Genomic DNA, 57,671 nt, shown 5'->3' on the forward strand with positions numbered 1-57,671 from the left:
CCGCCTTCACGGATTGCGAAACGCAGACCGTCGTCCATCGCGATTGGGTGGATCAGGGTAACAACCATTTTGATGTTGTCGCCCGGCATTACCATCTCAACGCCTTCCGGCAGTTCGATGGTACCAGTCACGTCAGTAGTACGGAAGTAGAACTGCGGACGGTAGCCTTTGAAGAACGGAGTATGACGGCCGCCTTCATCTTTGGACAGAATGTACACTTCAGATTCGAACTTGGTGTGCGGCTTGATAGAGCCCGGCTTAGCCAGTACCTGACCACGTTCGATTTCTTCACGTTTGATACCACGCAGCAGAACACCAACGTTCTCACCAGCACGGCCTTCGTCCAGCAGTTTGCGGAACATTTCAACGCCAGTACAGGTAGACTTAGCAGTCTCTTTGATACCAACGATTTCAACTTCTTCACCAACTTTGATGATACCGCGCTCTACACGACCGGTAACAACGGTACCACGACCGGAGATGGAGAATACGTCTTCGATAGGCAGCAGGAACGGCTTGTCAATCGCACGCTCTGGTTCCGGGATGTAAGAATCCAGGAAGCCAGCCAGTTCGATGATTTTCGCTTCCCACTCTGCTTCGCCTTCCAGCGCTTTCAGAGCAGAACCACGAACGATCGGAGTGTCGTCGCCCGGGAAATCGTACTGAGACAGAAGTTCACGAACTTCCATTTCTACCAGTTCCAGCAGCTCTTCGTCATCAACCATGTCGCATTTGTTCAGGAACACGATGATGTACGGAACGCCTACCTGACGACCCAGCAGGATGTGCTCACGAGTCTGCGGCATCGGGCCGTCAGTCGCAGCAACAACCAGGATCGCGCCGTCCATCTGCGCAGCACCGGTGATCATGTTTTTAACATAGTCGGCGTGGCCCGGGCAGTCTACGTGTGCGTAGTGGCGAGTCGGGGTGTCATATTCAACGTGAGAAGTGTTGATGGTGATACCACGAGCTTTTTCTTCCGGCGCGTTATCGATCTGGTCGAATGCACGAGCAGCACCGCCGTAGGTTTTAGCCAGTACGGTGGTGATTGCAGCGGTCAGGGTAGTTTTACCGTGGTCAACGTGGCCGATGGTGCCGACGTTAACGTGCGGTTTTGTACGTTCAAATTTTTCTTTAGACACGGCTATATTCCTTACTATAGTGCTCTCCCCTGGGGAGAGAGCACGGGACTTAGGTTTTAATCCTGTGGCTTATTTACCACGGGCTTCAATAACGGCCTGAGCAACGTTGTTCGGCGCATCGTCGTACTTCAGGAACTCCATGGAGTAAGAAGCACGGCCTTTGGTCAGAGAACGCAGCTGGGTTGCATATCCGAACATTTCAGACAGCGGAACTTCAGCATGGATAACAACGCCAGTGACGTTGGATTCCTGACCACGAAGCATACCACGACGGCGGCTCAAGTCACCGATTACGTCACCGGTGTTCTCTTCCGGAGTCTCTACTTCAACCTTCATGATAGGCTCAAGCAGAACTGGTTTCGCTTTCTTAAAGCCATCTTTGAAGGCGATAGAAGCGGCCAGTTTAAACGCCAGCTCAGAGGAGTCAACGTCATGGTAAGAACCGAAGTGCAGACGCACGCCCAGATCAACAACCGGGTAACCAGCCAGCGGGCCAGATTTCAGCTGTTCCTGGATGCCTTTATCAACGGCCGGGATGTATTCGCCAGGAATTACACCACCTTTGATGTCGTTGATGAACTCGTAGCCTTTCGGGTTTGAACCCGGCTCCAGCGGGTACATGTCGATAACAACATGACCGTACTGACCGCGACCACCAGACTGCTTAGCGTGTTTACCTTCGATATCGGTAACTTTCGCGCGAATCGCTTCACGGTAAGCAACCTGAGGTTTACCGACGTTCGCTTCAACGTTGAATTCACGCTTCATACGGTCAACGATGATGTCGAGGTGCAGCTCACCCATACCGGCGATAATGGTCTGGTTAGATTCTTCGTCAGTCCAAACGCGGAATGACGGGTCTTCTTTAGCCAGACGGCCCAGAGCCAGACCCATTTTTTCCTGGTCAGCTTTGGTTTTCGGTTCTACCGCGATGGAGATTACCGGCTCAGGGAATTCCATACGCTCCAGAATGATCGGGTGATCCGGGTCACACAGAGTGTCACCAGTGGTCACGTCTTTCAGACCGATAGCAGCAGCGATATCGCCCGCGCGAACTTCTTTGATCTCTTCACGTTTGTTAGCGTGCATCTGTACGATACGGCCAAAACGCTCGCGTGCAGTTTTCACTGAGTTCAGGATGGTGTCACCGGAGTTAACCACACCAGAGTACACGCGGAAGAAGGTCAGGTTACCCACGAACGGGTCGGTAGCGATTTTGAATGCCAGAGCAGCAAACGGCTCTTCATCGCTAGCATGACGCTCAGCCGGAGTATCTTTACCGTCGTCCAGAATACCGTTGATCGCAGGTACGTCGACTGGGGATGGCAGGTAATCAATTACCGCATCCAGCATCGCCTGAACACCTTTGTTCTTGAACGCAGAACCACAGGTTACCAGGATGATTTCGTTGTTCAGAACGCGCTGACGCAGAGCTTTTTTGATCTCTTCTTCAGTCAGTTCTTCACCACCCAGGTATTTCTCCATCAGCTCTTCTGAAGCTTCCGCAGCGGACTCGATCAGGTTCTGGTGCCATTCTTCAGCCAGTTCCTGCATGTCAGCCGGAATATCTTCATAAGTGAAGGTTACGCCTGCATCTTCTTCGTTCCAGTTGATGGCTTTCATTTTCACCAGGTCAACAACACCGGTGAACGCTTCTTCAGCGCCAATCGCCAACTGCAGCGGAACAGGGTTCGCGCCCAGACGGGTTTTGATCTGACCAACAACTTTCAGGAAGTTCGCACCCATACGGTCCATTTTGTTAACGAACGCAATGCGTGGAACTTTATATTTGTTTGCCTGACGCCATACGGTTTCAGACTGAGGCTGAACACCACCAACTGCGCAGTAAACCATTACTGCACCATCAAGCACACGCATGGAACGTTCTACTTCGATAGTGAAGTCAACGTGCCCCGGGGTGTCGATGATGTTTACGCGATGCGGTTCATACTGCTTAGCCATACCAGACCAGAATGCAGTAGTCGCTGCGGAGGTGATAGTAATACCACGCTCCTGCTCCTGTTCCATCCAGTCCATGGTGGCTGCGCCGTCATGAACTTCACCGATTTTATGGTTTACACCGGTGTAGAACAGAATACGTTCGGTAGTAGTGGTTTTACCGGCGTCGATGTGCGCACTGATACCGATATTACGGTAGCGCGCGATGGGTGTTGTACGAGCCATTTGATTCCTCGTTTATCTTTTAGGCGTTCAATTTAAGTAGCCCAAAGCGGGCTGCTTACTAGAAGCGCCCGCCTGGTGACTAAAACTCCGAAGGGATTACCAACGGTAGTGTGCGAACGCCTTGTTGGCTTCTGCCATACGGTGAACGTCTTCACGTTTCTTAACTGCAGTACCTTTGTTTTCTGCAGCATCAGAAAGTTCGTTCGCCAGGCGCAGAGCCATGGATTTATCACCGCGTTTACGAGCAGCTTCAACGATCCAACGCATTGCCAGGGCATTACGGCGAACCGGACGGACTTCAACTGGAACCTGATAAGTAGAACCACCAACGCGGCGAGACTTAACTTCGACAGTCGGACGCACGTTTTCAAGGGCTACTTCAAAAGCTTCCAGGCCATCTTTACCAGAACGCTGAGCCAGGGTCTCCAGCGCGCTGTATACGATGGTTTCTGCAGTAGATTTTTTACCATCTACCATCAGGATATTTACAAATTTAGCCAGCAGCTCTGATCCGAACTTAGGATCCGGCAGAATTTTACGCTGACCAATGACGCGACGACGTGGCATGGGAATACTCCGTTGTTAATTCAGGATTGTCCAAAACTCTACGAGTTTAGTTTGACATTAATATAAAACGTTTGGCCTTACTTAACGGAGAACCATTAAGCCTTAGGACGTTTCACGCCATACTTGGAGCGTGATTGCTTACGGTCTTTAACGCCGGAGCAGTCAAGCGCACCGCGAACGGTGTGGTAACGAACACCCGGGAGGTCTTTTACACGACCGCCACGGATCAGGATCACGGAGTGCTCCTGCAGGTTGTGACCTTCACCACCGATGTAGGAAGTCACTTCAAAACCGTTAGTCAAACGCACACGGCATACTTTACGCAGTGCGGAGTTTGGTTTTTTAGGAGTGGTAGTATATACACGAGTACATACGCCACGTTTCTGCGGGCATGCTTCCAGTGCAGGCACGTTGCTCTTTGCAACTTTGCGTGCGCGTGGTTTGCGTACCAGCTGGTTAACTGTTGCCATTAAATAGCTCCTGGTTGTAGCTTTCGCTTCGTAAACACGTAATAAAACGACCTCATACAATATGAGGACGCAGAATTTTAGGTCGGTGTCGAAAAGGTGTCAAGAAATATACAACGATCCCACAATTACCAGGACATCTGGCTGGGATGCTTCACCGTAAGTCTGACGAAGTCAGTATAGCTAACCCTGACGACACTGTCTGAAATTTGACCACCTAAGCCGCGAGCTTTAATGTCTTCTTCCAGTACATAGACCTTAATGGAGGCATTTTGCAGACTTTCAAGGAAACGGCTTCCTTCTATTGCCGCGGTCACGCCATCCTGAAGCAATAAAAGTTCATCGTCTTTATCAATCAGGCGAAGAAGAGAGGAGAAATCGGTAAGCCACGCGGAACGATGTAATGTGTGCAGCATGAGTATCTCAAAACCTTAAAATGACGTCATAGTTGCCTAGCTCACGGCGTAAATCTTCCGGTTCTAACGCTGTCGCATCGACCACACAATTAACCCCCTGCTGGAGGCCCCGCTCGCGTAACGAGGCGGCACAAAGCCAACATTGATCGATATCGTACAACCCTAACAGCTTGAAGGTTGCGATATAGTCGCGAGCCAGCACGACATCCGGCTGTTGTCCCTGGAGGATTTGAAAAACGCCATCGCCGATAAAAAATACGCCGAGGTCTTCCGTTAACGCCGATGTCGCCAGTAAGGCATCTAACCCTTCGCGGCCAGACGAACTGCCATGCGGCACGGTAGAAAAGACAAAAGCAACACGTTTCATTAAAACTGCACCACGCGATCGCAGGTCAGGGATGCCTCAGCCAGCGAACCCAGCCCGCTGAGGTTAAAACCTGATTGTAAATTAGCCCCTGCCAGTCCCAGTCGCTTCGCTTCTGTTTCATCAACGACGCCGCGGCGCAGCGCCGCAGCTACGCAGATATTCAGCGTCACGCCATGCTGCTGGTTCAGCTGTTGCCAGGCCCGCACCAGATCATATTCATCACTGGCAGGTGAAGTCAGGAAGTTGGCGTTATACACACCTTCACGATAGAAAAAGACGCTGCATAGCTCATGCCCTTCTTTGAGTAACGCGTGAGCAAATTGCAACGCGCTGCTCGCCTGCTGCGTGCCATAAGCTGGCCCCGTCACCATAATGGCAAAACGCATTACTTGTCTTGCCCCTGGAAATCGCCGCTTTTGAACTGACGAATATAGAGGTAAACCGTGTGCTTGGAGATGTTCAGCCGATCGGCGACCTGGTTAATGGCATCTTTAATATCGAAGATACCTTTCTCATACAGATTCAAGACAATCTGGCGATTCTTGGCATTGTTGGAAACATTACGATCGGCATTCACTTCTTCAATCGTGAACTCCAACGTTTGGGTAACCAGGTCTTCCACCGAAGAAGCGAAGTTAACGGCAGAACCCACTTCCGGGGTTTCCGGTGGGATAAAGGTATTCATTATCTGCGAGAATGGAACATCAAGGTTCATGTTGATGCACAGCAGACCAATCACGCGATGCTCACGGTTGCGAATGGCAATCGTCACCGACTTCATCAAGACACCGCTTTTCGCACGTGTGAAGTAACACTTCGACACGCTGCTATCCGCACCCGTCATATCATGCAGCATACGCAACGCAAGGTCAGTAATCGGCGAGCCAATTTTGCGGCCCGTGTGTTCACCGTTAGCAATGCGGATGGCCGAGCATTTCAAATCCTGCAAAGAGTGCAATACGATTTCACAATGGGAACCAATGAGCATCGCCAACCCGTCCACAACCGCTTCGTAGGATTTGAGGATATCGAAATCGGTTTGATCGAAAGGACGTTGATCCAGTAAATCTAGCTCACTGGTTTCGTTGGTTAAAAGCGACCTGGACATGAAAAAAAGCACTCCTTTTCAGGAGCCTGTCGTTATGTTGTCAGGGCAGGCTCATCACTATTATAGGGGCATCTAAAGTAATACAGCGCACAAGGCGCTTTCCAGTATTAATTATATCCTGTCGATAATAAAAAACCGCCGCCCTGTGGGCGGCGGTATCTGGTTACTTACTTTTTGCTGCTGTCCGCAGCTTTAGCTGCCGGTGCAGCATCTGGCTGCGCATCGGCCTTCGGTGCCGGTTTGATGTCTAACAGTTCAACATCAAAGACCAGCGTAGAGTTAGCCGGAATGCCCGGTACGCCGGTTTTGCCGTAAGCCAGATCCGGCGGGATAACCAGCTGGATTTTGCCGCCTTTCTTGATGTTTTTCAGGCCTTCGGTCCAGCCCGGGATAACACCGTCAAGACGGAAAGAGAGCGGCTCACCGCGAGTATAAGAGTTATCAAACTCTTTACCATCAATCAGCGTACCTTTGTAGTTGACTACCACGGTATCGCTATCTTTCGGTGCAGCGCCGGTACCTTCTTTCTCTACTTTATAGACCAGGCCAGTAGAAGAGGTTTTAACGCCCTTCTCTTTAGCAAATTTCTCGCGGTAAACTTTACCTTTGGCTTCATTGTCAGCCGCGTCTTTTTCCATTTTCGCCTGAGCGGAGCTCTTCACGCGTGCTTCAAACGCCTGCAGAGTTTGTTCGATTTCCTGGTCAGACAGTTTGCTCTTGTCTGCAAACGCATCCTGAACGCCAGCGATCAGCTGATCTTTATCCAGTTTGATGCCCAGTTTTTCCTGCTCTTTCAGAGAGTTTTCCATATAACGCCCCAGGGACGCGCCCAGCGCGTAAGCGGCTTTTTGGTCGTCATTCTTGAATGCTGCTTTGCTGTCAGCAGTAGCGGCTGGTTTCGCAGCGTCAGCAGCGAAGGTGATCGGGGCATGCAGAGCAACAGCCATTGTGGTCGCCAGCAGCGTTACTTTAAACAGTGATTTCATCCATATCTCCAGGGCCGGGGCATCTCACCCCAAGGTTAGCTAACATAAAAATGTACTATAAAGCGTTGCAGAACAAATCAACATACGGGCACGCCCTATTATCACCACTTTTCAGACTCTTTTTGTTTAAATTAGTTTCGTGACCGAAGATTGAGTGCTGTGCAAACAGGCAAAGTTAAGTAGAATTCGCCGCAGTCCGCGATCTGCCGGAGAAAAAAGAAAGAGGTGAATCATGCAGGATACAACAATGGAAACTCGCCTGGCTGAACTGGAAAGTCGCCTGGCATTTCAGGAGATAACCATTGAAGAGCTCAACGTGACGGTGACCGCGCATGAACTGGAAATGGCAAAACTCCGCGACCATCTGCGTTTATTGACGGAGAAGCTCAAGGCAACGCAGCCGTCCCACATCGCGTCGCAGTCTGAAGAGACCCCGCCGCCACATTATTGAGGCATAAAAAAAAGCGGGATATTCCCGCTTTTTTTTATGCCGTATAACGATTAGTGGCAACCGCAACCGCCGCCGTTACCTTTACCGCCACCGCCGCAGCAGCCTTCGCCACCGTGCTCGTGACCATGGTCGTGACCGTGACCACCGCAGCAACCGTCATGACCGTGGTCATGATCGTGGTCGTGACCGTGCGCACCGTGAACGTGGCCGTGAGCCAGCTCTTCTTCGGTCGCTTCGCGGATAGCGACAACTTCTACGTTGAATTTCAGATTCTGGCCAGCCAGCATGTGGTTACCGTCAACCACCACGTGGTCGTCTTCCACTTCGGTAATTTCTACCGGTACTGGCCCCTGGTCAGTTTCAGCCAGGAAACGCATGCCAACCTGCAGTTCGTCAACGCCCATGAAGACGTCTTTAGGAACGCGCTGCACCAGGTTTTCGTCGTACTGACCGTATGCGTCGTTTGCGCCAACAGCAACATCGAATTTGTCGCCAACTTCATGACCGTCCAGCGCTGTTTCCAGGCCAGAAATCAGGGAACCGTGACCATGCAGGTAGTCCAGCGGTGCACTCACCGGAGACTCATCAACCAACACACCGTCTTCTGTACGTACCTGATAGGCCAGGCTGACCACCAGGTCCTTTGCTACTTTCATGATATCTCCTGAGCATGGAAAGAATAGTGGCGCAGATTGTAGCGGAATTCTGCACCCGTGTACCCTCTAGCTTAAAAAAAGCTGCGCCATATCGCTAGTCCGGATGAAAAATCCCGATCACTTGCTCTTCTTTGCGAACGTGCTCGCGCGCCTCTTTATCCGCTTCCCGCATCTGATGACCGCACTTAACACACTCAACAATATCGATATTATTTTCGCGCCACATCGCCAGCGTATCCTGCGCCTGGCAGGACGGACATTTTGCGCCTGCGATAAAACGTTTACGAATTGCCATGGTTACCTCTACTCAAATTCATCCCAGCCATCCAGCTGACGTCGCTCTTGCTGCATCTCTCGTTGGAAAATCTCCTCAAGCTCGCGCCGGGCTTCCCTGGCTCGGGAGATTTGTACCGTATCCGTGTGCATGGGGATCAGTTCCCGCAACATGCGCATATCCAGCCGCCGAAAATGCAGCTGAGCGCGCTGAGCCTGGTGCGGATGCATCCCTAGCGTAACCAGCGTTTTTCGCCCTAACTCCAGCGCACTGGAAAACGTTTCGCGGGAAAACTGCGTCACACCAGCCTGTAATAACTCATGCGCCTCTACACGTCCGCGCGCTCGCGCAAGAATATGCAAATGCGGAAAATACTGTTGGCACTGCTCCACCAGCTTCATAGTGTCTTCAGGTTCATTACAGGTAATAACAATAGACTGTGCGGCTTCTGCACCCGCGGAACGCAACAGATCCACCTGCGTGGCATCACCGTAATAGACCTTATAGCCATATTTGCGCATTAGATTCACTGCGCTAATATCTCTTTCCAGGACGGTAATACGCATTTTATTGGCCATCAACAGACGACCAATAACCTGACCAAAGCGCCCAAAACCCACCACAATCACCTGCGGTTTATCATCTTCCACCCAGGGTTTTTCATCTTCTTCATCCGTGCCGTTAAACTGGCGGGAGAGCCATTTATCAATCAACTTCATCACCAGCGGCGTGGTCATCATCGACAGCGTGACGGTCACTAACAACAGCGCCATTTGGTCACCCTGAAACAGCCGTTGAGAAGAGGCCGTTGAAAACAGCACGAAAGCGAATTCACCGCCCTGACTTAAAACCCCGGCAAACTGCATCCGTTCTGAGCTTCTCATGCCGTTAAGACGCGCCAGTACATATAGCACCAGCATTTTTACTACCACCAGCACTATCACGCTCGCCGCCACCCACAAAATATGGGTATAGAGCACGCCAAGATTAAGCGACATACCTACGGAGATAAAAAACAGGCCAAGCAACAGGCCTTTAAACGGATCGATTGCCGTTTCCAGCTCATGTCGGTATTCGCTTTCCGCCAGCAGAACGCCCGCGATAAAGGTCCCCAGCGCCATCGACAGACCCAGCGCATCCATAAATAAAGCAGAACCCAGCACTAACAGCAGCGTGGCGGCGGTGAACACTTCCCGCACGCCAGAATCCGCAATAAAGCGGAAAACCGGACGCAGCAAATAACGCCCACCTATCAGCATGCCGGCAAAGGCCAGCACCTTCATCCCCACTTTGATCCAGTCAAAATGTTCGTCAGCAGACCCCGCCAGCAGCGGAACCAGCGCCAATGCGGGGATCACCGCCAGATCCTGAAATAGCAGCACCGAAAAGCCCAGTTGTCCGGATTCACTGCGATTCATGCCTTTTTCGCGCATCAACTGTAGCGCCATAGCGGTCGATGACATCGCCAGACCAATGCCGCCAACCACTGCCGCCTGCCAGGAGAACGCTGTAAGCATCAGTAGCCCTGCCAGCACGACCGCACTTAGCATCACCTGCGCGGCGCCGACGCCAAAAATTGAACGCCGCAATTGCCAAAGTTTGGCTGGATTAAGTTCCAGCCCAATGATGAACATCAGAAAAACTACGCCCAGTTCGGAAAAGTGTAAGATTTCATCCACATCGCTGATGAACCCTAATCCCCATGGGCCAATAGCAATCCCCGCCAGCAAGTAACCCAGCACCGGACCGATACCCAGTTTTGAGGCCAGAGGAACAGCAGCCACCGCCGCGAAGAGGAACAACACGCCGGCTGTCAATAAATCAGAACCTTCCATCAGCGGCCTCCCACAGGGATCGGATTCGTCAGCCAGTCACCATACGCTTTCGCATGGCTGTCCAGCTCCTGTTTCGTTTGCCGTCTGGCCCAGTAGACAATGATAGGGCTCATCCAGTGCATGCGGCACATACCGGCCGTTAGCTCAAAAGGGCGCAGTACATCGCTCATTGGATAACGGTTTAGCGCGTCATAGCGGTAGGCGCTTTCCGGCTCGCCGGTAGTGATAACGCTCCGCCAGTACTTTCCCGCCAGTTGATTCCCCCCGGGGCCGCTGGCAAATCCTCGGCTCAGTACACGGTCAAGCCACTCCTTTAACAACGCCGGGCAGCTATAGGTGTAGAGCGGATGCTGAAAAACAATCACATCATGCTCGCGCAGCAGCGCCTGCTCATGCGGAATGTCGATAAAAAAGTCAGGATAGTGCGCGTACAGGTCGTGCACGGTAACATTGCTGAGCTGCATGGCCGGTTTAAGCAGTACCCGGTTCGCGACCGAGTCCTGAGATTCCGGATGGGCATACAGCAGCAAGACTTTCGCTGGCTGGAACATCATCCCCCTCCCGGTTTTGTCTTTTGTCTATTTTCGACGTTTTGGGCTACCATTGCGCCTCGGTGCGGCAAATAGCCCACACATTACATTATCATAATGATAAATTAACATAGTCTGAACATACGGCGCCTTATGATTGTTTTCTCATCGTTACAAATTCGTCGCGGCGTGCGCGTCTTGCTGGAAAATGCCACGGCCACCATTAATCCAGGGCAGAAAGTTGGCCTGGTAGGTAAAAATGGCTGCGGTAAATCTACCCTGCTGGCATTGCTGAAAAATGAACTCAGCGCCGACGCCGGAGGATTTACCTATCCGGGAAACTGGCAGCTCGCGTGGGTTAATCAGGAAACGCCTGCGTTGCCACAGCCGGCGTTGGAGTATGTGATTGACGGCGACCGCGAGTATCGTCAACTGGAAGCACAGTTGAACGATGCCAACGAACGTAACGATGGACACGCCATTGCCACCGTCCATGGCAAGCTGGATGCCATCGACGCCTGGACTGTGCGCTCACGCGCCGCCAGCCTGCTGCATGGCCTCGGCTTCTCCAACGAACAGCTTGAACGTCCCGTCAGCGATTTCTCCGGTGGCTGGCGTATGCGTCTCAACCTGGCTCAGGCGCTGATTTGCCGTTCAGACCTGCTGCTGCTCGATGAACCGACCAACCACCTCGATCTCGACGCGGTGATCTGGCTGGAAAGATGGCTGAAAAGCTATCAGGGCACGCTGATTTTGATCTCCCACGACCGCGACTTCCTCGATCCGGTGGTGGATAAAATTATTCATATCGAACAGCAAACGATGTTCGAGTACACCGGTAACTACAGTGCGTTTGAAATCCAGCGAGCGACCCGCCTCGCACAGCAACAGGCAATGTACGAAAGCCAGCAGGAGCGCGTGGCGCATCTGCAAAGCTATATCGATCGTTTCCGCGCTAAAGCCACCAAAGCAAAGCAGGCGCAGAGCCGTATCAAAATGCTGGAACGCATGGAGCTGATTGCCCCTGCGCACGTGGACAACCCGTTCCACTTCAGCTTCCGCGAGCCGGAAAGCCTGCCGAACCCGCTGTTAAAGATGGAAAAGGTCAGCGCCGGCTACGGCGACCGCGTCATTCTCGATTCGATCAAACTGAATCTGGTACCGGGGTCTCGCATCGGCCTGCTCGGACGCAACGGCGCGGGTAAATCTACGCTGATTAAGTTGCTGGCCGGCGAACTGGCCCCCATCAACGGCGAGATTGGCCTGGCAAAAGGCATCAAGCTGGGTTACTTCGCACAGCACCAGCTGGAGTTTTTGCGCGCCGATGAATCACCGATTCAGCACCTGGCGCGCATGGCGCCGCAGGAGCTGGAGCAGAAACTGCGAGACTACCTCGGCGGATTCGGCTTCCAGGGCGATAAAGTCAGCGAAGAGACTCGCCGCTTCTCCGGAGGTGAAAAAGCGCGTCTGGTGCTGGCATTGATCGTCTGGCAGCGCCCGAACCTGCTGCTGCTTGATGAACCGACCAACCACCTGGATTTGGATATGCGTCAGGCGCTGACCGAAGCGCTGATCGATTTCGAAGGCGCACTGGTTGTGGTCTCGCACGACCGTCACCTGATTCGCTCTACTACCGATGACCTCTATCTGGTGCACGACAAGAAAGTCGAGCCGTTTGATGGCGATCTTGAGGATTATCAGCAGTGGCTGAGCGATGTGCAAAAACAGGAAAACCAGAGCGACGAACCGGCAAAAGAGAGCGTTAACAGCGCCCAGGCACGTAAAGACCAGAAGCGTCGCGAAGCTGAACTACGCACCCTGACGCAACCGCTACGTAAAGAGATTACCCGTCTGGAAAAAGAGATGGAGAAACTGCACGCACAGCTGGCACAGGCGGAAGAAAAACTCGGCGATAGCGAACTGTACGACCAAAGCCGCAAAGCCGAACTCACAGCATGCTTGCAGCAGCAGGCCAGTGCGAAATCCGGACTGGAAGAGTGCGAGATGGCCTGGCTGGAGGCTCAGGAACAGCTTGAGCAGATGCTGGCCGAGTAATCATGAGTGCCGGATAAGGCGAAGCCGCCATCCGGCACTATAGCCGATGATTGCCTGCTGACTGACTCGCGACAAAATCACATATTGGCTAACCCGCACGCGCTGTGCGCGGTATAGTTATTCTTTCCGATTATTAATTGCTCTGGTGTTATGGTTGAAATCACGTCCACAGAAATAACTCCACCTACCGACGATTCTCGAGAATTCCGTCCGATGCGCGGTATTAGTAACCGCCATCTGCAGACGATGCTGCCGCGTTTAATTCGCCGCAAGGTGAAGTTCGACGCCCACTGGCAGCGTCTGGAATTGCCCGACGGTGATTTTGTCGATCTGGCATGGAGTGAAGATCCGCAACAGGCGAAACATAAACCGCGCCTGGTGGTTTTTCACGGTCTGGAAGGCAGTCTGAACAGCCCGTACGCACATGGCCTGATTGAAGCAGCGCAAAAGCGCGGCTGGCTGGGCGTGGTGATGCATTTTCGCGGCTGCAGCGGCGAACCCAATCGTCTGAACCGTATTTATCACTCCGGTGAGACAGAAGATGGCACCTGGTTTTTACACTGGCTGGCACGTGAGTTCGGTCGCGTGCCGACCGCGGCGGTAGGCTATTCGCTCGGTGGAAACATGCTGGCCTGCCTGCTGGCAAAAGAAGGTACTGAGATTCCAATTGATGCCGCGGTTATCGTTTCCGCGCCTTTCGTGCTGGAAGCCTGTAGTTACCATATGGACAAGGGATTCTCCCGGGTCTATCAGCGCTACCTGCTAAACCTGTTGAAAGCCAATGCCTCGCGTAAGCTAGAGGCGTATCCAGGATCGCTGCCGGTGAGTCTGGGCCAGTTGAAATCTCTGCGTCGCATTCGCGATTTTGACGATCTGATCACCGCCAAAATCCATGGTTTCGCCGATGCTATAGACTATTACCGTCAGTGTAGCGCTATGCCGTTGCTCAACCAGATCGCCAAACCCACGCTGATTATCCATGCCAAAGACGATCCGTTTATGGATCATCACGTGATCCCTAAACCGGAAAATCTGCCCTCACAGGTAGAGTATCAACTGACGGAACACGGCGGCCACGTCGGATTCATTGGCGGCACGGTGCGCCGTCCTGAGATGTGGCTGGAATCCAGAATCCCGGACTGGCTGACAACGTATCTGGAGGCATCATCATGATCATCCCCTGGCAAGACATCTCCCCGGACGCGCTGGACAATCTGATTGAAAGCTTTGTCTTGCGCGAAGGCACCGATTATGGTGAACATGAACGCTCGCTCGAACAAAAAGTCGCCGACGTCAAACGCCAACTACAATCTGGTGAAGCCGTGCTGGTATGGTCCGAACTGCATGAAACGGTCAACATTATGCCGAGGAAGCAGATTCACGAGTAATCCGTAGCCGACGGCCGACTATAATAAAAATTCAACCTATTCATGGAGTTGTTATGTCTGCCAAACATCCGGTGATTGCGGTAACAGGGTCCAGCGGCGCGGGGACCACCACCACCAGCCTCGCGTTTCGTAAAATTTTCGCGCAGTTAAATCTGCGCGCTGCCGAGGTGGAAGGTGACAGTTTTCATCGTTATACCCGTCCGGAAATGGACATGGCGATTCGCAAAGCGCGCGATGCCGGGCGGCATATCAGCTATTTCGGCCCCGAAGCTAATGACTTCGGTCTGCTGGAGCAAACCTTCATCGAATACGGCCAGACGGGCAAAGGTCAGTCGCGAAAATATCTGCACACTTACGATGAGGCCGTACCGTGGAATCAGGTTCCGGGTACATTTACGCCCTGGCAGCCGCTGCCTGAACCGACGGATGTCCTGTTCTATGAAGGACTGCACGGCGGCGTCGTAACCCCACAGCAAAACGTGGCCCGGCATGTCGATCTGCTGGTTGGCGTAGTGCCGATCGTGAACCTGGAATGGATTCAGAAGCTGACCCGCGATACCAGCGAGCGGGGACACTCGCGCGAAGCGGTGATGGACTCGGTGGTGCGCTCAATGGACGATTACATCAATTACATTACGCCGCAGTTTTCCCGTACGCATATTAACTTCCAGCGCGTACCGACCGTTGATACCTCCAACCCCTTTGCCGCCAAAAGTATTCCATCACTGGATGAAAGCTTTGTCGTGATTCATTTTCGGAACCTGGAAGGGATCGACTTCCCGTGGCTACTGGCCATGCTGCAGGGATCATTCATTTCCCATATCAATACGTTGGTTGTTCCGGGCGGGAAAATGGGTCTGGCAATGGAATTGATTATGCTGCCGCTGGTCCAGCGACTGATGGAAGGCAAAAAGATAGAGTAAGGTGTTATTTTGCCGGATGGCGGCTGATGCCTTATCCGGCCTACGCGTTTATATCCTGTAGGCCTGATAAGTGAAACGCCATCAGGCATCACATCACGAAGCAGCAACCACTTCATAGGAGTGGGTAATGTTCACCGCCTTTTCCAGCATCAGCGCCACAGAGCAATATTTTTCCGCAGAGAGATCGACTGCGCGCGAAACGGACGCATCTTTCAGATCGTTACCCGTTACGATGAAATGCAGGTTAATGTGGGTAAACAGGCGCGGCGCTTCATCACGACGCTCTGAGGTCAGTTTCACTTCGCAGTTGGTCACATCCTGACGACCTTTTTGCAGGATCGAAACCACATCAATTGCGCTGCAACCGCCCGCAGCCATTAATACCATTTCCATCGGGCTCGGCGCTTTATCACCGGAGTTACCGTCCATCAAAATTTGGTGACCAGAGGCGGACTCACCGAGGAAGGTTAACCCCTCAACCCACTTTACACGCGCTTGCATATTTCGTAACTCCAATGTTTCAATTTTCCTGACAGATTACGCGTACATAACAATTCTCGCAACGGAAGGCGACCTGCGTCATGCTGAAGCGAGACACCAGGAGACACACGGCGAAAGCTATGCTAAAACAGTCAGGATGCTACAGTAATACATTGACGTACTGCATGTATGCAGAGGACATCACATTACAGGCTGCAGTTAATTTTTGACAGCCCCTTTCCCAGGTAGCGGGAAGCATATTTTTGCAAACCCAGAGGCAGCGTCGTTTTCTGGCTCTGGAGACAGCTTATAACAGAGGATAACCGCGCATGGTGCTTGGCAAACCGCAAACAGACCCGACTCTCGAATGGTTCTTGTCTCATTGCCATATTCATAAGTACCCATCGAAGAGCACGCTGATTCACCAGGGTGAAAAAGCGGAAACGTTGTATTACATCGTTAAAGGCTCAGTGGCAGTGCTGATCAAAGATGAAGAAGGGAAAGAAATGATCCTTTCTTATCTGAATCAGGGCGATTTTATTGGTGAATTAGGCCTCTTCGAAGAAGGTCAGGAACGTAGCGCCTGGGTACGTGCCAAAACCGCATGTGAAGTCGCTGAAATTTCATACAAAAAATTTCGCCAATTAATCCAGGTCAACCCGGATATTCTGATGCGCCTGTCTTCACAGATGGCTCGTCGCCTGCAGGTCACGTCTGAAAAAGTCGGCAACCTAGCCTTCCTCGACGTAACGGGTCGTATCGCGCAGACTCTGCTGAATCTGGCGAAACAGCCTGATGCGATGACCCACCCGGACGGCATGCAGATTAAAATCACCCGTCAGGAAATCGGCCAGATCGTTGGCTGCTCCCGTGAGACCGTTGGTCGTATTCTGAAGATGCTGGAAGATCAAAACCTGATCTCCGCACACGGTAAGACCATCGTCGTCTACGGCACCCGTTAACCCCATCGAAGTGGCGCGTTACTCAGTGATGCGCCACTTTTGTTTACACCGATGTGGCGAAGACTGATATACCACCCAGAGATCAACTACGCACTACGGCAGACGCTGGTGCTATGTTTACCTGTGGCTGTTGGTCTGATCATCGGTCAGCTTCATCTGGGACTCCTCTTCTCCCTGGTCCCTGCCTGCTGCAACATTGCCGGTCTTGATACCCCGCATAAGCGCTTTTTCAAACGTTTAGCTATTGGCGCGTCTTTGTTTGCCGGTTGCAGTCTGATCATGCAGTTGCTGCTGGCACAGGCCATACCGCTGCCGCTTATCCTCACCGGACTGACGCTGATTCTTGGCGTAACCGCCGAGCTAAGCCCTCTGCATGCCAGACTGTTACCGGCCTCACTTATCGCCGCGATTTTCACGCTAAGCCTGGTCGGGAACATGCCCGTCTGGGAACCGTTGCTGATCTATGCGCTGGGCACGTTATGGTACGGCCTGTTCAACTGGTTCTGGTTCTGGATGTGGCGCGAGCAGCCGCTCCGTGAATCGCTCAGCTTGTTGTACCGTGAATTAGCCGATTACTGTGAGGCTAAGTACAGCCTGCTGACCCAGCATGCCGATCCGGAAAAAGCGCTGCCTCCCCTGCTGGTTCGCCAGCAGAAAGCGGTGGATCTGATTACCCAGTGCTACCAGCAAATGCATATGCTGTCGGCGCATCGCAACAACGATTACAAGCGCCTGCTGCGTGCCTTTCAGGAGGCACTGGACTTGCAGGAGCATATTTCCGTCAGCCTCCACCAGCCGGAAGAGGTGCAAAAGCTGGTCGAACGTAGCCACGCCGAACAGGTGATTCGCTGGAATGCGCGCACCGTCGCCGAACGCCTTCGGGTACTGGCTGATGATATTCTGTATCACCGCTTGCCGACCCGTTTCTCGATGGACAAGCAGATTGGCACGCTGGAGAAAATCGCCAACCAGCATCCGGACAATCCGGTGGGACAATTTTGCTACTGGCACTTCAGCCGTATTGCCCGCGTGCTACGCACCCAGCGACCGCTGTACGCCCGAGATTTAATGGCGGACAAGCAGCGTCGGTTGCCGCTGATCCCGGCCCTGAAAAACTATCTGTCGTTGAAATCGCCGGCGCTGCGTAATGCCGGACGCATCAGTGTCATGCTAAGTATCGCCAGCCTGATGGGCAGCGCTTTACACCTGCCAAAGCCTTACTGGATTTTGATGACGATCCTGTTCGTCACGCAAAATGGCTACGGAGCAACCCGGGTACGTATTTTACACCGTTCAGCAGGAACGCTCGTTGGACTGGTCATTGCCGGGGTCACCCTGCACTTTCATATTCAGGAAGGTTACACGCTGGCAGGCATGCTGCTGATTACCCTGGGTAGCTATCTGATCATGCGCAAAAACTACGGCTGGGCTACCGTCGGCTTTACGGTCACGGCGGTATACACCCTGCAACTGCTGACGCTGAACGGAGAACAGTTTATCGTGCCGCGGTTTGTCGATACGGTTATTGGCTGCTTAATCGCCTTTGGCGGTACACTCTGGCTGTGGCCGCAGTGGCAGAGCGGCCTGCTGCGTAAGAACGCCCATGATGCGTTAGAAGCCGATCAGGAGGCCATTCGCCTGATCCTCAGCAACGATCCGCAGGCCACGCCGCTGGCGTATCAACGCATGCGGGTCAATCAGGCGCATAACACGTTGTTCAACTCACTGAACCAGGCGATGCAGGAGCCAGGATTCAACTCGCACTACCTGGCGGACATGAAACTGTGGGTCACGCACAGCCAGTTCATCGTCGAGCACATCAACGCGATGACCACACTGGCAAGGGAACACACAATGCTGACGCCGGATTTAGCGCAGCGGTATCTGGAATCCTGTGAAATTGCGCTCCAGCGCTGTCAGCAGCGGCTGGAATATGACGGACCGGGAAGCTCAGGCGATGTGAATATTCTCGAAGCGCCAGAGATGCTGTCCCACGGTCCGTTAAGCACCCTTGAGCAGCATCTGCAACGGATACTGGGGCATCTGAACACCATGCACACCATTTCGTCGGTAGCATGGCGTCAGCGACCGCACCACGGAATCTGGCTGAGCCGCCGTCTGCGGGACATGAAAGGTTAAGATCGACTGCCGGATGCGCTGTGCTTATCCGGCAACAGGTAATCAGGCAACGACTTTCGCTACCGCTTGTGCGAAACGCTGCATCCCTTCATCGATATCCGCCTGCTCAACTACCAGCGACGGCGCGAAACGCATCACGTCCGGTCCGGCGTTGAGTACCATCACCCCTTCGTGCGCGGCGGCATACAGGAAATCGCGCGCCCGGCCTTTAAACTGCGGCTTCAGCTCGGCGCCAATCAGCAGCCCCATCCCGCGAATCTCGCTGAAAATGTCGAACTGTTGATCAATCTTGTGCAAATGCTGGACAAACGTCTGACGTTTGGCCTGAATACCTTCCAACACTTCCGGCGTGTTGATGATATCAAACGCGGCCCCCGCAACTGCGCAGGCCAACGGATTACCACCGTAAGTGGAACCGTGCGAACCCACATGAAATGCGGAGGCAATCTCTTGGGTGGTCAGCACCGCGCTCACCGGGAAGCCGCCGCCGAGAGCCTTCGCGCTGGTGAGGATATCCGGCGTCACGCCATAGTGCATATAGGCAAACAGATCGCCGGTACGGCCCATCCCGCTCTGCACTTCATCCAATACCAATAGCGCCTGGTGTTGGTCGCAAAGTTCACGCAAACCTTGCAGGAATTCCGGCGTTGCCGCAGTGACGCCACCTTCCCCCTGAATAGGCTCAACTACCACCGCACAGGTGTGATCGTCCATCACCGCTTTGACCGCATGCAGATCGTTAAACGGTACATGGATGATATCCGCTGGTTTTGGTCCAAAGCCGTCAGAGTATTTCGGCTGCCCGCCGACGGACACGGTAAACAGCGAACGGCCGTGAAACGCATTATGGAAGGCAATGATTTTGGTTTTGAACGGGCTATGGCGCACGCAGGCATAGTGGCGCGCCAGCTTAAAGGCGGTTTCGTTAGCTTCGGTACCCGAGTTCATGAACAGCACGCGCTCGGCGAAGGTCGCATCAATGATTTTACGGCCCAGGCGCAACGCCGGTTCGTTGGTGAAAACGTTGCTGGTATGCCACAGGGTTTCACCCTGGGTTTTTAACGCCTCCACCAGGGCCGGATGGCAATGTCCTAGTGCAGTAACTGCAATGCCGCCCGCGAAATCAACATACTCTTTGCCCTGTTGATCCCAGACTCGACTCCCTTTTCCTTTTACCGGGATAAACTCAGCCGGTGCATAAATCGGCAGAATCACTTCATCGAATGTCGCGCGCGTAATTGCAGTTTGTTCAGTTGCCATGTCATTGCCACCCTGTTAAGCAGAAATGTTAGTGAAATTATAATCACAAAATATGAATAAAAAATCACTGAATAGCAACCACAAATCACCTGTTGAGGAAATTAGCCAGCAGTTGATGCCCCTGTTCGCTGAGAATACTTTCCGGGTGAAACTGCACACCTTCCATATCCCACTCGCGGTGACGAATGCCCATAATCTCCTGCGTTTCACTCCAGGCCGTCACCTCAAAGCAGTCAGGAAGCGTCGCGGGGGCAACCACCAGAGAGTGGTAGCGCGTCACCGTTAATGGGTTGGCGAGCCCCTGAAAAACACCCTGCCCGTTATGCGTAATTGGCGAGGTTTTACCGTGCATCACTTTAGCTGCCCGAACCACTGTCGCGCCAAAGGCCTGCGCCATAGCCTGATGTCCCAGACAAACACCCAGCAGGGGCGTCTTGCCCGCGAAATGACGAATAACATCCAATGAGATCCCAGCGTCATCCGGCGTGCAGGGGCCTGGGGATATTACGATTTTTTGCGGGCTTAGCGCGTCGATTTGCGCCAGCGTCAGTTCGTCGTTGCGCCTGACAAGGACATCAGCGCCCAGTTCGCAGAAGTATTGGTACAGGTTCCAGGTAAAAGAATCATAGTTATCGATAAGCAGGATCATGGCGGCTCCGGTACATAAGAACCGCGCTATTCTACTCAGTTTCCGGGGCTTCGCTTACCACTTTACGAAATATCGCCCGAAGCGCAGACAGGTCACCCATCGCCCCACTCTGATTAGCCAGGTTCCACTCCTCAACCGGAATGTCATCCCAGCTCAATATATACCCGGCATGAATCGCTAACTGTTCGAAAAAAATTCGCTGTGCCAGACCGCTGCCAATACGAAACGGATGCAGCACGTTGATTTCGCAATAATAGTGCGCAAGACGATCCACAAACTTATCTTCCGGTAACCCCACCAACCAGGACTCGTCTTCCAGGTCCTGCATCAGCGCATTGCCCTCTTTCTCGATATAAGCGAAATGACAAAAGCGGGTATCGCCCTGGTAAATATCCACTTCTCGCAGATGTCCCGCCCAGTCAAAAATATCCCGATACAGTTGGCGATGAATGGCGCACAGATGCGGCAAGCCCCGTTTAAGCGGGCCTAATTCGATAGTGGCCGCACGCAGCGCCGTCAGTTCATACGCCGCCTGCGCCAGGCGCTGTGCCTGATGAATCCCCAGACGGTTACGCATGACATTCAGGCCCGGATACAAATAGGGATCGCGTCCATCACCGAATTTATCGCTCATAGTGCCCCCTCAACTCTTCAAGACGCGCCAGGGCGTCTTCCGTGCTCAAAGTCACCCGTGGAATATCCACGCCTTCCAGCCGCCGACTGGCCTGGAAATTGGCATTTCGCCGTTGTTCCCAGAGTCTGGACTTTTGTTTATCGGTGAGTTTTTTCACGTGACCTCCCTGAATGAGCCGACACTTGCCACAAGTATAAGCGGCAATTTCAGGTTACGCAGAGAAGGGAAAGAACGCGGACAGGAACTGCCCGCGCAAAAGACGTTTACGGCAGGACTTTGGCAGACAGGATAACAATCGGTTTTGACGGGACATTCTGGTAAGGACCAACATCATGGGTCTGCACCTGAGAGATCTTATCCGCGACATCCATACCTTTCACAACTTTACCGAAGACCGCGTACCCAAAGTCGCGCTGGCCGTGATCGAGGAACGCATTGTCTGCAATATTGATAAAGAACTGGCTGGTCGCGCTGTCTTTATCTGCTGTACGCGCCATGGCAATCGTGCCGCGGGTATTACGCAGTCCGTTATCAGCTTCATTCTTGATTGGCGGGTTAGGTTTCTTCTGCTGCATCTGCTCGGTAAAACCGCCGCCCTGCACCATGAAGCCAGGGATCACGCGGTGGAACGTGGTGTTGTTATAGAAACCGCTGTTGACATAATCGACAAAGTTTTGCACTGAAACCGGGGCTTTCTGACTGTTCAGCTCCAGCTCAATGTTACCGGCAGAGGTTGTCAGCAGGACATGCGGGTCACCTTTTGCTGCCAGTGCTGCGGGAGAGAGAGCAGAAAGAGCGAGAACAGCTGCAACAGCCGCCAGAGTCGATTTGAGCATGAGAATTCCTTAACAAGAGCAGAAATGAAGCAAGTGAATTGATTCTAAAGAGCCTTCAAGAACAAGGCCATCCCTTTACTTAATTTTACGTACTTGAAACAAATGTAACCTTATAGCCTCAAGATTCAATGCGATCTAGATCACATAAAAAAATGTAACGTAGCAAGTAATTACCAATAAACATTTAAATGCATCACTAAAGCGCCTAAAATCTGCCCGCTCACGGCGCAGTCAATGCGCCTAACACTTCTATACAGGCCAGTCATGACTAACAGCAATCGCATCAAGCTCACATGGATTAGCTTTCTCTCCTACGCCCTGACAGGCGCGTTGGTAATTGTCACCGGGATGGTGATGGGAAACATCGCAGATTACTTCCATTTGCCCGTTTCCAGTATGAGTAACACCTTCACCTTTCTGAATGCCGGCATTCTGATCTCTATTTTTCTGAATGCCTGGCTGATGGAAATTGTGCCACTGAAAACCCAGTTGCGCTTTGGCTTTATCCTGATGGTTCTGGCGGTCGCCGGACTGATGCTCAGCCATAGCCTGGCCTTGTTCTCAGCCGCCATGTTTGTACTGGGTCTGGTGAGCGGTATCACCATGTCGATTGGTACGTTCCTGGTGACTCAGATGTACGAAGGTCGCCAGCGCGGTTCCCGCCTGCTGTTTACTGACTCCTTCTTCAGCATGGCCGGCATGATTTTCCCGATGGTGGCAGCATTCCTGTTAGCGCGCAGCATCGAATGGTATTGGGTTTATGCCTGCATCGGCCTGGTATACGTCGCCATTTTCCTGCTGACCTTCGGCTGCGAATTCCCGGCGCTGGGTAAACACGCGCAGCAATCGGACGCGCCTGTGGTAAAAGAAAAATGGGGCATTGGCGTGCTGTTCCTGGCGATCGCCGCGCTGTGCTACATCCTCGGTCAGTTGGGCTTTATCTCCTGGGTGCCGGAATACGCCAAAAGTCTGGGCATGAGCCTGAACGACGCAGGTAAACTGGTCAGCGACTTCTGGATGTCTTACATGGTTGGCATGTGGGCATTTAGCTTTATCCTGCGTTTCTTCGATTTGCAGCGCATCCTGACCGTACTGGCTGGTGTGGCTACCGTCCTGATGTATCTGTTTATCACCGGTACGCCGGAGCATATGCCGTGGTTCATTCTGACGTTGGGCTTCTTCTCCAGCGCGATTTATACCACCATCATTACCCTCGGCTCCCAGCAGACGAAGGTCGCATCACCTAAACTGGTTAACTTCGTTCTGACCTGTGGCACCATCGGTACTATGCTCACCTTCGTGGTCACTGGCCCTATCGTGGCGCACAGCGGTCCGCTGGCGGCATTGCAGACGGCTAACGGCTTGTATGCGGTCGTATTCGTGATGTGCTTTATTCTTGGGTTCGTCACGCGTCATCGCCAGCATAACGCACCCGCAACGCATTAATCTGAGTGCCGGATGGCGATGCTAACGTATCTTATCCGGCCTACAAGACAAGCTGTTCGTAGGCCGGATAAGGCGCAGATGCCCTCCGGCCTATTCCCGCGCCCTCTTCTTTCTCTGGTGCTGTAGGCCAATTCTTACAAAAACCCCTTAATTTGTACGCTATTTATACAAACACGAAAAGCCTGTTAATTCCGTAACTTATAAAAATGCAGTTAAATCAGCTATATACCTCTTAAGGAGTATATAAAGGCGAATTTGATTTGCATCAATAAGCGGGGTTGCTGAATCGTTAAGGTAGGCAGTAATAGAAAAGAAATCGAGGCAAAAATGAGCAAAGTCAGACTCGCTATTATCGGTAATGGTATGGTCGGCCATCGCTTTATTGAGGATCTTCTTGATAAATCCGACGCTGCCAATTTTGATATTACCGTCTTCTGTGAAGAACCCCGCAAAGCGTACGACCGTGTCCACCTGTCGTCCTACTTCTCCCACCACACCGCCGAAGAACTTTCTCTGGTGCGTGAAGGATTCTACGAGAAGCATGGCGTTAAGGTGTTAGTGGGCGAGCGCGCAATCACCATCAACCGCCAGGAGAAGGTGATCCACTCCAGCGCGGGTCGTACGGTCTATTACGATAAGCTGATCATGGCGACAGGCTCTTATCCGTGGATCCCGCCGATTAAAGGTTCGGAAACCCAAGACTGCTTCGTTTACCGCACCATCGAAGACCTCAACGCCATTGAGTCTTGCGCGCGCCGTAGCAAACGTGGTGCCGTCGTCGGCGGTGGCCTGCTGGGCCTGGAAGCCGCCGGTGCGCTGAAAAGCCTCGGCGTTGAAACCCACGTGATTGAATTTGCCCCGATGCTGATGGCCGAACAGCTGGATCACATGGGTGGCGAGCAGTTACGTCGCAAAATTGAAAGCATGGGCGTGCGTGTCCACACCAGCAAAAACACTAAAGAGATCGTCCAGGAAGGCACCGAAGCGCGCAAAACCATGCGTTTTGCCGACGGTAGCGAACTGGAAGTCGATTTCATCGTCTTTTCTACCGGTATTCGCCCACGCGACAAACTGGCCACCCAATGCGGCCTCGACGTTGCGCCGCGCGGTGGTATTGTGATTAACGATACCTGCCAGACTTCTGATCCGGACATCTATGCCATCGGCGAATGCGCCAGCTGGAACAACCGCGTGTATGGTCTGGTCGCTCCAGGCTACAAAATGGCGCAGGTTGCCGTTGACCATATTCTCGAAACCGAAAACGCCTTTGAAGGCGCGGATCTGAGCGCCAAGCTGAAGCTGCTTGGTGTTGACGTCGGCGGGATTGGCGACGCGCATGCGCGCACGCCGGGCGCCCGTAGCTACGTCTATCTCGACGAAAGCAAAGAAGTCTACAAACGCCTCATCGTTAGCGAAGATAACAAAACCCTGCTCGGGGCGGTTTTAGTCGGTGACACCAGCGATTACGGCAACCTGCTGCAGTTGGTGCTGAACGCCATCGAACTGCCGGAAAACCCAGACTCACTGATTCTGCCAGCTCACGCGGGCAGCGGTAAGCCGTCTATCGGTGTCGATAAACTGCCGGACAGCGCGCAGATTTGCTCCTGCTTCGACGTCACCAAAGGCATGCTGATCGCCGCTATCAACAAAGGCTGCCACACCGTTGCGGCGCTGAAAGCTGAAACCAAAGCTGGTACCGGCTGCGGCGGGTGTATCCCGTTGGTAACGCAGGTCCTGAACGCTGAACTGGCGAAACAGGGGATCGAAGTTAACAACAACCTGTGTGAACACTTCCCGTACTCGCGTCAGGAACTTTTCCATCTGATCCGTGTAGAAGGAATTAAAACCTTCGAAGAGCTGCTGGCAAAACACGGGAAAGGCTACGGCTGTGAAGTGTGTAAACCAACCGTAGGTTCCCTGCTGGCCTCCTGCTGGAATGAGTACATCCTCAAACCACAGCACACGCCGCTGCAGGACACTAACGACAACTTCCTGGCGAACATCCAGAAAGACGGTACCTACTCCGTGATCCCGCGCTCTGCGGGCGGAGAAATAACTCCTGAAGGCCTGGTGGCCGTGGGCCGTATCGCGCGTGAATTTAACCTGTATACCAAAATCACCGGTTCTCAGCGTATCGGCTTGTTCGGCGCGCAAAAAGATGACCTGCCGGAAATCTGGCGTCAGCTGATTGAAGCGGGCTTTGAAACCGGTCACGCATACGCCAAAGCGCTGCGTATGGCGAAAACCTGCGTAGGCAGCACCTGGTGCCGTTATGGCGTCGGCGATAGCGTCGGATTCGGCGTGGAGCTGGAAAACCGCTACAAGGGCATTCGTACCCCGCACAAAATGAAATTCGGCGTCTCCGGCTGTACCCGTGAATGTGCGGAAGCTCAGGGCAAAGACGTGGGTATCATCGCCACTGAGAAAGGCTGGAACTTGTACGTTTGCGGTAACGGCGGGATGAAACCTCGTCATGCAGACCTGCTGGCAGCGGATATCGACCGCGAAACGCTGCTCAAATACCTTGATCGTTTCATGATGTTCTACATCCGTACCGCCGACAAACTGACCCGAACCGCACCATGGTTAGACAACCTGGAAGGCGGTATCGAATATCTGAAATCGGTCATCATCGACGACAAACTGGGGCTGAACCAGCACCTGGAAGAAGAGATGGCCCGTCTGCGTGAAGCGGTGGTCTGCGAGTGGACAGAGACAGTTAACACCCCATCCGCACAGGTTCGCTTCAAACACTTTATCAACAGCGATCAACGCGATCCGAATGTCCAGGTTGTGCCTGAACGTGAACAACATCGTCCGGCCACGCCCTATGAGCGTATCCCGGTGACTCTGGTGGAGGAAAACGCATGAGCCAGTGGAAAAACATCTGCAAAATCGATGACATTCTGCCTGCAACAGGCGTCTGCGCCCTGTTAGGTAGCGAGCAAGTTGCGATTTTCCGCCCGTATCACAGCGACCAGGTGTTTGCGATCAGCAACATCGACCCGTTCTTTGAATCCAGCGTGCTTTCTCGTGGGCTGATTGCTGAACATCAGGGCGAATTGTGGGTCGCCAGCCCGCTGAAAAAACAGCGCTTTCGCTTAAGCGATGGTCTGTGCATGGAAGACGAACAGTTCTCCGTGAAACATTACGAAGCGCGAGTGAAAGACGGCACGGTGCAACTGCGCGGTTAATAACTTTTTGGGAGGCGCAACGCCTCCCCTTTTTTGACGTATTTGTAGGTCTTTTATTTGTAGGCCTGTTAAGCGTAGCGCTATCCGGCCTACGGTTACGATTTCTTTTTATTGTTTGTACTTCAAGGATAATCAACACATGTTCACAGACACTATTAATAAGTGTGCGGCTAACGCTGCGCGCATCGCACGCCTCTCGGCTAATAACCCGCTCGGATTCTGGATCAGTTCGGCAATGGCAGGAGCCTATGTGGGTCTCGGCATCATTCTTATTTTCACCCTCGGTAATCTGCTCGACCCGTCCGTACGTCCTCTGGTAATGGGTGCAACCTTTGGTATTGCCTTAACGCTGGTTATTATCGCCGGTTCTGAACTGTTCACCGGACACACGATGTTCCTGACGCTTGGCGTTAAAGCGGGCACCATCAGTCACGGTCAGATGTGGGCAATCCTGCCAAAAACCTGGCTGGGTAACCTGGTCGGATCCGTGTTTGTCGCTCTGCTTTACAGTTGGGGCGGCGGTAGCCTGCTGCCGGTCGATACCAGCATCGTCCATTCGGTGGCGTTGGCGAAAACGACCGCGCCAGCAACGGTCCTGTTCTTTAAAGGCGCGCTGTGTAACTGGTTGGTTTGTCTGGCAATCTGGATGGCAATTCGTACCGAGGGCGCAGCAAAATTCCTCGCTATCTGGTGGTGTCTACTGGCGTTTATCGCTTCCGGTTACGAGCACTCGGTTGCCAACATGACGCTGTTTGCCCTCTCCTGGTTCGGCCACCACAGCGAAGCCTATACCCTGTCAGGAATTGGTCATAACCTGTTGTGGGTGACACTCGGTAATACTTTGTCCGGTGTCGTATTCATGGGATTGGGTTATTGGTATGCTACGCCAAAATCGGAGCGTCCTGCTCCGGCAAAAATCAACCAGCCAGAGGCTACTGCCAATAATTAAGGGGTAATGTCGTGGATCATTTGCCTATATTTTGTCAACTACGTGACCGCGACTGCTTGATCGTCGGCGGTGGTGATGTCGCAGAACGCAAAGCGCGGTTACTGCTGGAAGCGGGCGCCCGTATAACGGTTAATGCGCTGGCGTTTATTCCGCAGTTCACCGTATGGGCAGATGAAGGCATGCTGACGCTGGTTGAGGGACCGTTCGACGAGTCCCTGCTCGACACCTGCTGGCTGGCTATTGCCGCCACCGATGACGATGCCGTCAACCAAAGCGTCAGCACCGCCGCAGAATCACGTCGTATTTTCTGCAACGTGGTCGATGCGCCAAAAGCAGCCAGTTTTATCATGCCCTCCATTATCGACCGCTCGCCGCTGATGGTGGCGGTCTCCTCCGGCGGTACATCGCCGGTGCTTGCCCGTCTGCTACGTGAAAGACTTGAATCTGTGCTGCCTCAGCATCTGGGCCAGGTCGCGCAATATGCAGGCAAGTTACGCGCCCGAGTGAAAGAACAGTTTGCCAGCATGGGTGAACGTCGCCGCTTCTGGGAAAAATTGTTCGTGAATGACCGCCTGGCGCAGTCGCTGGCGAACAGTGACCAGAAAGCCGTCGAGGAAACCACCGAGCAGTTGCTCAGCGAACCGTTGGACCATCGAGGCGAAGTAGTGCTGGTTGGCGCCGGTCCTGGCGATGCCGGGCTGCTGACGCTGAAAGGTCTACAGCAGATCCAGCAAGCGGATGTCGTGGTTTATGACCGTCTGGTATCCGACGACATCATGAACCTAGTACGCCGCGATGCCGACCGGGTGTTCGTCGGTAAACGCGCGGGCTACCACTGCGTACCGCAGGAAGAAATTAACCAGATCCTGCTGCGTGAAGCGCAACAGGGCAAACGCGTCGTACGCCTGAAAGGTGGCGACCCGTTCATCTTTGGCCGTGGTGGCGAAGAGCTGGAAACCCTGTGTCATGCCGGTATTCCATTCTCCGTTGTGCCAGGTATTACCGCAGCATCCGGTTGTTCCGCCTATTCCGGCATTCCACTGACCCATCGAGATTACGCCCAGAGTGTACGTCTGGTCACCGGGCACCTGAAAACCGGCGGCGAGCTGGACTGGGAAAACCTGGCGGCAGAGAAACAGACGCTGGTGTTCTACATGGGCCTCAATCAGGCGGCTACTATCCAGGAAAAACTGATCGAATTTGGCATGCAACCCGATATGTCTGTCGCGCTGGTAGAAAACGGTACCTCCGTGAAGCAACGCGTTGTTAACGGGGTGCTTTCGCAACTCGGCGAACTGGCGCAGCAGGTTGAAAGCCCGGCGCTGATTATCGTCGGCCGCGTGGTTGGACTACGCGATAAGCTGAACTGGTTCTCGAACCATTAATTGAATGCTCAAAAATGCCCTGATATTGGACTGCCCCTATAAAGTTGGACAGTTCATATTCAGGGCATTTATTTATCTTCCGATAGAAATAAATCAAAAAACGATACACGCTATATACTCGCCTCAGTAGCCCAACCGTTAATCATTAATTAAATATATCTTTAAAACATTTAAATTCATTGAAATAATATTTTATATAAAACTTGTTATGTCCTAATCCGGACTACTTTAAATTTATTTTAGTTGATATCTTAACCGCCGAGAAATGGATTTCATCCATTTAAAAATAGATATCTTACAAGGATTTTAACATGCTGAAATTTGCAAAAATCACTATCGTTGCTGGTGTTCTGGCTACGCTGACCGCGTGTACTGGTCATGTCGATAACAAAAAAGATAACTGCACCTACGATTACTTCCTGCATCCGGCAATTTCTATTTCTAAAATTATTGGTGGCTGTGGCCCGGCTGCAGATCTGTAACAGAAGCGATTGCGCAGATACAAAAAAACCGGGAAATCCCCGGTTTTTATATTTATAGGTTAAATGCTCATTCACACGTTACCGCACTTCTCGCCGAGCAGGTAGCGGGCCAGGGTTGTCAGTCCCCTCCTCTTTTAAATATCCGACGCATTTTATATCTTCAGTAAATTGAATATTTATATCTTCATTAAAGTGATTGATATAAGGAAATATGCAAACGGCGAGGCGCTTCATATTTTTTGAGATTCACCAGCGAACAGGCGAAAAAAAACCGGGTAGAACCCGGTTTCTTCAGCAACGCAGAGCGCATTACGGCTTGGCGACAAAACCAATCGCTTCGTAAACCGCTTTCAGCGTAACAGACGCGCGTGCGCTGGCTTTTTCCGCGCCATCTTTCATCACCTGCTGCAGGAAAGCTTCATCGTTACGGAAACGGTGATAACGCTCCTGAAGCTCGGTCAGCATGCCGGAAACGGCCTCTGCGACTTCACCTTTCAGATGACCATACATCTTGCCTTCAAAGTGCTGTTCCAGCTCCGGAATGCTCTGGCCGGTGACGGCAGAGAGGATATCCAGCAGGTTGGAAACACCCGCTTTATTCTGCACGTCGTAGCGTACAACAGGCGGCTCTTCGGAGTCGGTCATCGCACGTTTGATTTTCTTAACCACGGATTTCGGATCTTCCAGCAGGCCGATCACATTGTTGCGGTTGTCATCCGACTTGGACATTTTCTTCGTCGGCTCCAGCAGCGACATCACGCGCGCACCGGATTTAGGAATGAACGGCTCAGGCACTTTGAAGATGTCGCCATACAGGGCGTTGAAGCGCTGGGCGATATCGCGGCTTAGTTCCAGATGCTGTTTCTGATCTTCGCCAACCGGTACCTGGTTGGTCTGATACAGCAGGATGTCTGCCGCCATCAGCACCGGATAATCAAACAGACCGGCGTTGATGTTCTCCGCATAGCGTGCGGATTTATCTTTGAACTGGGTCATACGGCTCAGCTCGCCGAAATAGGTGTAGCAGTTCAGCGCCCAACCTAATTGTGCGTGTTCCGGTACATGAGACTGGACGAAAATGGTGCTTTTTTCAGGATCGATACCGCATGCCAGATACAGCGCCAGCGTATCGAGCGTTGCTTTACGCAGCTGCTGAGCATCCTGACGAACGGTGATGGCATGTTGGTCAACGATGCAGTAGATGCAATGGTAGTCATCCTGCATGCTCACCCACTGACGCAGCGCACCCATATAGTTGCCAATGGTCAATTCACCTGAGGGCTGTGCGCCACTAAAAACGATGGGCTTAGTCATTTTTTGATTCCTGATTTTCGCTATGCGGAAGCCCGAGAACGGGCAGTAGTTCATTAATACGGTCGTAAATAACGTCGGGTTGGCTCAGCGCGATCGACCCGCCGTAGTTGTAGCCATAAGTCAGACCAACGGACGGACAGCCAGCAGCTTTTGCCGCCTGAATATCATTACGTGAATCCCCTACGAAGAGCAATTGCTCAGGCTTAATGCCAAGCTTGCTTGCTACCAGCAGTAGCGGATCCGGATGCGGTTTTTTATTCTGCACGTCGTCACCACCGATGACCACGCTAAAGTATTTGGCGATATCTAACGCCTCAAGCAATGGCGCGACAAACGGGGTCGGTTTGTTGGTCACCAGACCCAGCGGCAATCCTTTCGCATGCATCGCGCCCAGCGTGTCGGCAACATCAGGGAACAGGAATGTCCCCTCTTCTGCGACATCGCCGTAGTATCTGTCGAACAGCTTACGCAAAATACGCACCTGTTCTTCGGCAGGGATATCATCATCAACGGGCGGTTTACCCATTGTCTTACGTAGTGTGGCGCGCTCCTGACGCGACCACGCCAGTGCGCGCTCCATCAGTACATCTGCACCGTTGCCAATCCAGGTGATAACGCGTTCTTCACCGGCAATCGGCAGTTCCAGCGCATACAGCGCCATATCCACCGCTGCGGTTAATCCCGGCGCGCTGTCGACCAGCGTACCGTCGAGGTCAAATGCAACGCCCCGAATATCCTGAAACTTATCCATGACTTACCTTCGCCAGTTCATTGCGCATTTCATCAATGACTTTTTTGTAGTCTGGTTGGTCGAAAATAGCAGAGCCTGCGACAAACATATCTGCACCCGCCGCCGCGATTTCACCAATGTTGTTCACCTTGACGCCGCCGTCCACTTCGAGGCGGATATCGTAGCCAGATTCATCAATACGACGACGCACTTCGCGCAGCTTATCCAGCGTTTGTGGGATAAAGGACTGCCCGCCAAAGCCTGGGTTAACGGACATCAGCAGGATCACATCGAGCTTATCCATGACGTAGTCCAGATAGCTCAGCGGTGTTGCCGGGTTAAACACCAGGCCCGCTTTACAGCCATGCTCTTTGATCAGCTGTAAAGTGCGATCGACATGCTCGGAGGCTTCCGGGTGAAAAGTAATGATGCTCGCGCCGGCGGCGGCGAAGTCCGGGACAATACGATCGACCGGTTTCACCATCAGATGAACGTCAATCGGGGCAGTAATGCCATATTTACGCAGCGATTTCAGTACCATCGGGCCGATGGTCAGGTTCGGTACGTAGTGATTGTCCATGACATCGAAGTGTACGACATCGGCACCGGCAGTCAGCGCTCTCGCGGTGTCCTCACCCAGGCGGGCAAAATCAGCCGACAGAATTGAGGGGGCGATCAAATACTGTTTCATCCGCTTCTCCTTGAGAATTATTTCTTCGCAGGCGTTACAACTCCTGGTTTATACAGTGCCAGCAGTTCGTTCACCTTTTTACGCGTGCCGCCATTGCTGCTAATGCTGCGCCGCACTTTGACCTGAAAATGTTTCGCCGATCGGTACCATTCGCGGGTATCGGGCGTGTCATGGTTCGAAATTAACACCGGGATCTGCTTACTGACCAGTTTTTCTGCCATCTCGGCCAGATGCGCCTGCTCTTTTGGGCTAAAGCTGTTGGTATGATACGCGGTGAAATTTGCCGTCGCCGAAAGCGGTGCATAAGGCGGGTCACAATAGACCACAGAGTTGCTATCCGCACGGTCCATGCACTCTTCATAGGAGAGACAATGGAACTCCGCATTCTGCGCTTTTTCAGCAAAATGGTACAACTCGGCTTCCGGGAAGTAAGGTTTTTTATAACGACCAAACGGTACATTAAACTCGCCGCGCAGGTTATAACGGCACAATCCGTTGTAACCAAAGCGGTTCAGATACAAGAACAGCACTGCACGGCGGAACGGATCCTGACTGGCATTAAATTCTTCTCTGAACCGATAGTACACCTCAGCCTGATTAGTTTCAGGCATAAACAGCTCACGCGAAGCCTGCACATACTCATCGGTACGTGTCTTCACGATGTTATAGAGACTGATGAGGTCGCTGTTGATATCGGCAAGAATATAACGAGAAAAGTCGGTGTTGAGAAACACCGACCCGGCACCCACGAAAGGTTCAATCAGGCATTCACCCTGAGGTAAATGCCGTTTGATATCATCAAGCAGGGGGTATTTTCCCCCTGCCCATTTCAAAAAAGCGCGATTTTTTTTCATGCTGACTAACTAATTACACCTTCTCCGGCTGTGGAGAAAGCTCCGACAGCATCCTGCGCTTTAGTCTTTGTCCCGCAATTGGGCGAAACAGCAAACCATTGCAGAACATATCCTATCTTACTTCAAATCGGCCTGAACCTGGTGCAGCGGTTTTGCCCACGGATTTTTCGCCTGAATATCGGCGGGTAGCGTAGACACTGCACGTTTCGCATCTTCTTTAGACGCATACACGCCTGTTACCAGAACATACCACGGTTGACCGTTACGCGTCGTCTGATACACCACGTAGTTTTTCAGGTTTTCTTTCTTCGCCCAACCGTTAAGGTTGTCGTAGTTAGAAGAACTGCTGAGCTGCAGCGTGTAATGGCTGGACGGCGCAGATTTTAACGCTCCGACATTTCCTGCACTTTTCGCTCCACCAGCAACAGGTGTTGACGTTGTTGCCGTCGCAGTTGGCGCAGGCGTTGTAGTCGCGGTTGCTTTCGGCTCAACGGTCGCCTTCGGCGTAGCGGTAACCACAGGTGCTTTGGTTGTGGTCGTCGGCGCAGTTGCAGTTGGTTTTGCCTGAGCAACAGGTTTCGGCTCTGTCTGCGTCGCTTTCACCGTAGTTTGCGGTTTGCTCTTCGGCTCAATAACGGCCTGTTTACGTTCCTGGTGTGTCGCAGCAGGGCGTTCAGCCGTTTCCGTTTTCGCAGTCTGGCGCACAGCATTACCATTACGAACTGGCGCAACGGTCGCCGGTTCGGTCGGCAGCGTAGAGTTAACCACTACATTGTTAACCTGCTCCTGGCCTTGCGGTTGCGTCAGAGCGTTGTTCAGATCGCCCTGCACTTCAACACGCTGCTGGCCTTCAGTTGCCGCAGGTGTCTGACCTTGAGTTGGGGTAGAGGAAATCGGCGGTAGGGAAACATCCTGCTGGGTATTGCCAGCGGTCTGCTCAGCGCCTGTTGCAGGCGTAGTCGTGCTCGCCTGATCCGTCGCGTTGTTGCCAGAAAGATCGATGCTCTTCTCACCAGATCCAGCCTGCTCACTGGGAGATGATGAGGGGGCTTTCAGCGCAGAACCGATACCGATGATCAGCAGCAACAGCACCAGGACACCGACACCCATCATCATATACTGACGAGAGGCAGGCTTGCTGGCGGGTTTCTTACGCTTGCGCGGACGGCGTTCTACACGCTCTTCATCCACGTCATCGTCATCAGACTCATACTCTTCTTCAATGTCCCGTTCTTCTTCACGCTCTTTACGTGCGCGCGCAGGACGGCGATCGTCAGCATCTAGATCAACATCATCAAAATTGATTTGCGGCTCATTATCGCGTTCAGACGATTGACGAGAACGACCAGTACGACGATCGCTGGGATCGGGTTTCAGCTCGTCTTCTGGTTTGAATTCATCCATTTAACACCCCACTCAAAGGTTAATGCTTACGACTTTGCACATAACCTGAAGCTAAAAGACCTACGTTTCGCAACGCAAGCCAGACCTTTCTTGTTGTTACGCCGGCTGGCAATCAGCAATAGCGTTAAGAACCACCTCGTGCGACACTCCGCCGCGCACTTCACTCTTCCCTATAGCCCGCGGAAGCACTAAACGAATCTCTCCCGCTAACACTTTTTTATCTCGCAGCATGTGCGGCAGATAAGCCTCGCTGGACATTTCACGCGGTCCATTGGCCGGCAAGCCCGCTCGCTGCAGCAGCGTAATGATGCGCTGCGTATCAGCAGAGGTAAACTGTCCAAGACGTTCTGACGTACGAGCAGCCATTACCATACCTGCTGCAACGGCTTCACCATGTAACCAATTGCCATAACCCATTTCAGCTTCGATCGCATGGCCAAACGTGTGTCCCAGATTCAGTAAAGCACGTAAGCCCATTTCACGCTCGTCCGCTGCGACAACTTCTGCTTTCAGCTCACAACAACGACGAATACAGTACGCCATCGCCGGACCATCCAGACGCAATAACTCATCCAGATTTTCTTCCAGCCAACTGAAAAATTCACCGTCAAGGATGATGCCGTATTTGATCACTTCCGCCAGCCCCGATGCCAGCTCACGCGCAGGAAGCGTTTTCAGACAATCGAGATCCACCACCACGGACGCCGGTTGGTAAAACGCGCCAATCATGTTTTTACCGAGGGGATGGTTTACGGCGGTTTTGCCGCCAACGGAGGAGTCGACCTGCGACAACAGGGTTGTCGGGACTTGAATAAAACGAACACCACGCTGATAGCTGGCTGCCGCAAAACCGGTCAGATCGCCTATCACGCCGCCGCCAAGTGCGACTAACGTGGTATCACGACCGTGCGGTTTTTGCAGTAACGCAGTGAAAACCGTATCCAGAACCGTCAGGCTTTTATACTGCTCGCCATCGGGAAGGATAACGCTATCAACGTTAACACCCGCCTGTTCAAGTACGCCGCGAACCTTATCGAGATAAAGGGGAGCCAGGGTTTCGTTGGTCACCAACATAACCTGATCGCCCGATTTCAGCGGTAAGAATGAAGCTGGCTCATTAAACAAACCAGCCGCGATGGTGATAGGGTAACTACGTTCCCCGAGAGTGACTGTGATCCTCTCCATTACGCGACATCCACCTTAGTTACTTGTACCCGCAGACGAGTGTGTATTCAGCCAGAATTAGTTGCTTTCCAACATATGAATAATCTGGTTTGCTACGACTTTTGCGCTCTGATCGTCGGTGCGAATGGTCACGTCAGCAATCTCTTCGTACAGAGGATTGCGTTCGTCAGCCAACGCTTCCAGAACTTCACGAGGCGGCGATTCTACCTGCAGCAGCGGGCGTTTCTTGTCACGTTGAGTTCGCGCAAGTTGTTTTTCAATTGTCGTTTCAAGATAGACCACGACGCCACGCGCGGAAAGACGGTTACGTGTTTCACGTGATTTAACAGAGCCACCGCCAGTTGCCAGCACAATACCCTGTTTTTCCGTCAACTCGTTGATGACTTTTTCTTCGCGATCACGGAAGCCGTCTTCACCTTCTACATCGAAGACCCAGCCCACATCAGCTCCGGTTCGTTTCTCAATCTCTTGATCAGAATCGTAAAATTCCATATTGAGTTGTTGAGCTAACTGGCGCCCAATAGTGCTTTTTCCGGCACCCATAGGCCCAACCAGAAAGATATTGCGTTTCTCTGCCATTTTTTCGGTACTACTAAGACTATTCGTTAATGGTAAACCCGCTTCGCAGACACTCAGCGCAGCAGGACATGAACTGAAACCTCATAAGATATTGCGAGAGTCAGACTGAAAATTATCTCAATACTCAAGCGGGTTTGGCAACTGAATAAATCACCAAACCTTACGCATTTCTGGTCGTGGCAGGCATGCTACCCTGCAAACATCAGACCTGGCGACGTATCGCGCAGCCAAATGACACCAAATAAGCCTATGACACACCACCAGAAAGGCAAAGCGTATTTACTGCCGCATAAGTAAAGAAAAGTACCGACACTCAAATCGGTACTCCTTGTATGCTAAATACACCCGCACGTCAAATCTCTGAAACGTGTTCAGTGCAAAAACAACGGCTTTTCATGCATAAGTTATTGCGTTGAAACCAGTCTGGGCGTAATAAAAACCACTAATTCACGCCGTTCGTCTTCTTTACCATCATGGCGAAAGAGAGAGCCAAGCCAGGGGATGTCGCCTAACAGCGGCACGCTGTCGGCTGCGGATTTATTCTTATGTGAAAAAATCCCGCCCAGCGCAATCGTCTCGCCGCTTTTTACCTCGACCTGCGTTTCAATCTCCTGCTTATCAATAGCCAGAACTTCGCCATCCGCCTGCTGTAGCACCTGCCCGGGAACATTCTGGCTGATATGCAGTTTCAGTCTGATTCGTCCTTTCTGCAATACGGTGGGCGTGACTTCCATCCCCAATACAGCTTCCTTGAACTCGACGGATGTCGCGCCGCTTTCACCGCTGGAGACCTGATAAGGGATCTCACTACCCTGCTTAATACTGGCAGGTTGCAGGTGAGAAGCCAGTAAGCGTGGACTGGCGATGATGTCCAACTGCTGTTTTTGCTCCAGCGCAGACAGCTCCAGCTCGAGTAAACGACCGTTAATACGGCCAATGTTAAATCCCACACGGGATGTGGCTGCGGATACAGAAAGATCGCTGGCAAGCGTTGTGACGTTCCCCACAGCCCCCGATTGCTGTGCGTCAGCCAGCGACCACTTTACCCCCAGCTCACGCAAGCTTTTTTCGTTAATCGTCACGATATGCGCCGCCAGTTCGACTTGTGCAACCGGCAGATCCATTTGCGCCACCCACGTTTCCAGTGCGTTAAGCGCAACGCTATTATCACGCAGCAGTAAGCGGTTGGTGCGTTTATCCACCGTCATGCTTCCTTTGGCGCTGAGCAGCTTTTCTCCGGCTTTTGCCAGCTCGGAGGCATCAGCATATTGCAAAATGATACTGCGATGTTCCAACGGCAGGCTGGCCTGAAGCCGTGCCTGCTCATTGTCCTGACGAGCCGCATTTTCACTCTGCCATTGAACAGAATGCACATGCAGAATGTTGCCTTCCTGGCGTAATACCAGCCCGGCGCTTTTCACCACCGTTTGCAATGCCTGCTTCCAGGGCACATCCGTCAAATGCAGTGACAGCACACCGCTGACATCCGGTGAAACTACCAGGTTTTTCTTTTCCTGTTCGGCCAGCGCCTGCAATACCTGCACAACCGGCACATCATCGACCACCAGCGTCACGTTTTGTGATTTCGCCGCCAGTACGCTCTGAATCCCGACCACCAGTACGAGTACTATCCATGCCATCCATCGCTTCATTTATCGCTCCTTGTCGTTGCCACTGCCACTGCGACGGCTCGCAGTTTTTCCCTGTGTCGAGGGTTACGCTCTGGGCCGTTATCTGCGTAACCGTCCAACCGTTTTTCAGGACATCATTTCGCTCAACCCGCTGCCATTTTTTCTGGCTATCCTGAACAATGCCAATGGGTCGCGCGCGCTGGCTCAATATTCCCTGATAGCGCCATGCTGACAGCTCAGCAATTTGGCAACGGTCCTCCGGCGGCAGGAAGGGATTACGCATACCGGTGAGTATCAGTACGCTTACGCACGCCAACAGCCAGCGTTCAACCATCATTCAGGCGCTCCAGTTGTAGTGTTAACAGCAGCTCCGCACCTTCTGCGTAAAGAGAAAACCGGCTGACGTTCATCCCTTGCTCCGCTAATTGGACAAACATCGGCGGGATGGCATCCCAGCCTGGCTTCAGCGTCATTTCTCCGCCCTGTGCGGAGGGTTGCCAGTGGATAAGATGTGCAAGAGGAGTCTGAAACAGCAGTGGGGAGAACGGAATCAGCGTCTCTTCAGGCTCTTCTGGCGATGCCGCCAGCAGATATAAATTTCGCCATTGTGCCTGAATGGCCGCTCGTTGCTGATTTAGCGCCTCTTGTTGCATAACCCGTTTCTGCGCGGTGGAGCTGAGGCATAACATGACGACGATGAGCAGTCCCAGCATCCAGCCACAGCCGCAGATGAGCCGAAAGCGCGGCGACTGCGCTAACCAGCTATCACAAAGCGTTTTCATGCGCACCGCTCCGCATCAGTCGATAGTGGAATTGCCAGCGTCCCTGCGCATCCTGCTGCGTTTCGCCAGGGCTACCCAATTTAAACAGCGGCAGCTGGCGTAATTGCGCTTCCAGCGCCTTCAGCGCGGCAAAGCTCAGCGTGTTTGCCGTCAGTTCCAGTGTCTCCTGCTGCCAGGTTATTTTTGTTAACCACGCCTGCTCTGGCAGTAATTCCGCCAGCCTTTGTAAAACCAGTTGCCAGCTTCGGGTCTGCTCACGCTGTTTGTTCCGCGCTTGAACCTGTTGCCATCGTTGCTGGCGCTGCTGCACACGCGACTTTAGCGCCATTAAAGCCTCGGCCCGCGTCTTTTCGGCATCCGCTAACAACAATTCGACCTGGTTTTCTACGCTCAAAACGCTGTAATAGCGCAACAACACGCCGCTACTAAGCAGTAGCGAAGCGCCAAATAAAACACTCCAGAAGCGTAGGCAGGCGCGACGTCGCGTCTGGCGCCAGGGCAGAAGATTGATGGTCGCTATCATCAACATGTGCCTCCCATAGCGAGTCCCAGTGCAATGGTGAAGCGATGGCTTTGCGTTGGAATTGGCGGCTGGCGTACAGACACCACGCTTAAAGGATCGAAGCCGCTGGGATCGCATAGCGCAATGGCTGTCGTGGAAAGCGATAATGTCGCGGCAAGCTCGTCGATACAGCCAATATCGCCCGTTGATTTACGCCCCCATGCCGAACGGGTCGCCCATAGCCACTGGGTATCATCATGCCATACCAGACACTGATGACGTTCTGGCAGGTAAGGTATAAATCGCTGTAACGCGCTGGCATCCGGCGTAATCGCCGTAACCTGCACCTTCAACGTTTGGATAAGCGTCAGAAGCGCTGAAATCTCTTTGCTTTGCGCGGCAGTGACGTTAAACGCCGGGCTTAACGTGTCTTCGCTATAATCAAAATGCAGCGCATCCGGCGCCATATCCAGTTCACGCGCCATCGAGCCGGATAACCATGCGGCTTGCTCCGGCTCGCGCAGCATCATTTCCGGACGAGGGTACTTTTTTTGTAACGTCCTGTTGGCAGGAAAAGAGAGATGAATATGGTGTCGGCGAGGAAGTTCCCGGCTCCACGGCAGTAGCGCTGCGACAAGCTGTTCAGGCTCGCGAATGTGGCCATCGACGATAACCTGAGGCGTCAGCGGTATACGCCACCAGCGCTGGAGAAACCAACCGGATGCGTCGTGAACTACGGCGACAGCCAGCGCTTCATGTTGCTGAATATGCAGACCAATTTTCCAGATATTGAAAGCCATTGCTGATGATCTCCTTATCACCCGTTGCTTTAACGGGTATATCAATGCGTCTGGCTTGCCTTTATACTACCGCGCGTTTGTTTATAAACTGCCCAAATGCCACTAAATGGGAAATCTCCAGTGAAGTTCGTAAAGTATTTATTAATCCTTGCAGTATGTTGCATCCTGCTGGGAGCAGGCTCGATTTATGGCCTCTATCGCTATATTGAGCCGCAATTACCTGACGTCGCGACGCTCAAAGATGTGCGTTTACAGATCCCGATGCAGGTTTACAGCGCTGATGGCGAGCTGATCGCGCAATATGGCGAGAAACGTCGAATCCCGGTCACCCTGGATCAGATGCCGCCGGTAATGGTTAAAGCCTTTATCGCTACCGAAGACAGTCGTTTTTATGAGCACCACGGGGTAGACCCGGTGGGGATCTTCCGTGCTGCCAGCGTCGCGCTGTTCTCCGGCCATGCATCACAAGGGGCCAGCACCATCACCCAACAGTTGGCGAGAAACTTCTTCCTGAGCCCGGAACGTACGCTGATGCGTAAGATCAAAGAAGTGTTCCTGGCGATCCGCATTGAACAACTGCTGAGTAAAGATGAGATCCTCGAACTGTATCTGAACAAGATTTACCTGGGGTATCGCGCTTATGGCGTAGGTGCTGCCGCGCAGGTCTATTTCGGTAAGACAGTTGATCAGCTCAGCTTAAGTGAAATTGCGGTGATTGCCGGTCTGCCAAAAGCGCCGTCAACCTTCAACCCCCTCTATTCGATGGAAAGGGCAACCGCGCGACGTAACGTCGTACTGTCGCGTATGTTGAGCGAAAACTACATCACGCAGGCCCAGTACGATCAGGCGCGCGGCGAAGCCATTGACGCCAACTACCACGCGCCGGAAATCGCCTTCTCCGCGCCGTATCTCTCTGAGATGGTGCGCCAGGAGATGTATAACCGTTATGGTGAGAAAGCCTATGAGGACGGGTATCGCATCACCACCACCATTACGCGCAAAGTACAGCAGGCTGCTCAGCAGGCAGTACGTAACAACGTAATGGATTACGACATGCGCCACGGTTACCGCGGCCCGTCGAACGTGCTGTGGAAAGTGGGCGAAAGCAGTTGGGACAGCAAGAAAATCACCGATACGCTGAAAGCGCTACCGACTTATGGTCCCCTGCTACCGGCGGTTGTTACCAGCGCCAATCCGCAGGAAGCCATTGCCGCGCTGGCGGATGGTACGTCAGTGTCATTACGGATGGATGGCATGCGCTGGGCGCGTCCTTACCGCTCGGATACCCAGCAAGGCCCGACGCCGCGCAAAGTGACTGATGTGGTGCAAACCGGGCAGCAAATCTGGGTACGCCAGGTTGGCGATGCCTGGTGGCTGGCGCAAGTACCGGACGTCAACTCCGCACTGGTCTCCATCAATCCGCAAAACGGCGCGGTGCTGGCGCTGGTCGGTGGTTTTGACTTCAACCAGAGCAAGTTTAACCGTGCAACCCAGGCGTTACGCCAGGTGGGTTCCAACATCAAACCATTCCTGTATACCGCCGCGATGGATAAAGGTCTGACGCTGGCGAGCATGCTCAACGACGTGCCGATCTCCCGCTGGGATGCCGGCGCGGGTTCCGACTGGCAGCCGAAGAACTCACCGCCGCAATACGCCGGTCCTATCCGCTTACGTCAGGGGCTGGGTCAGTCGAAAAACGTGGTGATGGTACGCGCCATGCGCGCGATGGGCGTGGATTACGCGGCAGAGTATCTGCAACGTTTCGGCTTCCCGGCACAGAACATTGTGCACACCGAGTCGCTGGCGCTGGGTTCTGCCTCATTCACGCCGTTGCAGGTGGCGCGCGGTTATGCAGTGATGTCTAACGGCGGCTTCCTGGTCGATCCGTATTTCATCAGTAAAATCGAAAGCGATATGGGCGGCGTTATCTTCGAGGCGAAGCCGAAAATTGCCTGTCCGGAATGCGATATTCCGGTGATTTATGGTGATACCCAGAAATCTAACGTGCTGGAAAACAGTAACGTCGAAGATGTCGCCGTCTCGCAGGAACAGCAGAATGCCGCCGTGCCTATGCCTCAGCTTGAGCAGGCAAACCAGGCGCTGGTCGCGCAAAGCGGAACGCAGGAGTACGCTCCACACGTGATCAACACGCCGCTGGCCTTCCTGATTAAAAGCGCCCTGAACACCAATATCTTTGGTGAGCCGGGCTGGATGGGAACCGGTTGGCGTGCAGGTCGCGATTTACAGCGCCATGATATCGGCGGGAAAACCGGGACCACCAACAGCTCTAAAGATGCATGGTTCTCCGGCTACGGGCCAGGCGTGGTGACGTCGGTATGGATCGGGTTTGATGACCATCGCCGCAATCTCGGACACACGACGGCTTCAGGGGCGATCAAAGACCAGATCTCCGGCTACGAAGGCGGCGCAAAGAGCGCACAGCCTGCATGGGATGCCTATATGAAGTCCGTGCTGGAAGGCGTGCCTGAGCAGCCTCTGACGCCGCCGCCGGGTATCGTGACGGTCAATATCGATCGCAGCACCGGTCAACTGGCAAGCGGTGGCAACAGCCGCGCAGAATACTTCATTGAAGGCACTCAGCCGACGCAACAGGCGGTGCATGAGGTGGGGACGACCATTATCGATAATGGTGAGACGCACGAACTGTTCTGATCCCTGACCGTTCAAAAAAAGGCGCTTCGGCGCCTTTTTTATTATTCGTGAAGAGAAATTAAAGCCGCCCCTGTCCTTTCAGCCATTCGCGTACGAGGAACAGCGCACTCACATTACGCGCTTCGTGAAAATCAGGATCTTCCAGCAGGTCCATCAAATGCGCCAGCGGCCAGCGCACCTGCGGTAATGGTTCAGGCTCATCACCTTCCAGCGATTCAGGATATAAGTCCTCCGCCACCACGATGTTCATCTTGCTGGAGAAATAGGACGGCGCCATGCTGAGTTTCTTTAAAAACGTCAGATCTTTTGCGCCAAACCCCACCTCTTCTTTCAGCTCCCGATTCGCCGCTTCGTACACGCTTTCGCCAGGATCGATTAACCCCTTGGAAAAACCCAGTTCGTAAGATTCGGTCCCGACCGCGTATTCGCGGATGAGGATCAGGTGGTCGTCCACAATCGGCACAATCATTACCGCTTCACGCGTGGACGGGCGCATACGTTCATAAACGCGGCGTACGCCATTGCTGAACTCAAGGTCCACGCTTTCGACTTTAAACAGCCGGGATTGGGCGACGGTTTCCACTTTCAAAATCGTGGGTTTCTGTAATGATTTGCTCATTGTGAGGATCTTTGCTGTGAAATCTGGGGTTATTGTGCGATATACCGCACGGTTTCGGCAATGTGAATTGCCGTTTATTTACATTTATGTAACGTACTAAAAGTTAATCCCTATTTCAAATTAAAAGTCAATAGGTTGAAATAACTCCAGGAATTTGCTGATATTCCATTTTTAGTGATTTTGCTATGATTCGCATTTACTGGGCTGTACTTAAAGATGCTCAAGTTCGACTCCACACTTGCCGATAGCCAACCACAGAATCACGAATATTGAACAGGGTGCGACTGACCACGCCTGACAGACTAAGTAAGATGGGGAAAGCATGAGCACCATTCTGATTTTTTTAGCTGCTTTGCTGGCCTGCTCATTGCTTGCAGGATGGCTACTCAGAACGAAATCCAGACGGAAAAATTTACCCTTGAGCAACGTCTTCTCAGACGCCTCGAAGCGTAAACTCACGCCTGAAGAGCGCAGTGCAGTCGAAAACTATCTCGAAAGCCTTAGTCAAATTCAGCAGGTACCTGGTCCAACGGGCGCCAGCTCCGCGCCGGTGTCATTAACGCTGAATGCCCAAAGTAATAGCGTCATCGTACTTACGCACGCGATTACACGTTACGGCATTACTACCGACGATCCTAACAAATGGCGTTACTATCTTGATTCCGTTGAGGTACATCTTCCCCCTTTCTGGGAACAATACATCAATGACGAAAACAGCGTTGAGCTAATCCACACCAATACGATACCGCTGGTTATCTCCCTGAACGGCCATACGCTGCAGGAATATATGCAGGAAGCGCGTGGCTATGCGTTACAGCACACCGCCTCTACCCAGGCGTCTATTCGCGGTGAAGAAAGCGAGCAGATTGAACTGCTGAATATTCGCCAGGAAACCCATGAAGAATATGCGCTTAGCCGCCCATCGGGATTGCGCGAGGCGTTACTGATTGCCGCATCGTTCCTGCTGTTCTTTTTCTGTTTGATAATCCCGGATGCGTTTGTTCCGTGGACAGTTGGTGGCGCGGTGCTGCTACTGGCTGCGGGTCTGTGGGGGCTGTTTGCCCCACCGTCTAAAACCGCCCTGCGGGAAATTCATTGTCTGCGCGGTACGCCGCGTCGCTGGGGGCTGTTTGGCGAAAACGACCAGGAGCAAATTAATAATATCTCGCTAGGTATTATTGATCTGATTTATCCACCGCACTGGCAACCTTACATCGCACAAGATCTTGGCCAGCAAACGGATATTGATATTTATCTCGATCGCCACGTTGTTCGCCAGGGACGTTTTTTATCGCTGCATGACGAAGTCAAAAACTTCCCGTTACAGCACTGGCTGCGCAACGCCGTCATCGCGGGCGGCTCGTTGCTGGTGCTGCTGATGCTGCTGTTTTGGATCCCGCTGGATATGCCGATAAAGCTTACGCTTTCCTGGATGAAGGGCGCACAAACTATCGAAGCCACCAGCGTTAAACAGCTTGAAAACGCGGGCGTTCGCGTGGGTGACACGCTGCATCTGAGCGGTACGGGTATGTGTAACATTCATACCCAAGGGAGCTGGAATGCGCAGCCTTCCGCGCCGTTTATGCCTTTCGATTGCACGCAAATTATCTGGAATGACGCGCGCGCATTACCGCTGCCTGAGTCCGATCTGGTGAATAAAGCCACCGCGCTCACGCAGGCGGTGAACCGCCAACTGCACCCCAAAGCGGATGATGACTCTCGCGTCAGCGCATCGTTACGCTCGGCAATCCAAAAGTCCGGAATGGTGTTACTGGACGATTTTGGCGAGATCGTCCTGAAAACGGCTGATCTGTGCGCGGCCAAAGATGAATGTGTACGTTTAAAAAATGCACTGGTTAACCTTGGTAACAGTAAAGACTGGACGGCACTGGTGAAACGGGCAAACGCAGGCAAACTGGATGGCGTGAACGTGCTGCTGCGTCCGGTAAGCGCGGAGTCGTTGGATAATCTGGTGAATACCTCTACGGCGCCGTTTATTTCACGCGAGACTGCGCGAGCGGCCCAGACGCTGAATAGCCCAGCCCCTGGCGGTTTCCTGATTATCAGCGACGAAGGCAGCGATCTGGTCGATCAGCCGTGGCCGACAACCTCGCTATATGACTATCCCCCACAGGAACAGTGGAACGCCTTCCAGCGTCTGGCGCAGATGCTGATGCAGACGCCGTTTCGCGCGGAGGGGATCGTCACCAATATTTCGACCGACGCCAATGGCACCCAGCACATTGGCCTGCACCGTATCCCGGATCGTTCAGGATTATGGCGCTACCTTGGCACAACGCTGCTGATGTTCTCCATGCTCGGATGTGCTGTCTACAACAGCATACAGGCTTTCAGACGCTACCAGCGTCACCGCTCCCGCATCACGGAAATTCAGAGCTACTACGAAAGTTGCCTGAATCCAACGCTGATTGACAACCCAGAAAGCCTGATTCGATAACACGCTCGCGCGACAGGATATGCTACCCTGTCGCGCATCATGTTTTCTTCTGGGGAGTTTCCATGCAGATCAATATTGCCTGGCACGATGTCGATACCGTGTTGTTAGATATGGACGGCACGCTGCTCGACCTGGCATTCGATAACTATTTCTGGCAAAAACTGGTGCCGGAAACCTATGGCGCGAAACAGGGTATCTCTCCCCAGGAAGCCCAGGACTATATTCGTCAGCAGTATCATGCCGTGCAGCATACGCTAAACTGGTACTGCCTGGATTACTGGAGCGAATGCCTGGATCTTGATATTTGCGCCATGACAACGGAACAGGGACCGCGCGCCGTTTTGCGTGAAGATACTGTACCGTTTCTTGATGCCTTAAAAGCCAGCGGCAAGCGCCGTATTTTGCTCACCAACGCGCATCCCCATAACCTGGCGGTGAAGCTGGAGCATACCGGTCTGGCCTCACACCTTGATTTATTACTTTCCACCCACACATTTGGTTATCCCAAAGAGGATCAGCGGTTATGGCACGCTGTGGCTGAAGAAACGGGAATGAGTGCAGAGAAGACGCTGTTTATTGACGACAGCGAACCCATTCTCGACGCCGCTGCTCTGTACGGTATTCGTTACTGCCTCGGCGTGACCAATCCCGACTCAGGCATCGCGGAAAAACAGTACGCACGCCATCCGTCACTGAATGACTACCGCCGACTGATCCCCTCACTGATGTGAAGGAGACGCCATGAAAGAAAAGCCCTCTGCTGAAGTCAGGCTGGATAAATGGCTGTGGGCTGCACGCTTTTACAAAACGCGTGCGCTAGCCCGCGAAATGGTTGAAGGCGGTAAGGTGCATTACAACGGCCAGCGCAGCAAACCGAGCAAGATTGTCGAGCTGAACGCCACCCTCACCCTGCGCCAGGGAAATGACGAGCGAACGGTCATTATCAAGGCTATTACCGAGCAGCGTCGCCCAGCCACGGAAGCCGTTACGCTGTATGAAGAAACCGCGGAAAGCGTAGAAAAACGCGAAAAAGTGGCGCTGGCGCGTAAACTTAACGCGTTAACCATGCCGCACCCGGACAGGCGACCGGACAAGAAAGAGCGCCGCGACCTGTTACGATTTAAACATGGCGACAGCGAGTGACTGTCACCTGCAAGAGAGATGATTATGCCGCAACATGACCAATTACATCGTTATCTGTTTGAAAACTTTGCCGTGCGCGGCGAGCTGGTGACCGTTTCGGAAACCCTGCAACAGATCCTCGAAAATCATACTTACCCGCAGCCGGTCAAGAACGTGCTGGCTGAACTGCTGGTCGCCACCAGCCTGCTCACCGCCACGCTGAAGTTTGCCGGTGATATCACCGTACAGCTGCAGGGCGATGGTCCGCTGAGCCTGGCCGTCATTAACGGCAACAACAATCAGCAGATGCGCGGCGTGGCCCGTATGCAGGGCGATATCCCTGAAGGCGCTGATCTCAAAACGCTGGTAGGCAACGGCTACCTGGTGATCACCATTACCCCAGAAGAAGGCGAGCGCTATCAGGGCGTGGTTGGTCTGGAAGGCGACACGCTGGCCGCCTGTCTGGAAGATTACTTCATGCGTTCTGAACAGCTGCCGACACGTCTGTTTATCCGTACTGGCGACGTCGATGGCAAACCCGCTGCTGGCGGGATGCTTCTGCAGGTAATGCCGGCGCAAAACGCGCAGGCAGATGATTTCGATCACCTGACAGCCCTGACCGAAACCATCAAAACTGAAGAGCTGTTAACGCTCCCGGCCAACGAAGTGCTGTGGCGCTTGTACCACGAAGAAGAGGTTACTCTCTACGATCCGCAGGACGTTGAGTTCAAATGCACCTGTTCACGCGAACGCTGCGCTGGCGCACTGAAAACGCTGCCGGACGAAGAAGTGGACAGCATTCTGGCGGAAGAAGGCGAGATCGATATGCACTGCGATTACTGCGGGAGCCACTATCTGTTTAATGCCATGGACATTGCTGAGATCCGCAGCAACGCTTCCCCGGCGGACCCGCAGGTACATTAATCACCACTGCCTATCCGGCCCACAATCGTCGACCGGATAGGCGTTCGCACCGCCATCCATCAAAACGCTATCCGGAACACGCTCACTCGTTGTAATAATTCATCGGCAATCGAGTGCCATTAATTGTGATATCACGCCAAACTCTGGGGGCTGAATCCAGTTGATGATTCGCCACCGCCTGCAGCAGTTTATCCTTATTGAATTCTGCAGGTAGCTGACCTGATGCGATGAGTTCCCATTTATCCTCTTTCCTGGCAAAGACCAGACTCTCACCATCGCCAAAAGCATACAGCACCTGCTCAGGCTTACCATCCGCATTGAGGTCCTGATCGACCAGGACGCAAGCATCCTGCTCAACGCAGGATGTAATGCGGTAGCTCTGCCCTTTGACAAACGCCCAGAAGGTCTCATCGGGTTGCCTGCTACCTGGAGCTATCATCACTTTCGGCGCTAGTTGAGTGGCAGTCAGGTTCTGCATGGGATCGCGACGTCCTTGCAGCAGAGAATTTAAGTCGCGCCGACGCTTACTGTCTTGGTTAAACGCCGCATCTTTTTGTAATGCCTCCAACGCCGCACGTCCCGGTTTTCCGCTATTACCCAACATATACAGGCTGACTTGATCCGGCTTAATTTTGCCGCTGTGATACAGCCCCATATGGCTGTTGACGCTGATGCGCCAGGCATCAATAACCGGCGACGACAGCAAAATCAACAGCCCCAACGCCAGCAACGACGCGCAAAGAATCACCTTCCCCTGAAGCTCAAGCGGATTGCGCCCACGGCGTAAAATACTCGCCAGATAGCCAAACGACCAGAGCAGCAGCACGCAGACCACCAGCACGCCATATAAGCGCTCGGGCGTCCAACCGTACTGTTGAATTCGCACCCACAGTGACCAACCGGCAATCAGCATATAGATGGGCGCGACAACCAGGGCGCATTTGATCAGGTAGCGTAACGCGGCTGGATAGGGAAGCGCCTCTTTCTGCGGCTCGCGAACGATAGCCATCAACAGCAGCAGGAGCAGCGCCAGCGTTGACATCAACCCAGCCGCAGATACCCGCTGCGAGATAGCCTCCAGGCCGGTGAAGGGCAAGGTCAGTACAAACATCAGCGCCAGCAGCGCGACCAGGGGTAACAGACCGGTGGCGATCAAAGTCAGTAACTTTTGGACCGCCGCAACCAAACGCGACTGCGTGCGGGTCAGTACCACCGCCAGTGCGGTAACCAGGCCAAAGGCCACGTAGCCAAACCAGTCGGTATCAAAGAAAAGCGTGTCGAAGAAGGTAATACCAACGAGCTTAAACATCTCGCTCCATAGCAGGAGCACCATCCAGAACAGACCGTTGGCGACAAAGACAATCAGTAACGTCAGCGCATTAAGCCACAAACTCGTATAAAACTGCGCATAGCGCGCCTGCTGGCGGGATGCGTGGAGCGAGTACTGAATCCATGGCAATGCCAGCATCGCCATCAGCAGTAAGCGCCAGCCGTACAACATAAAAATATCATTTTGCCGCCACTTATCACTGCCCTCGACTTGCCACTTTAGCCAGACGCTCATCGCCAGCACGACAACAAAGATCAGCGCCATCCAGTACCACAGCGCACGTTGTTTAAAAGAGACAACGGTGAGCAAAAGCGCCGAGGAGAGAGCAATTGTCGCGGGCATGCCATAGAACAGCCAGCCGTCATTATGCGGCACCAGATATGTCATCAGCAGGTAGCACAATATCCCCTGTAACAGGCCGATAGATATCATGCCCCAGCGAGTAGTACGTGAAAGTTCAACACTATCCATGTCGTCACCCAGAATGAAGAGAAAAGGTAATTATTGCATCAACTTCACAATTTTGAGCATTGATAGGCCGATCCCGGACCACTGCGACGGGAAGTGAATCGATATTGTTTATGAATGAGTTACGTTATTTTCTTACGTGAATGCGATTACACTCACAAGTTTCCCGCCAAAAACACTCTCTATTAACGTTTTAAGAACATTTTCCACAACAAAAAAGGGTTTCCTGCCATAATATCCGCCTCTTTGTGACAGGAGTCGCAGCGCATTCGGTTATCCGTGATTTTCCCGGATGCGTAAATCTATGAGCCTTGTCGCGGTTAGCAATCCCTAAAAAACCTTACTATTCCAGGTAATACATATTGGCTAAGGAGCAGTGAAATGCGTGTGAACAACAGTTTAACCCCGCAAGATCTCAAGGCTTATGGTATCAATGACGTTCAGGATATCGTTTACAATCCAGACTACGACACGCTTTTCCAGGAGGAACTTGATCCAAACCTGGAAGGTTATGAGCGTGGCGTGTTAACAAACCTGGGCGCCGTTGCCGTTGATACCGGTATCTTTACCGGACGTTCGCCAAAGGATAAGTATATTGTCCGTGACGACACCACGCGCGACACGCTCTGGTGGTCCGACAAAGGTAAAGGTAAGAACGACAACAAACCGCTCTCCCCGGAAACCTGGCAGCATCTGAAAGGATTAGTCACCCAGCAGCTTTCCGGTAAGCGTCTGTTTATCATTGATGCATTCTGCGGCGCTAACGCCGATACCCGCCTTTCCGTACGCTTCATTACCGAAGTAGCCTGGCAGGCGCATTTTGTTAAAAACATGTTCATCCGCCCAAGCGACGAAGAGCTGGTTGATTTCAAACCTGATTTCATCGTGATGAACGGCGCTAAATGCACTAACCCGCAGTGGAAAGAGCAGGGTCTGAACTCCGAAAACTTCGTGGCTTTCAATCTGACTGAGCGTATCCAGTTGATTGGTGGCACCTGGTACGGCGGCGAAATGAAGAAAGGTATGTTCTCCGTAATGAACTACCTGCTGCCGCTGAAAGGCATTGCCTCCATGCACTGCTCGGCAAACGTCGGGGAAAAAGGTGATGTGGCAGTCTTCTTTGGCCTGTCCGGTACGGGTAAAACAACGCTGTCCACCGATCCGAAACGCCGCCTGATTGGCGATGACGAACACGGCTGGGATGACGACGGCGTGTTTAACTTTGAAGGCGGTTGCTACGCGAAGACCATCAAACTGTCTAAAGATGCCGAGCCGGAAATCTACAACGCAATCCGTCGTGACGCGCTGCTGGAAAACGTCACCGTGCGCGCAGATGGTTCCATCGACTTCGACGACGGTTCCAAAACCGAAAACACCCGCGTGTCCTACCCGATTTATCACATCGATAACATCGTTAAGCCGGTGTCAAAAGCAGGTCACGCCACCAAAGTGATCTTCCTGACCGCCGACGCGTTTGGCGTGCTGCCGCCGGTCTCTCGTCTGACGGCAGACCAAACCCAGTACCACTTCCTGTCTGGCTTCACCGCCAAACTGGCCGGTACCAAACGTGGCGTCACCGAACCAACCCCAACCTTCTCAGCCTGCTTTGGCGCAGCATTCCTGTCACTGCACCCAACGCAGTACGCAGAAGTACTGGTGAAACGTATGCAGGCGGCAGGTGCGCAGGCATATCTGGTTAACACCGGCTGGAACGGTACCGGCAAGCGTATCTCTATCAAAGATACTCGCGCGATTATCGACGCTATCCTGAACGGTTCGCTGGATGACGCAGAAACGTTCCGTCTGCCGATGTTTGACCTGGCTATCCCAACCGAGCTGCCGGGCGTGGATACTCGCATTCTCGATCCGCGTAATACCTATGCTTCTCCGGAGCAGTGGCAGGAAAAAGCCAACGCACTGGCGAAACTGTTTATCGAGAACTTCGAGAAATACACCGATACCCCTGCGGGTGAAGCGCTGGTTAGCGCCGGACCGAAGCTGTAACGAAGAGTGCCGGATGGCGGTTTCGCCTTATCCGGCCTACAGCAACAAAAAGGGAGGCATTTCGCCTCCCTTTCTTATGCGTCTTTCGTGGTGCCCTGCGCGCGAGTGAAGGGAACCGGAAGCCAGGCGCGGATCGACAACCCTCCTCGTTCACTGGTGCCAATTTCCAGCATACCGTTATGGTTATCGATAATACGCTGCACAATCGCCAGACCCAGGCCCGTGCCGCTGGTACTACGTGCGCTGTCGCCACGGACAAATGGCTGGAACAGGTGTTTACGCTGCTCCGGTTTGATGCCCGGACCATCATCTTCTACCTGGAACCAGGCGCGATGCGTCTCCGTACCGCTGCTGACCTTAATCCAGCCGTTGCCGTAACGGGCGGCGTTAACCACCATATTGGCAACCGCACGCTTGATCGACAGCGGGTGCATTTTCACCTGAATGCTGCCCGGCAGCAGCGCAGTTTCGATTTCACGTTCATAGCCGCTTTCCGCTGCGACCACTTCGCCTAACACCGAGTTCAGATCCGCCATCTCCATCGGCATCTCCTGACCAGTACGCAGATAATCGATAAACTGCTCGATAATGGCATTACACTCTTCGATGTCCTTATTGATGGACTCCGCGAGATAACCATCCTCTTCGCCCATCATTTCGGTCGCCAGACGAATACGCGTCAGCGGAGTACGTAAATCGTGGCTCACGCCCGCCATTAACAGCGTACGGTCATCGGCCAGTTGCTTCACCCCCGCGGCCATATGGTTAAAGGCTCGGGTAACGGAGCGCACCTCTGAAGCGCCATACTCACGCAGCGGCGGCGGAATGATACCTTTCCCCACCTGCAGCGCCGCATGTTCAAGATCCACCAGCGGTCGGTTCTGGATACGGATAAACAGCCACGCGCCACCGATAGCCAACAGCATAATCGCCAGCGTGTAGCGGAACAGCGGTGAGAAATCGCCCTGATGGATCTCCGTCAGCGGCACGCGTACCCAGATATTGGGCGACAGCCAGGTTTTCAGCCATACGACCGGCGAGCTTTTGTTCACCTCAACGCGGACTTCCGTCGGACCACCCAGTTGCTGCGCCATCTGATGGCTTAAGAATTCATAGTGTTGCGCCCAACGCAGTCCAGCTTCTTCAGCGGCCTCGTTGGAATAGAGGGAAATACCCAGCTCACGATAAATTTCCCGGCGGAATGCGGGCGGCACCACCAGTTGCGTACCGTCCTCCAGCTGCAGTTTATCGGTCATCAGCATACGAACTTCGTAGGCCAGGACCTTATTAAACTGCTGGAGGCTCGGCAGTATCGCGAAGTTCAGCACTACCAGGTAAGTCGTCACCAGGCTGGCAAACAGCAAGGTGACGATGAGCAATAACGTGCGGGCAAACGAACTTCGTGGCGAGAAGCGCATTCGCCTCATGCTTTAGAACCGTCCGGAACAAAGACGTAGCCGAGACCCCACACGGTCTGAATGTAGCGCGGATGCGCCGGGTCCTCTTCCACCATACGACGCAGACGAGAAATCTGGACGTCGATAGAACGCTCCATCGCCGAATATTCACGACCACGGGCCAGGTTCATCAGCTTATCGCGGGACAGCGGCTCGCGCGGGTGGCTTACCAGCGCTTTCAGTACCGCAAATTCCCCGCTGGTGAACGGCATTGGCTCATCTTCACGGAACATTTCACGCGTACCGAGGTTCAGTTTAAACTTACCAAAAGCAATGACCGCTTCTTCCTGAGAAGGCGCGCCCGGCAGTTCGTTCGCCTGACGACGCAGTACAGCGCGAATACGCGCCAGCAGTTCTCGCGGGTTAAACGGTTTCGGAATGTAATCGTCAGCGCCAATTTCCAGTCCAACGATACGATCGACTTCTTCACCCTTCGCCGTGACCATAATGATCGGCATCGGGTTGCTTTGACTGCGCAGGCGACGGCAAATAGACAGGCCATCTTCTCCCGGCAGCATTAAATCCAGCACCATCAGGTGAAAGGACTCACGGGTCAGCAGACGATCCATCTGCTCAGCGTTAGCGACGCTTCGAACCTGGAAGCCCTGCTCGGTCAGATAACGCTCCAGAAGCGCACGCAAGCGCATGTCGTCATCGACCACCAGAATCTTATAGTTCTCTTGCATTGTTATTACTCCCAAAGGTTCGCAACAATTAAGTGTATATTCTTAAGAAAGCTAACGTGAGTCACCAGCGAATTCTGGTATGAATTCCAGGCTAAATTGTTACAAAGCATATTAAACAGCAGCTTAAGTATACAATGTTTCTCGCAATACATTATTTATTCTGTTGATATGCTCGCGTAATACTAATTGTGCGCATCATCACAGAGTCGAAGGTAAAACAATAAGATGAAAACGCCCCTGATAACCCGCGAAGGGTATGAAAAACTCAAACAAGAGCTGAATTACCTCTGGCGTGAAGAGCGCCCGGAAGTCACTAAAAAGGTTACCTGGGCCGCAAGTCTGGGTGACCGCAGCGAAAATGCCGACTACCAGTATAATAAAAAGCGTCTGCGTGAGATCGACCGCCGTGTCCGTTATTTGACCAAGTGCATGGAGAATTTGAAAATCGTCGATTACTCCCCGCAGCAAGAGGGCAAAGTCTTCTTTGGCGCGTGGGTCGAGATTGAAAATGACGATGGCGACATCCGTAAATTCCGTATTGTCGGCTACGATGAGATCTTCGGTCGTAAAGATTACATTTCTATCGACTCACCGATGGCGCGGGCGCTGCTGAAAAAAGAGGTCGGCGATCTCGCGATAGTCAACACCCCTGGTGGTGAAGCCAGCTGGTACGTGAACGAAATTGAATATGTTAAGTGAGACCGGAACAATCCGAAGCCCCGGTAGATGACTGGCATTTTTGCCAGTCAATCCGTATAACTATCCCCTGATTTTTTATCCTATAGACGAAGCTATCCATGATGAATGATTCTTTCTGCCGCATTATCGCAGGTGAAATTCAGGCTCGTGCTGAACAGGTAGAAGCTGCCGTTCGCCTGCTTGACGAAGGGAACACCGTGCCGTTTATCGCACGTTATCGTAAGGAAATCACCGGCGGTCTGGACGATACGCAACTGCGTAATCTGGAGACCCGTCTGGGATATCTGCGTGAACTGGAAGACCGCCGTCAGGCAATCCTGAAATCTATCGGCGAGCAAGGCAAACTGACCGACGATTTGGCGAACGCGATCAACTGCACGTTAAGTAAGACCGAACTCGAAGATCTCTATCTGCCGTACAAACCTAAGCGCCGCACTCGTGGGCAGATAGCCATTGAGGCCGGACTGGAGCCGCTGGCAGATCTGCTGTGGAACGAACCGTCCCATGACCCGGAAACCGAAGCTGCAAAATATCTCAACGCCGAAAACGGCGTGGCCGATACCAAAGCCGCCCTCGATGGCGCACGCTACATTCTGATGGAGCGCTTCGCCGAAGACGCTGCGCTGCTGGCAAAAGTGCGTGATTATTTGTGGAAAAACGCCCATCTGGTTGCCGCCGTGGTTAGTGGGAAAGAAGAGGAAGGCGCTAAGTTCCGCGATTACTTCGATCACCACGAACCTATTTCTACCGTTCCATCCCACCGTGCGCTGGCCATGTTCCGTGGTCGTAACGAAGGCGTGTTGCAGCTTTCACTAAATGCCGATCCGCAATTCGATGAGCCGCCAAAAGAGAGCCACGGCGAGCAGATTATCCAGGATCACCTGGGACTGCGCCTGAACAACGCCCCCGCTGACAGCTGGCGTAAAGGCGTTGTTAGCTGGACGTGGCGCATCAAAGTGCTGATGCACCTTGAAACTGAGCTGATGGGTACCGTACGTGAACGTGCGGAAGATGAAGCGATCAACGTCTTTGCCCGTAACCTGCATGACCTGCTGATGGCCGCCCCGGCCGGGCTGCGCGCCACAATGGGTCTCGATCCGGGACTGCGTACCGGCGTAAAAGTGGCGGTGGTTGACGGTACCGGCAAGCTGGTCGCGACCGACACTATTTATCCGCATACCGGCCAGGCAGCCAAAGCCGCCGTTGCCGTGGCGGCGTTGTGTGAAAAATACAACGTTGAGCTGGTCGCGATTGGTAACGGTACGGCGTCGCGCGAAACCGAGCGTTTCTTCCTCGACGTGCAGAAACAATTCCCGAAAGTGACCGCGCAGAAAGTGATTGTCAGCGAAGCTGGGGCATCGGTTTACTCTGCTTCCGAGCTGGCGGCGCTGGAGTTCCCGGATCTCGACGTTTCGCTGCGTGGCGCGGTGTCTATCGCCCGTCGTTTGCAGGATCCGCTGGCGGAGCTGGTGAAAATCGATCCGAAATCTATCGGCGTGGGCCAGTATCAGCACGATGTTAGCCAGACGCAACTGGCGCGCAAGCTGGATGCAGTAGTGGAAGACTGCGTGAACGCCGTCGGCGTCGATCTGAATACCGCCTCCGTGCCGCTGCTGACCCGCGTTGCTGGCCTGACGCGCATGATGGCGCAAAACATCGTCGCCTGGCGCGATGAGAACGGTCAGTTTCAGAACCGTCAGCAACTGCTAAAAGTTAGCCGCCTGGGGCCAAAAGCCTTTGAACAGTGCGCGGGCTTCCTGCGTATCAACCATGGCGATAACCCACTGGATGCTTCTACCGTTCACCCGGAAGCTTATCCGATTGTGGAACGCATTCTGGCCGCAACCGAGCAATCGCTGCGTGACCTGATGGGCAACAGCAACGAACTACGCAATCTGAAAGCAGCCGATTTTACCGACGAACGCTTCGGGGTACCGACCGTCACCGACATCATCAAAGAGCTGGAAAAACCGGGCCGCGACCCGCGTCCTGAATTTAAAACCGCGCAGTTTGCTGATGGCGTAGAAACCATGAACGATCTGCTGCCGGGAATGATTCTGGAAGGGGCAGTCACTAACGTCACGAACTTCGGCGCGTTTGTTGATATTGGCGTTCATCAGGATGGTCTGGTGCATATCTCTTCATTGTCGAATAAGTTCGTCGAAGATCCACACACCGTGGTGAAAGCGGGCGACATTGTGAAAGTGAAAGTGCTGGAAGTTGACCTGCAACGTAAGCGTATCGCACTGACCATGCGTCTGGACGAGCAGCCGGGTGAAACCAATGCGCGTCGCGGCGGCGGGAATAACGATCGCACTCAAAGCAATCGCCCGGCGCCAAAAGCCGCGAAACCTCGTGGTCGTGACGCACAGCCTGCGGGTAACAGCGCCATGATGGATGCGCTGGCGGCGGCAATGGGTAAAAAACGCTAGTGTGACTTTTGTGCCGGATGGGGGTGTAACCTCCTTATCCGGCTAACTTGTTGCAATTAATTTGTAAGCCGGATAACACGCGTGAGCGTCGCCATCCGGCATATTTAGTCTATTTCCCGCTTTCTACCGCCATATATTTATCACTTCATTAACAGATGAAACCTTAATTAAACATTAAGATCCTCACTAATTATTTCCGTGAATCATTCGTTCTCAACCAGAATAAATATTGAGGAATATCAAAATTGGCGCAAATTATTATCCAATTGTACATTCCGTCACATTTATTCTATTGATGATAGAAACCATTCTCATTATCATTGATCTGTTGATTATTTACTCTTTCCTTACGTTGGCTAATCATCTGGCCTCATGCCGCCTTGCCGCCCCATGAGGTAATCATCCAGTTAGCGAGATATAAGTAGGTCCCTATGCAATTCACTCCTGACAGTGCGTGGAAAATTACCGGTTTTGCCCGTGAAATCAGCCCGGCTTATCGTCAGAAACTGTTGTCACTTGGCATGCTACCCGGCTCCTCTTTCAACGTGGTACGCGTCGCCCC

56 protein-coding genes and 1 pseudogene (1 of these 57 running past the window's edge) are annotated in these 57,671 nt (G+C 53.0%); 22 read left to right on the plus strand and 35 right to left on the minus strand.

The features are described 5' to 3' along the window. The 9 genes from tuf to fkpA form a co-directional block, all read right to left on the minus strand. The coding region (gene tuf, locus OGV38_RS01760; protein WP_286472874.1) for an elongation factor Tu at positions 1-1,142 on the minus strand (1,142 nt) is incomplete at its 3' end. Between the two features lie 69 nt (positions 1,143-1,211). Continuing rightward, a complete protein-coding gene (fusA, locus tag OGV38_RS01765) occupies positions 1,212-3,326 on the minus strand; it encodes an elongation factor G (protein WP_016154762.1) in 2,115 nt (704 codons plus the stop codon). Positions 3,327-3,422: 96 nt separating this feature from the next. After that, positions 3,423-3,893 carry a 30S ribosomal protein S7 gene (rpsG, locus tag OGV38_RS01770; RefSeq protein WP_016154763.1) on the minus strand — a complete coding sequence of 157 codons (471 nt, stop codon included), beginning with the start codon at positions 3,891-3,893 and terminating at the stop codon, positions 3,423-3,425. Between the two features lie 95 nt (positions 3,894-3,988). Further along, positions 3,989-4,363: a 30S ribosomal protein S12 gene (gene rpsL / locus OGV38_RS01775; protein ID WP_003023654.1), complete on the minus strand. Its 375-nt coding sequence runs from the start codon at positions 4,361-4,363 to the stop codon at positions 3,989-3,991. Positions 4,364-4,488: 125 nt separating this feature from the next. Next, positions 4,489-4,776, minus strand: coding sequence for a sulfurtransferase complex subunit TusB (gene tusB / locus OGV38_RS01780; RefSeq protein ID WP_016157620.1), 288 nt, complete (start codon positions 4,774-4,776; stop codon positions 4,489-4,491). A 7-nt stretch (positions 4,777-4,783) separates the two neighbouring features. Further along, positions 4,784-5,143: a sulfurtransferase complex subunit TusC gene (gene tusC, locus OGV38_RS01785; RefSeq protein ID WP_211941566.1), complete on the minus strand. Its 360-nt coding sequence runs from the start codon at positions 5,141-5,143 to the stop codon at positions 4,784-4,786. Beyond that, complete coding sequence (gene tusD / locus OGV38_RS01790) at positions 5,143-5,529, minus strand: sulfurtransferase complex subunit TusD (RefSeq protein ID WP_016154766.1); 387 nt, start codon at positions 5,527-5,529, stop codon at positions 5,143-5,145. Before tusD ends, tusC begins: the two co-directional genes overlap by 1 nt. Then, positions 5,529-6,251, minus strand: coding sequence for a helix-turn-helix transcriptional regulator (locus tag OGV38_RS01795; protein WP_003023643.1), 723 nt, complete (start codon positions 6,249-6,251; stop codon positions 5,529-5,531). The genes tusD and OGV38_RS01795 overlap by 1 nt, the downstream gene beginning before the upstream one ends. 167 nt (positions 6,252-6,418) lie before the next feature. Next, positions 6,419-7,237 carry an FKBP-type peptidyl-prolyl cis-trans isomerase gene (gene fkpA / locus OGV38_RS01800; RefSeq protein ID WP_016154767.1) on the minus strand — a complete coding sequence of 273 codons (819 nt, stop codon included), beginning with the start codon at positions 7,235-7,237 and terminating at the stop codon, positions 6,419-6,421. Between the two features lie 232 nt (positions 7,238-7,469). On the opposite strand from fkpA, the gene OGV38_RS01805 reads away from it, so the two are divergent. Further along, the gene (locus OGV38_RS01805) at positions 7,470-7,688 is read left to right on the plus strand and encodes a protein SlyX (RefSeq protein ID WP_003023639.1); all 219 of its coding nucleotides are present in this window, start codon (positions 7,470-7,472) and stop codon (positions 7,686-7,688) included. 50 nt (positions 7,689-7,738) lie between these two features. On the opposite strand, the gene slyD is transcribed toward OGV38_RS01805, so the two are convergent. From slyD to kefG, 4 genes are all read right to left on the minus strand, one after another. After that, a complete protein-coding gene (gene slyD / locus OGV38_RS01810) occupies positions 7,739-8,344 on the minus strand; it encodes a peptidylprolyl isomerase (protein WP_003023634.1) in 606 nt (201 codons plus the stop codon). A 94-nt stretch (positions 8,345-8,438) separates the two neighbouring features. Continuing rightward, complete coding sequence (locus tag OGV38_RS01815) at positions 8,439-8,639, minus strand: YheV family putative zinc ribbon protein (RefSeq protein ID WP_016154768.1); 201 nt, start codon at positions 8,637-8,639, stop codon at positions 8,439-8,441. Positions 8,640-8,647: 8 nt separating this feature from the next. Then, positions 8,648-10,453, minus strand: coding sequence for a glutathione-regulated potassium-efflux system protein KefB (kefB, locus tag OGV38_RS01820; protein ID WP_286472875.1), 1,806 nt, complete (start codon positions 10,451-10,453; stop codon positions 8,648-8,650). After that, positions 10,453-11,004 carry a glutathione-regulated potassium-efflux system ancillary protein KefG gene (gene kefG, locus OGV38_RS01825; protein WP_146050129.1) on the minus strand — a complete coding sequence of 184 codons (552 nt, stop codon included), beginning with the start codon at positions 11,002-11,004 and terminating at the stop codon, positions 10,453-10,455. Before kefG ends, kefB begins: the two co-directional genes overlap by 1 nt. 132 nt (positions 11,005-11,136) lie before the next feature. Here kefG and OGV38_RS01830 point away from each other — a divergent pair, with 132 nt between their 5' ends. From OGV38_RS01830 to OGV38_RS01845, 4 genes and pseudogenes are all read left to right on the plus strand, one after another. Continuing rightward, positions 11,137-13,038, plus strand: coding sequence for an ABC transporter ATP-binding protein (locus OGV38_RS01830; RefSeq protein ID WP_049271910.1), 1,902 nt, complete (start codon positions 11,137-11,139; stop codon positions 13,036-13,038). Between the two features lie 104 nt (positions 13,039-13,142). Then, positions 13,143-14,211: pseudogene (locus OGV38_RS01835) on the plus strand (hydrolase). After that, entirely contained in the window at positions 14,208-14,426 is a 219-nt protein-coding gene (locus tag OGV38_RS01840) for a YheU family protein (protein ID WP_003023615.1), read from the plus strand. The pseudogene OGV38_RS01835 and the gene OGV38_RS01840 overlap by 4 nt, the downstream one beginning before the upstream one ends. A 53-nt stretch (positions 14,427-14,479) precedes the next feature. After that, on the plus strand, positions 14,480-15,349 hold the full coding sequence (locus tag OGV38_RS01845; protein ID WP_003827751.1) for a phosphoribulokinase: 870 nt from the start codon (positions 14,480-14,482) through the stop codon (positions 15,347-15,349). Between the two features lie 93 nt (positions 15,350-15,442). On the opposite strand, the gene OGV38_RS01850 is transcribed toward OGV38_RS01845, so the two are convergent. Continuing rightward, positions 15,443-15,850 (minus strand): OsmC family protein, encoded by a 408-nt coding sequence (locus OGV38_RS01850; protein ID WP_016154773.1) that lies wholly within the window; start codon positions 15,848-15,850, stop codon positions 15,443-15,445. A gap of 308 nt (positions 15,851-16,158) precedes the next feature. Here OGV38_RS01850 and crp point away from each other — a divergent pair, with 308 nt between their 5' ends. Further along, entirely contained in the window at positions 16,159-16,791 is a 633-nt protein-coding gene (gene crp, locus OGV38_RS01855) for a cAMP-activated global transcriptional regulator CRP (RefSeq protein WP_000242758.1), read from the plus strand. 51 nt (positions 16,792-16,842) lie between these two features. Then, positions 16,843-18,930, plus strand: a complete 2,088-nt coding sequence (locus OGV38_RS01860) for a YccS/YhfK family putative transporter (RefSeq protein WP_016154774.1) — start codon at positions 16,843-16,845, stop codon at positions 18,928-18,930. A gap of 42 nt (positions 18,931-18,972) precedes the next feature. On the opposite strand, the gene argD is transcribed toward OGV38_RS01860, so the two are convergent. From argD to ppiA, 5 genes are all read right to left on the minus strand, one after another. Further along, complete coding sequence (argD, locus tag OGV38_RS01865; RefSeq protein ID WP_075848131.1) at positions 18,973-20,190, minus strand: bifunctional acetylornithine/succinyldiaminopimelate transaminase; 1,218 nt, start codon at positions 20,188-20,190, stop codon at positions 18,973-18,975. 85 nt (positions 20,191-20,275) lie between these two features. Then, a complete protein-coding gene (pabA, locus tag OGV38_RS01870) occupies positions 20,276-20,839 on the minus strand; it encodes an aminodeoxychorismate synthase component 2 (protein WP_016154776.1) in 564 nt (187 codons plus the stop codon). 31 nt (positions 20,840-20,870) lie between these two features. After that, positions 20,871-21,473: a putative adenosine monophosphate-protein transferase Fic gene (locus tag OGV38_RS01875; RefSeq protein ID WP_104652066.1), complete on the minus strand. Its 603-nt coding sequence runs from the start codon at positions 21,471-21,473 to the stop codon at positions 20,871-20,873. After that, a complete protein-coding gene (gene ficA, locus OGV38_RS01880) occupies positions 21,463-21,630 on the minus strand; it encodes a FicA/YhfG family antitoxin (protein ID WP_016157626.1) in 168 nt (55 codons plus the stop codon). The genes OGV38_RS01875 and ficA overlap by 11 nt, the downstream gene beginning before the upstream one ends. Before the next feature lie 106 nt (positions 21,631-21,736). Then, positions 21,737-22,309 (minus strand): peptidylprolyl isomerase A, encoded by a 573-nt coding sequence (ppiA, locus tag OGV38_RS01885; RefSeq protein WP_003023595.1) that lies wholly within the window; start codon positions 22,307-22,309, stop codon positions 21,737-21,739. Between the two features lie 264 nt (positions 22,310-22,573). Here ppiA and tsgA point away from each other — a divergent pair, with 264 nt between their 5' ends. The 6 genes from tsgA to OGV38_RS01915 all read left to right on the plus strand — a co-directional run bounded on the left by tsgA (position 22,574) and on the right by OGV38_RS01915 (position 29,765). Then, positions 22,574-23,755, plus strand: a complete 1,182-nt coding sequence (gene tsgA, locus OGV38_RS01890) for an MFS transporter TsgA (RefSeq protein WP_131380237.1) — start codon at positions 22,574-22,576, stop codon at positions 23,753-23,755. A gap of 327 nt (positions 23,756-24,082) precedes the next feature. Next, positions 24,083-26,626 carry an NADPH-nitrite reductase large subunit gene (gene nirB, locus OGV38_RS01895; protein WP_016154779.1) on the plus strand — a complete coding sequence of 848 codons (2,544 nt, stop codon included), beginning with the start codon at positions 24,083-24,085 and terminating at the stop codon, positions 26,624-26,626. Beyond that, the gene (nirD, locus tag OGV38_RS01900; RefSeq protein WP_016154780.1) at positions 26,623-26,949 is read left to right on the plus strand and encodes a nitrite reductase small subunit NirD; all 327 of its coding nucleotides are present in this window, start codon (positions 26,623-26,625) and stop codon (positions 26,947-26,949) included. The genes nirB and nirD overlap by 4 nt, the downstream gene beginning before the upstream one ends. A gap of 139 nt (positions 26,950-27,088) precedes the next feature. Then, on the plus strand, positions 27,089-27,898 hold the full coding sequence (gene nirC / locus OGV38_RS01905; protein ID WP_016157627.1) for a nitrite transporter NirC: 810 nt from the start codon (positions 27,089-27,091) through the stop codon (positions 27,896-27,898). A gap of 11 nt (positions 27,899-27,909) precedes the next feature. Then, a complete protein-coding gene (gene cysG / locus OGV38_RS01910) occupies positions 27,910-29,283 on the plus strand; it encodes a siroheme synthase CysG (RefSeq protein ID WP_016157628.1) in 1,374 nt (457 codons plus the stop codon). Positions 29,284-29,594: 311 nt separating this feature from the next. Further along, positions 29,595-29,765, plus strand: a complete 171-nt coding sequence (locus OGV38_RS01915) for a YhfL family protein (RefSeq protein WP_016154783.1) — start codon at positions 29,595-29,597, stop codon at positions 29,763-29,765. Positions 29,766-30,074: 309 nt separating this feature from the next. Here the strand turns inward: OGV38_RS01915 and trpS are convergent, their stop codons facing one another. The 12 genes from trpS to OGV38_RS01975 form a co-directional block, all read right to left on the minus strand. Then, positions 30,075-31,079 carry a tryptophan--tRNA ligase gene (gene trpS, locus OGV38_RS01920; protein ID WP_016154784.1) on the minus strand — a complete coding sequence of 335 codons (1,005 nt, stop codon included), beginning with the start codon at positions 31,077-31,079 and terminating at the stop codon, positions 30,075-30,077. Continuing rightward, the gene (gph, locus tag OGV38_RS01925) at positions 31,072-31,830 is read right to left on the minus strand and encodes a phosphoglycolate phosphatase (RefSeq protein WP_286472877.1); all 759 of its coding nucleotides are present in this window, start codon (positions 31,828-31,830) and stop codon (positions 31,072-31,074) included. Before gph ends, trpS begins: the two co-directional genes overlap by 8 nt. Beyond that, positions 31,823-32,500 carry a ribulose-phosphate 3-epimerase gene (rpe, locus tag OGV38_RS01930; protein WP_003023561.1) on the minus strand — a complete coding sequence of 226 codons (678 nt, stop codon included), beginning with the start codon at positions 32,498-32,500 and terminating at the stop codon, positions 31,823-31,825. The genes gph and rpe overlap by 8 nt, the downstream gene beginning before the upstream one ends. 17 nt (positions 32,501-32,517) lie before the next feature. Continuing rightward, positions 32,518-33,354 (minus strand): adenine-specific DNA-methyltransferase, encoded by an 837-nt coding sequence (gene dam, locus OGV38_RS01935; protein ID WP_016154786.1) that lies wholly within the window; start codon positions 33,352-33,354, stop codon positions 32,518-32,520. A 117-nt stretch (positions 33,355-33,471) separates the two neighbouring features. Continuing rightward, the gene (gene damX / locus OGV38_RS01940) at positions 33,472-34,758 is read right to left on the minus strand and encodes a cell division protein DamX (protein WP_016157630.1); all 1,287 of its coding nucleotides are present in this window, start codon (positions 34,756-34,758) and stop codon (positions 33,472-33,474) included. A 96-nt stretch (positions 34,759-34,854) separates the two neighbouring features. After that, positions 34,855-35,943: a 3-dehydroquinate synthase gene (gene aroB, locus OGV38_RS01945; protein ID WP_286472878.1), complete on the minus strand. Its 1,089-nt coding sequence runs from the start codon at positions 35,941-35,943 to the stop codon at positions 34,855-34,857. 57 nt (positions 35,944-36,000) lie between these two features. Continuing rightward, positions 36,001-36,522, minus strand: a complete 522-nt coding sequence (gene aroK / locus OGV38_RS01950) for a shikimate kinase AroK (RefSeq protein ID WP_003023552.1) — start codon at positions 36,520-36,522, stop codon at positions 36,001-36,003. 404 nt (positions 36,523-36,926) lie between these two features. Further along, positions 36,927-38,174, minus strand: a complete 1,248-nt coding sequence (hofQ, locus tag OGV38_RS01955; protein WP_286472880.1) for a DNA uptake porin HofQ — start codon at positions 38,172-38,174, stop codon at positions 36,927-36,929. Next, positions 38,077-38,490, minus strand: coding sequence for a HofP DNA utilization family protein (locus OGV38_RS01960; protein ID WP_019078152.1), 414 nt, complete (start codon positions 38,488-38,490; stop codon positions 38,077-38,079). The genes hofQ and OGV38_RS01960 overlap by 98 nt, the downstream gene beginning before the upstream one ends. Beyond that, positions 38,480-38,935 carry a HofO family protein gene (locus tag OGV38_RS01965; protein WP_019078151.1) on the minus strand — a complete coding sequence of 152 codons (456 nt, stop codon included), beginning with the start codon at positions 38,933-38,935 and terminating at the stop codon, positions 38,480-38,482. Before OGV38_RS01965 ends, OGV38_RS01960 begins: the two co-directional genes overlap by 11 nt. Then, entirely contained in the window at positions 38,919-39,458 is a 540-nt protein-coding gene (locus tag OGV38_RS01970) for a PilN domain-containing protein (protein WP_269519542.1), read from the minus strand. Before OGV38_RS01970 ends, OGV38_RS01965 begins: the two co-directional genes overlap by 17 nt. Continuing rightward, positions 39,458-40,237, minus strand: a complete 780-nt coding sequence (locus tag OGV38_RS01975) for a type IV pilus biogenesis protein PilM (protein ID WP_080859339.1) — start codon at positions 40,235-40,237, stop codon at positions 39,458-39,460. Before OGV38_RS01975 ends, OGV38_RS01970 begins: the two co-directional genes overlap by 1 nt. 120 nt (positions 40,238-40,357) lie before the next feature. Here OGV38_RS01975 and mrcA point away from each other — a divergent pair, with 120 nt between their 5' ends. After that, positions 40,358-42,910, plus strand: a complete 2,553-nt coding sequence (gene mrcA, locus OGV38_RS01980) for a peptidoglycan glycosyltransferase/peptidoglycan DD-transpeptidase MrcA (protein ID WP_016157635.1) — start codon at positions 40,358-40,360, stop codon at positions 42,908-42,910. A gap of 58 nt (positions 42,911-42,968) precedes the next feature. Here the strand turns inward: mrcA and nudE are convergent, their stop codons facing one another. After that, positions 42,969-43,529 (minus strand): ADP compounds hydrolase NudE, encoded by a 561-nt coding sequence (nudE, locus tag OGV38_RS01985; RefSeq protein WP_016154795.1) that lies wholly within the window; start codon positions 43,527-43,529, stop codon positions 42,969-42,971. A 322-nt stretch (positions 43,530-43,851) separates the two neighbouring features. On the opposite strand from nudE, the gene igaA reads away from it, so the two are divergent. The 4 genes from igaA (at position 43,852) to hslO (ending at position 48,033) form a co-directional block, all read left to right on the plus strand. Continuing rightward, positions 43,852-45,987, plus strand: a complete 2,136-nt coding sequence (gene igaA, locus OGV38_RS01990) for an intracellular growth attenuator protein IgaA (RefSeq protein WP_269519448.1) — start codon at positions 43,852-43,854, stop codon at positions 45,985-45,987. A gap of 62 nt (positions 45,988-46,049) precedes the next feature. After that, complete coding sequence (gene yrfG, locus OGV38_RS01995; protein ID WP_019078147.1) at positions 46,050-46,718, plus strand: GMP/IMP nucleotidase; 669 nt, start codon at positions 46,050-46,052, stop codon at positions 46,716-46,718. Positions 46,719-46,728: 10 nt separating this feature from the next. Continuing rightward, positions 46,729-47,130 (plus strand): ribosome-associated heat shock protein Hsp15, encoded by a 402-nt coding sequence (gene hslR, locus OGV38_RS02000; protein ID WP_016157639.1) that lies wholly within the window; start codon positions 46,729-46,731, stop codon positions 47,128-47,130. Positions 47,131-47,154: 24 nt separating this feature from the next. Further along, a complete protein-coding gene (gene hslO / locus OGV38_RS02005; RefSeq protein WP_016157640.1) occupies positions 47,155-48,033 on the plus strand; it encodes an Hsp33 family molecular chaperone HslO in 879 nt (292 codons plus the stop codon). 82 nt (positions 48,034-48,115) lie between these two features. Here hslO and OGV38_RS02010 read toward each other — a convergent pair whose 3' ends face one another. Then, positions 48,116-49,834 (minus strand): DUF4153 domain-containing protein, encoded by a 1,719-nt coding sequence (locus OGV38_RS02010; RefSeq protein ID WP_286472881.1) that lies wholly within the window; start codon positions 49,832-49,834, stop codon positions 48,116-48,118. 378 nt (positions 49,835-50,212) lie between these two features. On the opposite strand from OGV38_RS02010, the gene pckA reads away from it, so the two are divergent. Then, complete coding sequence (pckA, locus tag OGV38_RS02015) at positions 50,213-51,835, plus strand: phosphoenolpyruvate carboxykinase (ATP) (RefSeq protein WP_286472882.1); 1,623 nt, start codon at positions 50,213-50,215, stop codon at positions 51,833-51,835. Between the two features lie 74 nt (positions 51,836-51,909). On the opposite strand, the gene envZ is transcribed toward pckA, so the two are convergent. Further along, positions 51,910-53,262, minus strand: a complete 1,353-nt coding sequence (envZ, locus tag OGV38_RS02020; protein WP_006687412.1) for a two-component system sensor histidine kinase EnvZ — start codon at positions 53,260-53,262, stop codon at positions 51,910-51,912. Then, positions 53,259-53,978: an osmolarity response regulator transcription factor OmpR gene (gene ompR / locus OGV38_RS02025; protein WP_047659840.1), complete on the minus strand. Its 720-nt coding sequence runs from the start codon at positions 53,976-53,978 to the stop codon at positions 53,259-53,261. The genes envZ and ompR overlap by 4 nt, the downstream gene beginning before the upstream one ends. Before the next feature lie 225 nt (positions 53,979-54,203). Here ompR and greB point away from each other — a divergent pair, with 225 nt between their 5' ends. The 3 genes from greB to feoA form a co-directional block, all read left to right on the plus strand. Then, complete coding sequence (gene greB / locus OGV38_RS02030; RefSeq protein ID WP_016154802.1) at positions 54,204-54,677, plus strand: transcription elongation factor GreB; 474 nt, start codon at positions 54,204-54,206, stop codon at positions 54,675-54,677. Positions 54,678-54,775: 98 nt separating this feature from the next. Next, on the plus strand, positions 54,776-57,109 hold the full coding sequence (locus OGV38_RS02035) for a Tex family protein (protein ID WP_153646692.1): 2,334 nt from the start codon (positions 54,776-54,778) through the stop codon (positions 57,107-57,109). Positions 57,110-57,540: 431 nt separating this feature from the next. Next, positions 57,541-57,671, plus strand: partial view of a ferrous iron transporter A gene (feoA, locus tag OGV38_RS02040; protein ID WP_003023519.1) — the 5' portion only. It continues 97 nt past the right edge of the window; only the first 131 of its 228 coding nucleotides appear in the window; it begins with the start codon at positions 57,541-57,543; the stop codon falls past the right edge of the window.

The organism is Citrobacter sp. Cb080, from assembly GCF_030334745.1.
GTDB lineage: Bacteria > Pseudomonadota > Gammaproteobacteria > Enterobacterales > Enterobacteriaceae > Citrobacter > Citrobacter braakii.

Coding starts and splice junctions, on each gene's coding strand:
- OGV38_RS01860 (WP_016154774.1), top strand. CDS start 16,843: ATGTGGCGAAGACTGATATACCACCCAGAGATCAACTACGCACTACGG.
- trpS (WP_016154784.1), bottom strand. CDS start 31,079: ATGACTAAGCCCATCGTTTTTAGTGGCGCACAGCCCTCAGGTGAATTG.
- yrfG (WP_019078147.1), top strand. CDS start 46,050: ATGCAGATCAATATTGCCTGGCACGATGTCGATACCGTGTTGTTAGAT.
- OGV38_RS01845 (WP_003827751.1), top strand. CDS start 14,480: ATGTCTGCCAAACATCCGGTGATTGCGGTAACAGGGTCCAGCGGCGCG.
- nudE (WP_016154795.1), bottom strand. CDS start 43,529: ATGAGCAAATCATTACAGAAACCCACGATTTTGAAAGTGGAAACCGTC.
- pckA (WP_286472882.1), top strand. CDS start 50,213: ATGCGTGTGAACAACAGTTTAACCCCGCAAGATCTCAAGGCTTATGGT.
- rpe (WP_003023561.1), bottom strand. CDS start 32,500: ATGAAACAGTATTTGATCGCCCCCTCAATTCTGTCGGCTGATTTTGCC.
- nirB (WP_016154779.1), top strand. CDS start 24,083: ATGAGCAAAGTCAGACTCGCTATTATCGGTAATGGTATGGTCGGCCAT.
- rpsG (WP_016154763.1), bottom strand. CDS start 3,893: ATGCCACGTCGTCGCGTCATTGGTCAGCGTAAAATTCTGCCGGATCCT.
- OGV38_RS01840 (WP_003023615.1), top strand. CDS start 14,208: ATGATCATCCCCTGGCAAGACATCTCCCCGGACGCGCTGGACAATCTG.
- OGV38_RS01965 (WP_019078151.1), bottom strand. CDS start 38,935: ATGAAAACGCTTTGTGATAGCTGGTTAGCGCAGTCGCCGCGCTTTCGG.
- nirD (WP_016154780.1), top strand. CDS start 26,623: ATGAGCCAGTGGAAAAACATCTGCAAAATCGATGACATTCTGCCTGCA.
- slyD (WP_003023634.1), bottom strand. CDS start 8,344: ATGAAAGTAGCAAAGGACCTGGTGGTCAGCCTGGCCTATCAGGTACGT.
- OGV38_RS01815 (WP_016154768.1), bottom strand. CDS start 8,639: ATGGCAATTCGTAAACGTTTTATCGCAGGCGCAAAATGTCCGTCCTGC.
- hslR (WP_016157639.1), top strand. CDS start 46,729: ATGAAAGAAAAGCCCTCTGCTGAAGTCAGGCTGGATAAATGGCTGTGG.
- OGV38_RS01975 (WP_080859339.1), bottom strand. CDS start 40,237: ATGGCTTTCAATATCTGGAAAATTGGTCTGCATATTCAGCAACATGAA.
- OGV38_RS02010 (WP_286472881.1), bottom strand. CDS start 49,834: ATGGATAGTGTTGAACTTTCACGTACTACTCGCTGGGGCATGATATCT.
- ompR (WP_047659840.1), bottom strand. CDS start 53,978: ATGCAAGAGAACTATAAGATTCTGGTGGTCGATGACGACATGCGCTTG.
- OGV38_RS01795 (WP_003023643.1), bottom strand. CDS start 6,251: ATGTCCAGGTCGCTTTTAACCAACGAAACCAGTGAGCTAGATTTACTG.
- rpsL (WP_003023654.1), bottom strand. CDS start 4,363: ATGGCAACAGTTAACCAGCTGGTACGCAAACCACGCGCACGCAAAGTT.
- aroB (WP_286472878.1), bottom strand. CDS start 35,943: ATGGAGAGGATCACAGTCACTCTCGGGGAACGTAGTTACCCTATCACC.
- nirC (WP_016157627.1), top strand. CDS start 27,089: ATGTTCACAGACACTATTAATAAGTGTGCGGCTAACGCTGCGCGCATC.
- OGV38_RS02035 (WP_153646692.1), top strand. CDS start 54,776: ATGATGAATGATTCTTTCTGCCGCATTATCGCAGGTGAAATTCAGGCT.
- fusA (WP_016154762.1), bottom strand. CDS start 3,326: ATGGCTCGTACAACACCCATCGCGCGCTACCGTAATATCGGTATCAGT.
- envZ (WP_006687412.1), bottom strand. CDS start 53,262: ATGAGGCGAATGCGCTTCTCGCCACGAAGTTCGTTTGCCCGCACGTTA.
- kefB (WP_286472875.1), bottom strand. CDS start 10,453: ATGGAAGGTTCTGATTTATTGACAGCCGGCGTGTTGTTCCTCTTCGCG.
- damX (WP_016157630.1), bottom strand. CDS start 34,758: ATGGATGAATTCAAACCAGAAGACGAGCTGAAACCCGATCCCAGCGAT.
- OGV38_RS01970 (WP_269519542.1), bottom strand. CDS start 39,458: ATGATAGCGACCATCAATCTTCTGCCCTGGCGCCAGACGCGACGTCGC.
- hslO (WP_016157640.1), top strand. CDS start 47,155: ATGCCGCAACATGACCAATTACATCGTTATCTGTTTGAAAACTTTGCC.
- tusD (WP_016154766.1), bottom strand. CDS start 5,529: ATGCGTTTTGCCATTATGGTGACGGGGCCAGCTTATGGCACGCAGCAG.
- OGV38_RS01830 (WP_049271910.1), top strand. CDS start 11,137: ATGATTGTTTTCTCATCGTTACAAATTCGTCGCGGCGTGCGCGTCTTG.
- crp (WP_000242758.1), top strand. CDS start 16,159: ATGGTGCTTGGCAAACCGCAAACAGACCCGACTCTCGAATGGTTCTTG.
- tusB (WP_016157620.1), bottom strand. CDS start 4,776: ATGCTGCACACATTACATCGTTCCGCGTGGCTTACCGATTTCTCCTCT.
- dam (WP_016154786.1), bottom strand. CDS start 33,354: ATGAAAAAAAATCGCGCTTTTTTGAAATGGGCAGGGGGAAAATACCCC.
- OGV38_RS01875 (WP_104652066.1), bottom strand. CDS start 21,473: ATGAGCGATAAATTCGGTGATGGACGCGATCCCTATTTGTATCCGGGC.
- gph (WP_286472877.1), bottom strand. CDS start 31,830: ATGGATAAGTTTCAGGATATTCGGGGCGTTGCATTTGACCTCGACGGT.
- OGV38_RS01850 (WP_016154773.1), bottom strand. CDS start 15,850: ATGCAAGCGCGTGTAAAGTGGGTTGAGGGGTTAACCTTCCTCGGTGAG.
- pabA (WP_016154776.1), bottom strand. CDS start 20,839: ATGATCCTGCTTATCGATAACTATGATTCTTTTACCTGGAACCTGTAC.
- OGV38_RS01915 (WP_016154783.1), top strand. CDS start 29,595: ATGCTGAAATTTGCAAAAATCACTATCGTTGCTGGTGTTCTGGCTACG.
- tusC (WP_211941566.1), bottom strand. CDS start 5,143: ATGAAACGTGTTGCTTTTGTCTTTTCTACCGTGCCGCATGGCAGTTCG.
- kefG (WP_146050129.1), bottom strand. CDS start 11,004: ATGTTCCAGCCAGCGAAAGTCTTGCTGCTGTATGCCCATCCGGAATCT.
- OGV38_RS01805 (WP_003023639.1), top strand. CDS start 7,470: ATGCAGGATACAACAATGGAAACTCGCCTGGCTGAACTGGAAAGTCGC.
- aroK (WP_003023552.1), bottom strand. CDS start 36,522: ATGGCAGAGAAACGCAATATCTTTCTGGTTGGGCCTATGGGTGCCGGA.
- OGV38_RS01960 (WP_019078152.1), bottom strand. CDS start 38,490: ATGATGGTTGAACGCTGGCTGTTGGCGTGCGTAAGCGTACTGATACTC.
- greB (WP_016154802.1), top strand. CDS start 54,204: ATGAAAACGCCCCTGATAACCCGCGAAGGGTATGAAAAACTCAAACAA.
- argD (WP_075848131.1), bottom strand. CDS start 20,190: ATGGCAACTGAACAAACTGCAATTACGCGCGCGACATTCGATGAAGTG.
- ppiA (WP_003023595.1), bottom strand. CDS start 22,309: ATGCTCAAATCGACTCTGGCGGCTGTTGCAGCTGTTCTCGCTCTTTCT.
- tsgA (WP_131380237.1), top strand. CDS start 22,574: ATGACTAACAGCAATCGCATCAAGCTCACATGGATTAGCTTTCTCTCC.
- igaA (WP_269519448.1), top strand. CDS start 43,852: ATGAGCACCATTCTGATTTTTTTAGCTGCTTTGCTGGCCTGCTCATTG.
- fkpA (WP_016154767.1), bottom strand. CDS start 7,237: ATGAAATCACTGTTTAAAGTAACGCTGCTGGCGACCACAATGGCTGTT.
- hofQ (WP_286472880.1), bottom strand. CDS start 38,174: ATGAAGCGATGGATGGCATGGATAGTACTCGTACTGGTGGTCGGGATT.